This window comes from Actinomadura sp. NPDC000600 (assembly GCF_040492135.1).
In the GTDB taxonomy this organism is placed as follows: domain Bacteria; phylum Actinomycetota; class Actinomycetes; order Streptosporangiales; family Streptosporangiaceae; genus Spirillospora.
Window position 1 is genome coordinate 1 of sequence record NZ_JBEUPD010000049.1, and the last position, 54,580, is coordinate 54,580.

52 protein-coding genes and 1 riboswitch (1 of these 53 cut by a window edge) are annotated in these 54,580 nt (G+C 74.8%); of the genes, 19 read left to right on the top strand and 33 right to left on the bottom strand.

What is annotated here, in order from left to right; translation table 11 throughout:
- Together ABWI07_RS39570 and ABWI07_RS39575 are read left to right on the top strand one after the other, a co-directional pair.
- The coding region (locus ABWI07_RS39570; RefSeq protein ID WP_353821660.1) for a hypothetical protein at nt 1-883 on the top strand (883 nt) is incomplete at its 5' end.
- A gap of 125 nt (nt 884-1,008) precedes the next feature.
- Nucleotides 1,009-2,124, top strand: coding sequence for a helix-turn-helix transcriptional regulator (locus tag ABWI07_RS39575; RefSeq protein ID WP_149258494.1), 1,116 nt, complete (start codon nt 1,009-1,011; stop codon nt 2,122-2,124).
- 11 nt (nt 2,125-2,135) lie between these two features.
- On the opposite strand, the gene ABWI07_RS39580 is transcribed toward ABWI07_RS39575, so the two are convergent.
- The 3 genes from ABWI07_RS39580 to ABWI07_RS39590 all read right to left on the bottom strand — a co-directional run bounded on the left by ABWI07_RS39580 (nt 2,136) and on the right by ABWI07_RS39590 (nt 4,475).
- Nucleotides 2,136-2,645, bottom strand: coding sequence for an ATP-binding protein (locus tag ABWI07_RS39580; protein WP_149258495.1), 510 nt, complete (start codon nt 2,643-2,645; stop codon nt 2,136-2,138).
- Between the two features lie 608 nt (nt 2,646-3,253).
- Nucleotides 3,254-4,123: a PhzF family phenazine biosynthesis protein gene (locus ABWI07_RS39585; RefSeq protein ID WP_353821661.1), complete on the bottom strand. Its 870-nt coding sequence runs from the start codon at nt 4,121-4,123 to the stop codon at nt 3,254-3,256.
- A gap of 58 nt (nt 4,124-4,181) precedes the next feature.
- Complete coding sequence (locus ABWI07_RS39590) at nt 4,182-4,475, bottom strand: DUF1330 domain-containing protein (RefSeq protein ID WP_149258497.1); 294 nt, start codon at nt 4,473-4,475, stop codon at nt 4,182-4,184.
- 240 nt (nt 4,476-4,715) lie between these two features.
- Here ABWI07_RS39590 and ABWI07_RS39595 point away from each other — a divergent pair, with 240 nt between their 5' ends.
- Entirely contained in the window at nt 4,716-5,069 is a 354-nt protein-coding gene (locus ABWI07_RS39595) for a winged helix-turn-helix transcriptional regulator (RefSeq protein ID WP_353821662.1), read from the top strand.
- A gap of 270 nt (nt 5,070-5,339) precedes the next feature.
- On the opposite strand, the gene ABWI07_RS39600 is transcribed toward ABWI07_RS39595, so the two are convergent.
- Complete coding sequence (locus tag ABWI07_RS39600; protein ID WP_149258499.1) at nt 5,340-5,540, bottom strand: DUF3040 domain-containing protein; 201 nt, start codon at nt 5,538-5,540, stop codon at nt 5,340-5,342.
- A gap of 58 nt (nt 5,541-5,598) precedes the next feature.
- Entirely contained in the window at nt 5,599-7,221 is a 1,623-nt protein-coding gene (locus tag ABWI07_RS39605) for a glycoside hydrolase family 10-like protein (RefSeq protein ID WP_353821663.1), read from the bottom strand.
- 164 nt (nt 7,222-7,385) lie between these two features.
- Here ABWI07_RS39605 and ABWI07_RS39610 point away from each other — a divergent pair, with 164 nt between their 5' ends.
- Nucleotides 7,386-8,414, top strand: coding sequence for an Rv2578c family radical SAM protein (locus ABWI07_RS39610; RefSeq protein ID WP_149258501.1), 1,029 nt, complete (start codon nt 7,386-7,388; stop codon nt 8,412-8,414).
- A gap of 27 nt (nt 8,415-8,441) precedes the next feature.
- Here the strand turns inward: ABWI07_RS39610 and ABWI07_RS39615 are convergent, their stop codons facing one another.
- Nucleotides 8,442-9,248, bottom strand: a complete 807-nt coding sequence (locus ABWI07_RS39615; protein WP_353821664.1) for an NAD(P)H-dependent oxidoreductase — start codon at nt 9,246-9,248, stop codon at nt 8,442-8,444.
- Between the two features lie 162 nt (nt 9,249-9,410).
- On the opposite strand from ABWI07_RS39615, the gene ABWI07_RS39620 reads away from it, so the two are divergent.
- On the top strand, nt 9,411-10,421 hold the full coding sequence (locus ABWI07_RS39620) for a GlxA family transcriptional regulator (protein WP_353821665.1): 1,011 nt from the start codon (nt 9,411-9,413) through the stop codon (nt 10,419-10,421).
- A gap of 25 nt (nt 10,422-10,446) precedes the next feature.
- On the opposite strand, the gene ABWI07_RS39625 is transcribed toward ABWI07_RS39620, so the two are convergent.
- The 3 genes from ABWI07_RS39625 to ABWI07_RS39635 form a co-directional block, all read right to left on the bottom strand.
- Nucleotides 10,447-11,436, bottom strand: a complete 990-nt coding sequence (locus ABWI07_RS39625) for a S1C family serine protease (RefSeq protein ID WP_149258504.1) — start codon at nt 11,434-11,436, stop codon at nt 10,447-10,449.
- Nucleotides 11,437-11,497: 61 nt separating this feature from the next.
- Nucleotides 11,498-12,112: a GNAT family N-acetyltransferase gene (locus tag ABWI07_RS39630; RefSeq protein WP_353821666.1), complete on the bottom strand. Its 615-nt coding sequence runs from the start codon at nt 12,110-12,112 to the stop codon at nt 11,498-11,500.
- A 13-nt stretch (nt 12,113-12,125) separates the two neighbouring features.
- Nucleotides 12,126-12,926 carry an SDR family NAD(P)-dependent oxidoreductase gene (locus ABWI07_RS39635; RefSeq protein ID WP_353821667.1) on the bottom strand — a complete coding sequence of 267 codons (801 nt, stop codon included), beginning with the start codon at nt 12,924-12,926 and terminating at the stop codon, nt 12,126-12,128.
- A gap of 87 nt (nt 12,927-13,013) precedes the next feature.
- Between ABWI07_RS39635 and ABWI07_RS39640 the strand changes: the two genes are divergently transcribed.
- From ABWI07_RS39640 to ABWI07_RS39655, 4 genes are all read left to right on the top strand, one after another.
- Nucleotides 13,014-13,718, top strand: a complete 705-nt coding sequence (locus ABWI07_RS39640; RefSeq protein ID WP_353821668.1) for a spermine/spermidine synthase domain-containing protein — start codon at nt 13,014-13,016, stop codon at nt 13,716-13,718.
- Nucleotides 13,719-13,866: 148 nt separating this feature from the next.
- The gene (locus ABWI07_RS39645; RefSeq protein ID WP_149258508.1) at nt 13,867-14,454 is read left to right on the top strand and encodes a biotin transporter BioY; all 588 of its coding nucleotides are present in this window, start codon (nt 13,867-13,869) and stop codon (nt 14,452-14,454) included.
- Between the two features lie 213 nt (nt 14,455-14,667).
- The gene (locus ABWI07_RS39650; RefSeq protein WP_353821669.1) at nt 14,668-15,963 is read left to right on the top strand and encodes an isochorismate synthase; all 1,296 of its coding nucleotides are present in this window, start codon (nt 14,668-14,670) and stop codon (nt 15,961-15,963) included.
- Nucleotides 15,964-15,988: 25 nt separating this feature from the next.
- A complete protein-coding gene (locus tag ABWI07_RS39655) occupies nt 15,989-17,029 on the top strand; it encodes a helix-turn-helix transcriptional regulator (protein WP_149258510.1) in 1,041 nt (346 codons plus the stop codon).
- Nucleotides 17,030-17,072: 43 nt separating this feature from the next.
- Here ABWI07_RS39655 and ABWI07_RS39660 read toward each other — a convergent pair whose 3' ends face one another.
- Genes ABWI07_RS39660 through ABWI07_RS39670 form a run of 3 tightly spaced genes read right to left on the bottom strand, consistent with a single transcriptional unit; the run spans nt 17,073 to nt 20,376 of the window.
- Nucleotides 17,073-18,455, bottom strand: a complete 1,383-nt coding sequence (locus ABWI07_RS39660; RefSeq protein ID WP_353821670.1) for a hypothetical protein — start codon at nt 18,453-18,455, stop codon at nt 17,073-17,075.
- 52 nt (nt 18,456-18,507) lie between these two features.
- The gene (locus tag ABWI07_RS39665; RefSeq protein ID WP_149258512.1) at nt 18,508-19,323 is read right to left on the bottom strand and encodes an Fpg/Nei family DNA glycosylase; all 816 of its coding nucleotides are present in this window, start codon (nt 19,321-19,323) and stop codon (nt 18,508-18,510) included.
- A 21-nt stretch (nt 19,324-19,344) separates the two neighbouring features.
- On the bottom strand, nt 19,345-20,376 hold the full coding sequence (locus ABWI07_RS39670) for a fatty acid desaturase family protein (protein WP_353821671.1): 1,032 nt from the start codon (nt 20,374-20,376) through the stop codon (nt 19,345-19,347).
- Between the two features lie 225 nt (nt 20,377-20,601).
- Between ABWI07_RS39670 and ABWI07_RS39675 the strand changes: the two genes are divergently transcribed.
- The gene (locus ABWI07_RS39675; RefSeq protein ID WP_149258514.1) at nt 20,602-21,390 is read left to right on the top strand and encodes a tyrosine-protein phosphatase; all 789 of its coding nucleotides are present in this window, start codon (nt 20,602-20,604) and stop codon (nt 21,388-21,390) included.
- Between the two features lie 260 nt (nt 21,391-21,650).
- Here ABWI07_RS39675 and menD read toward each other — a convergent pair whose 3' ends face one another.
- The 3 genes from menD to ABWI07_RS39690 all read right to left on the bottom strand — a co-directional run bounded on the left by menD (nt 21,651) and on the right by ABWI07_RS39690 (nt 25,427).
- The gene (gene menD, locus ABWI07_RS39680) at nt 21,651-23,318 is read right to left on the bottom strand and encodes a 2-succinyl-5-enolpyruvyl-6-hydroxy-3-cyclohexene-1-carboxylic-acid synthase (RefSeq protein WP_149258515.1); all 1,668 of its coding nucleotides are present in this window, start codon (nt 23,316-23,318) and stop codon (nt 21,651-21,653) included.
- The gene (locus ABWI07_RS39685) at nt 23,315-24,265 is read right to left on the bottom strand and encodes an o-succinylbenzoate synthase (RefSeq protein WP_353821672.1); all 951 of its coding nucleotides are present in this window, start codon (nt 24,263-24,265) and stop codon (nt 23,315-23,317) included. Before ABWI07_RS39685 ends, menD begins: the two co-directional genes overlap by 4 nt.
- A 262-nt stretch (nt 24,266-24,527) precedes the next feature.
- The gene (locus ABWI07_RS39690) at nt 24,528-25,427 is read right to left on the bottom strand and encodes a 1,4-dihydroxy-2-naphthoyl-CoA synthase (protein ID WP_149258517.1); all 900 of its coding nucleotides are present in this window, start codon (nt 25,425-25,427) and stop codon (nt 24,528-24,530) included.
- Between the two features lie 112 nt (nt 25,428-25,539).
- Here ABWI07_RS39690 and ABWI07_RS39695 point away from each other — a divergent pair, with 112 nt between their 5' ends.
- From ABWI07_RS39695 to ABWI07_RS39705, 3 genes are all read left to right on the top strand, one after another.
- Nucleotides 25,540-26,703 carry an AMP-binding protein gene (locus ABWI07_RS39695; protein WP_353821673.1) on the top strand — a complete coding sequence of 388 codons (1,164 nt, stop codon included), beginning with the start codon at nt 25,540-25,542 and terminating at the stop codon, nt 26,701-26,703.
- Between the two features lie 81 nt (nt 26,704-26,784).
- Entirely contained in the window at nt 26,785-27,822 is a 1,038-nt protein-coding gene (locus ABWI07_RS39700; RefSeq protein ID WP_149258519.1) for a cation diffusion facilitator family transporter, read from the top strand.
- A 257-nt stretch (nt 27,823-28,079) separates the two neighbouring features.
- The gene (locus tag ABWI07_RS39705; protein WP_149258520.1) at nt 28,080-29,429 is read left to right on the top strand and encodes an RNA polymerase sigma factor; all 1,350 of its coding nucleotides are present in this window, start codon (nt 28,080-28,082) and stop codon (nt 29,427-29,429) included.
- A 69-nt stretch (nt 29,430-29,498) separates the two neighbouring features.
- Here the strand turns inward: ABWI07_RS39705 and ABWI07_RS39710 are convergent, their stop codons facing one another.
- Nucleotides 29,499-30,389 carry an ABC transporter permease gene (locus ABWI07_RS39710; protein ID WP_149258521.1) on the bottom strand — a complete coding sequence of 297 codons (891 nt, stop codon included), beginning with the start codon at nt 30,387-30,389 and terminating at the stop codon, nt 29,499-29,501.
- 2 nt (nt 30,390-30,391) lie between these two features.
- Nucleotides 30,392-31,375 (bottom strand): ATP-binding cassette domain-containing protein, encoded by a 984-nt coding sequence (locus tag ABWI07_RS39715; protein ID WP_149258522.1) that lies wholly within the window; start codon nt 31,373-31,375, stop codon nt 30,392-30,394.
- A 118-nt stretch (nt 31,376-31,493) separates the two neighbouring features.
- On the opposite strand from ABWI07_RS39715, the gene ABWI07_RS39720 reads away from it, so the two are divergent.
- Entirely contained in the window at nt 31,494-32,036 is a 543-nt protein-coding gene (locus ABWI07_RS39720) for a MarR family winged helix-turn-helix transcriptional regulator (protein WP_353821674.1), read from the top strand.
- On the opposite strand, the gene ABWI07_RS39725 is transcribed toward ABWI07_RS39720, so the two are convergent.
- From ABWI07_RS39725 to ABWI07_RS39740, 4 genes are all read right to left on the bottom strand, one after another.
- Complete coding sequence (locus ABWI07_RS39725) at nt 31,988-32,719, bottom strand: sirohydrochlorin chelatase (protein WP_353821675.1); 732 nt, start codon at nt 32,717-32,719, stop codon at nt 31,988-31,990. The genes ABWI07_RS39720 and ABWI07_RS39725 overlap by 49 nt on opposite strands.
- Nucleotides 32,712-33,926 carry a uroporphyrinogen-III synthase gene (locus tag ABWI07_RS39730; protein ID WP_353821676.1) on the bottom strand — a complete coding sequence of 405 codons (1,215 nt, stop codon included), beginning with the start codon at nt 33,924-33,926 and terminating at the stop codon, nt 32,712-32,714. The genes ABWI07_RS39725 and ABWI07_RS39730 overlap by 8 nt, the downstream gene beginning before the upstream one ends.
- Nucleotides 33,910-34,302, bottom strand: a complete 393-nt coding sequence (gene nirD, locus ABWI07_RS39735) for a nitrite reductase small subunit NirD (RefSeq protein WP_149258526.1) — start codon at nt 34,300-34,302, stop codon at nt 33,910-33,912. Before nirD ends, ABWI07_RS39730 begins: the two co-directional genes overlap by 17 nt.
- A 101-nt stretch (nt 34,303-34,403) precedes the next feature.
- Nucleotides 34,404-36,512, bottom strand: coding sequence for a molybdopterin oxidoreductase family protein (locus tag ABWI07_RS39740; protein ID WP_353821677.1), 2,109 nt, complete (start codon nt 36,510-36,512; stop codon nt 34,404-34,406).
- A gap of 289 nt (nt 36,513-36,801) precedes the next feature.
- On the opposite strand from ABWI07_RS39740, the gene ABWI07_RS39745 reads away from it, so the two are divergent.
- Entirely contained in the window at nt 36,802-37,296 is a 495-nt protein-coding gene (locus tag ABWI07_RS39745) for an NUDIX domain-containing protein (RefSeq protein WP_149258528.1), read from the top strand.
- Nucleotides 37,297-37,368: 72 nt separating this feature from the next.
- Here the strand turns inward: ABWI07_RS39745 and ABWI07_RS39750 are convergent, their stop codons facing one another.
- The 4 genes from ABWI07_RS39750 to ABWI07_RS39765 all read right to left on the bottom strand — a co-directional run bounded on the left by ABWI07_RS39750 (nt 37,369) and on the right by ABWI07_RS39765 (nt 40,530).
- On the bottom strand, nt 37,369-37,617 hold the full coding sequence (locus ABWI07_RS39750; RefSeq protein ID WP_149258529.1) for a metallothionein: 249 nt from the start codon (nt 37,615-37,617) through the stop codon (nt 37,369-37,371).
- Between the two features lie 130 nt (nt 37,618-37,747).
- Complete coding sequence (locus ABWI07_RS39755; protein WP_353821678.1) at nt 37,748-39,139, bottom strand: MFS transporter; 1,392 nt, start codon at nt 39,137-39,139, stop codon at nt 37,748-37,750.
- A gap of 167 nt (nt 39,140-39,306) precedes the next feature.
- Nucleotides 39,307-39,933, bottom strand: coding sequence for a maleylpyruvate isomerase N-terminal domain-containing protein (locus ABWI07_RS39760; RefSeq protein WP_353821679.1), 627 nt, complete (start codon nt 39,931-39,933; stop codon nt 39,307-39,309).
- Between the two features lie 180 nt (nt 39,934-40,113).
- On the bottom strand, nt 40,114-40,530 hold the full coding sequence (locus tag ABWI07_RS39765) for a plectin (RefSeq protein WP_149258532.1): 417 nt from the start codon (nt 40,528-40,530) through the stop codon (nt 40,114-40,116).
- Nucleotides 40,531-40,646: 116 nt separating this feature from the next.
- Between ABWI07_RS39765 and ABWI07_RS39770 the strand changes: the two genes are divergently transcribed.
- Complete coding sequence (locus ABWI07_RS39770; protein ID WP_353821680.1) at nt 40,647-41,234, top strand: TetR/AcrR family transcriptional regulator C-terminal domain-containing protein; 588 nt, start codon at nt 40,647-40,649, stop codon at nt 41,232-41,234.
- A gap of 6 nt (nt 41,235-41,240) precedes the next feature.
- On the opposite strand, the gene ABWI07_RS39775 is transcribed toward ABWI07_RS39770, so the two are convergent.
- Genes ABWI07_RS39775 through ABWI07_RS39785 form a run of 3 tightly spaced genes read right to left on the bottom strand, consistent with a single transcriptional unit; the run spans nt 41,241 to nt 44,076 of the window.
- A complete protein-coding gene (locus ABWI07_RS39775; RefSeq protein ID WP_353821681.1) occupies nt 41,241-41,882 on the bottom strand; it encodes a LutC/YkgG family protein in 642 nt (213 codons plus the stop codon).
- Nucleotides 41,879-43,351 (bottom strand): lactate utilization protein B, encoded by a 1,473-nt coding sequence (locus ABWI07_RS39780; protein WP_353821682.1) that lies wholly within the window; start codon nt 43,349-43,351, stop codon nt 41,879-41,881. Before ABWI07_RS39780 ends, ABWI07_RS39775 begins: the two co-directional genes overlap by 4 nt.
- Nucleotides 43,348-44,076: a (Fe-S)-binding protein gene (locus ABWI07_RS39785; RefSeq protein ID WP_353821683.1), complete on the bottom strand. Its 729-nt coding sequence runs from the start codon at nt 44,074-44,076 to the stop codon at nt 43,348-43,350. The genes ABWI07_RS39780 and ABWI07_RS39785 overlap by 4 nt, the downstream gene beginning before the upstream one ends.
- Nucleotides 44,077-44,353: 277 nt before the next feature.
- On the opposite strand from ABWI07_RS39785, the gene ABWI07_RS39790 reads away from it, so the two are divergent.
- On the top strand, nt 44,354-44,557 hold the full coding sequence (locus ABWI07_RS39790) for a DUF5999 family protein (protein ID WP_141575683.1): 204 nt from the start codon (nt 44,354-44,356) through the stop codon (nt 44,555-44,557).
- 98 nt (nt 44,558-44,655) lie between these two features.
- On the opposite strand, the gene ABWI07_RS39795 is transcribed toward ABWI07_RS39790, so the two are convergent.
- Nucleotides 44,656-45,273, bottom strand: coding sequence for an alpha/beta hydrolase family protein (locus tag ABWI07_RS39795; RefSeq protein WP_149258537.1), 618 nt, complete (start codon nt 45,271-45,273; stop codon nt 44,656-44,658).
- Nucleotides 45,274-45,324: 51 nt separating this feature from the next.
- Here ABWI07_RS39795 and ABWI07_RS39800 point away from each other — a divergent pair, with 51 nt between their 5' ends.
- Nucleotides 45,325-45,750, top strand: coding sequence for a PPOX class F420-dependent oxidoreductase (locus tag ABWI07_RS39800; RefSeq protein ID WP_353821684.1), 426 nt, complete (start codon nt 45,325-45,327; stop codon nt 45,748-45,750).
- On the opposite strand, the gene ABWI07_RS39805 is transcribed toward ABWI07_RS39800, so the two are convergent.
- Both ABWI07_RS39805 and gcvP read right to left on the bottom strand, forming a co-directional pair.
- Nucleotides 45,751-46,869: a tetratricopeptide repeat protein gene (locus ABWI07_RS39805; protein ID WP_353821685.1), complete on the bottom strand. Its 1,119-nt coding sequence runs from the start codon at nt 46,867-46,869 to the stop codon at nt 45,751-45,753. It abuts the gene before it with no gap.
- 473 nt (nt 46,870-47,342) lie between these two features.
- Nucleotides 47,343-50,213 carry an aminomethyl-transferring glycine dehydrogenase gene (gene gcvP / locus ABWI07_RS39810; RefSeq protein ID WP_353821686.1) on the bottom strand — a complete coding sequence of 957 codons (2,871 nt, stop codon included), beginning with the start codon at nt 50,211-50,213 and terminating at the stop codon, nt 47,343-47,345.
- A 172-nt stretch (nt 50,214-50,385) separates the two neighbouring features.
- Nucleotides 50,386-50,480: riboswitch (glycine riboswitch) on the bottom strand.
- Between the two features lie 271 nt (nt 50,481-50,751).
- Between gcvP and ABWI07_RS39815 the strand changes: the two genes are divergently transcribed.
- Complete coding sequence (locus ABWI07_RS39815) at nt 50,752-53,229, top strand: lysylphosphatidylglycerol synthase transmembrane domain-containing protein (RefSeq protein ID WP_235036681.1); 2,478 nt, start codon at nt 50,752-50,754, stop codon at nt 53,227-53,229.
- A gap of 4 nt (nt 53,230-53,233) precedes the next feature.
- Here ABWI07_RS39815 and ABWI07_RS39820 read toward each other — a convergent pair whose 3' ends face one another.
- Together ABWI07_RS39820 and ABWI07_RS39825 are read right to left on the bottom strand one after the other, a co-directional pair.
- Nucleotides 53,234-53,839, bottom strand: a complete 606-nt coding sequence (locus ABWI07_RS39820; protein WP_353821687.1) for a MerR family transcriptional regulator — start codon at nt 53,837-53,839, stop codon at nt 53,234-53,236.
- A 357-nt stretch (nt 53,840-54,196) separates the two neighbouring features.
- Nucleotides 54,197-54,580, bottom strand: partial view of a bifunctional nuclease family protein gene (locus ABWI07_RS39825; RefSeq protein WP_067468341.1) — the 3' portion only. Its footprint extends 87 nt past the window's final position; 384 of the gene's 471 nt are visible here — the last part of the coding sequence; its start codon lies off the right edge, out of view — the gene reads right to left on this strand; its stop codon occupies nt 54,197-54,199.

Sequence of the window (54,580 nt, forward strand, 5' to 3'; positions counted from 1 at the left end):
GCCCGCGCCGCACGCCGACCTGCCGCCGCCTCCGGCGCCGGTGCCCGAGCCGCCGCCCCCGCTGCCGCCCGCGCCCGTGCCCGAGCAGGCCCCGCAGGTCGCCGAGGCCTACGGCGTCCGGTTCCTGTGCGGCGCCGACGACATCGAGCGCGTGGTCACCGAGGTGCGGCGGCGCGGCAAGTGGGCGCGGCGGCTGCGCGGCCAGGAGGTCTCGAGCGCGTCGGCGCCGGCGCTGCTGCTGATCGGCGCGCCGTCCAGCGGGCAGCGGCGGTTGGCGCGGATGGTGGCCCGCGCGCTGGCGGAGGTCGAGGCCTCCAGCGGCGAGGTCCACGCCGTCCACGCCGAGGACCTGCGCGAGCACGGCCCCGACGGGCTGCGGGCCGCGCTGGAGGAGCACTCCGGCCACGTCCTGCTGCTGGACGGCCTGGACGGGCTGATCCTGGACGAGGCGCAGGGCCCGGCCTACGCCTCGGTGCTGTACCGGACGCGGCTGGAGGGCGTGAACGACACCGCGCTGCTCGGCACGTGCGAGCCCGACCGCGTCGGTGAGCTGTCGGCGGCGTCGCCGGAGCTGGTGACCGACCTGCGGGCGGTGCCGCTGCCGGACCTGTCGGGCGCGCAGGCGCGCGCGGCGCTGGTGCGGCTGCTGGCCGAGGAGCGCAGCCTGCGGCTCGGGTCGGACGCCTGGGCCGTGGTGAACCGCGAGGTCGGCTCGCTGCGGCCGCGGGGCAGGCTGACCGGCGCGCGGCTCGTGGAGGCCTACCTCGACCGCGCCGCGCAGCGGCATCTGGGCAGCGCGGAGGCGACGCAGGCGATCGGCAGCGCGCTGTCGCTGACGGCGGCCGACTTCCAGGGCCTGGCGGTGGAGCTGTCGGGCCGCTGACCCGCGCCGCACCGGCCCCGTCCACCGGGGCCCGGTGCGGCGCGAGGCCCGAAAACCCTTGCCGGTAAGGGTTTTAAGCCCCTTCGGAAGGGTGCGAGGGCGGCGGACGGGGTCACGATGGGTGCGTGGATCGCGTAGATCGGCTGCTGGCGCTCGTCGCGGAGCTGCGTGCGGCCTCCCCCGACCCGCTGGACCCGGCGGTGCTGGCCGCGCGGCTCGGGGTCAGCGAGCGGACCGTCCGCCGCGACCTGGAGCTGCTGACGCACGGCGGGCTGCCGGTGCGGGCGGAGAAGGGCCGCGGGTACGCGCTGCCCGAGTCCGCCGCCCGCGAGCCGCTGTCGGAGGTGGGCTCGCTGCTGGGCCCGGTGCACGACACGCTCGCCGAGGCGGTCCGCACCCGCCGGGTCGTGCGGCTGGCCTACACCGACCAGGCGGGGGCGCGCAGCTTCCGCGACGTCGAGGCGCACGGCCTGGTCGTGGCCCCCTACGGGGAGTACCTGGTGGGGTGGTGCCGGATGCGCGACGGGCCGCGGATGTTCCGGCTCGACCGGATCGGCGCGGCGTTCCTGTCGGGGCGGGGCGCGGAGGTGCGGGATCTGGACGAGCTGCTGGCGGCGCTGCGGGTGCCGATGCCGCGCCCTGCGGCAGAGGCGGGGCCGCGGGGCCCGGCGGGCGCGGCGCGGGCCCGGGCGTGGACGCTGGACCGGCTGGAGTCGGTGCGGACGCGGCTGCGCGACGCCGCCGCGGAGGTCCGCGGCGGCGGCGCGGGCGCGGCGGCGCTGCGCGGGGTGCTGGGGCATCTGGCCGAGTGGACGCGCTGGCAGGTGGCGGCGATCCGGTCGGCGGCGACGGGTGAGGACCCGGTGCTGGAGGGCCGCCCCCCGGCGTTCCCGCCCGCCTTCGGGCGGGAGATGCCCTATGACGCGCGGGAGCGGATGATCCAGGACGCGATGGCGCTGCGGTCGCTGAGCGACCTGGCGCGCGATCTGCGGCAGGTGCTGGAGGCGGTCGCGCACTGGGCCGCCGATTGCGACGACGCGCTGTGGGAGGCCGAGCTGCCCGATCCGCGCCCGTACGGGCCGCCGGGCCCGCCGCGTCCCCTGGCGGATCTGCTGGCGGGCTGGCGGGGCCCGCTCGCCCACATCGAGTGGCATCTGGACCGGCTCACCGACGAGCCGCCGCCTCCGGCGGGCGACGACGAGGACGTGTGGGTCGTGGACCGCTGCCCCCTGCAGGCCTGACCCGGGCGGGTTCAGTCGGCCGGGGTGTCGACGGCGAGGGCGGGGGTGTCCAGGGGGTCGAGGTCGCGGGTGAACCAGACGGCCTTGCCCGGCGGCGCGGGCCGGGCGCCGAACTCGGTGGCGAGGGAGGCGACCAGCAGCAGCCCGCGGCCGGCCTCGGACCAGTCCAGGACGGGGGGCGGCGCGCCGGGCGCGCCCGGCGCGCGGGGGTCGGCGTCGCCGACCTCGCCGGTGAGGCGGACCCCCGCCCGGGTGGCGTCCAGGCGCAGGGCGAGGCGCACGGGCCCGGCGCCGTGCACGACGGCGTTGGTGACGAGCTCGTCCACGATGAGGACGATGTCGTCGGTGTCGTCGGGGCCTGTGACGCGCCACCGCCGCAGTGTCCGGCGGGTGAGCTCGCGTGCCCGGGCCGCGGCGCGGGGCCCGGTGTCCAGATCCCAGGCCATCGCCACGCCGCCGTCGTCCCTGCCGGTGGTTCCGCCGCCCGCAGGCCTCGTGGTCCCCGTCCCCGTGGTGCGCACTTCCCCGTCTCCTCACCTGTGCCGGGTTTCGCCGCCGGTGCTCGCGGTCGTGCGGGCCCCCCGCGTGGCGACCGGGCGGTCTCCCCGCATTTCCCGCATGACTCATATTCGTGGACGCGTCTGCGGGCGGACCGGTGCACGGGCGCAGGCAACCCTCACCGCGGGGTGAGGTGAAGTTCACATGCGGGGTGGCGATGGAGGAGGCACCCGCGCGGAGCCGCTACAGTGGGTGCGTCGGTGTGGCATGTGTCCCCCGGGCTCTACCTGATGCCTTCGGGGAATACCGCCGGTCCCATGCGGTCCGGGCTGGAGCTTCGTTGTGCCTTTCGCCGTGAGGCGACCACCACACCGGCTTGAACGCCAAGGCCCCGGCGGGCTCGCCCCGCCGGGGCCTTGGCGTTCGCACGTCCCACGGACCCTCCTGCCGCCCAGCAGGTGGGCGGTCAGCCGCCGGGAGACCGGCGAGCCGGGCGAGATGGCCCTGATCTACGACCGCGCCCGCTGACCCGGCCGGGCGGCGGCGTCCGCCTGACCGGCCCGCGAGGACGATTGGACCGAGTTTTGGCGGTAGCTCGACCGGGATGAGGAGGACGGTCAAGTCGTCGCCCTCAGTGTCCGTCGCGGACCACCGCCAACCCGCCGACCCGGGTGGTGATGCCCGCAGGCCCGCGCCGGGCCGAAGCGAGCACGCTGGCCGGTCGACCGAGGGTGTCCCCCTGCTCCACCTCGATCGCGACCCTCTGCGCCCCTGTCGTGTCGAGCAGGTGGGCGGCCAGGCAGCCGGTGCTGTTGGCGTTGGCGACGTCCTCGTCGACACCGATCGCCGGCGCGAACATCCGCGCCGCACCCGGTCGGTCGCCCACCGGCGGTACGTACACGAAACAGCCGAGGAGCCCGTACCGCCGGCACGCCGCCGTCAGCCTGCCGAGGTGGGGGCGGGCTCGGAGCAGCGCCGACCGGTCGTTTACCGGTACCAGCATGCGCGGGGCGCCGGGCGCGGCGATCCGTGGCGCGTCGGTCGGATGCGGATCGTCCGCGGTGAGCCCGAGCGCGGCGACGATCGCGGCGCGCTCGTCCGGTGCCGGGTGACGCAGCGCGACGAGGCCCTGGTCGAACCACACCTCGATGCCGGCGGGGCGGCGGATCGCGACGGTGTCGAACGTGCGCCCGCCGGTGTGTTGGCGGTCGTTCAGTTCGCCCAGCGCGGTGCGGGTCAACCGGACGGCCTGCGCGGCAACGGTGCCGTGGCCGCAGCCGGAAAGTTCGGCGGTGGCGGTGAAGAACCGGACCGGCCGGCCACCGTCCGGCGTCTGCCCCGGGCCGAGGAACGCCGCGTGCGAGGTGCCGGCCGCAGCGGCGACCGCACGCCGGTCCGCGTCCGTCGCCGCCGGGTCGTCGTCGGTGACGGCCGTGGGGCTGCCGCCCCGGCCGTCGCGCCGCACGCACGCATCGACCACCGTGACATCCGGCCAGGACATCGGCCCACCTTTGACGCTCAACTGACGCTCGATGCTCGGAGATGGCTGGGCCCGTCCTTCAGCCGATGCCTTCGATGATGCGGAAGTCGCGCTCGACGCTGTCGGAGAGGACCACCAGCGCCTTCTGGTATGCCTCGCTCTCGTATGCCGCGACGGCCTGTTCGAAGCTGTCGAACTCGATCAGAATGACGCGTTGCGTGTTTCCGGCTTCGTGGGCGACGACTCGGCTGCCACGGGACAGGAGCCGCCCGCCGCCGGCTCGGACGGCCGGACCGGCCAGCTTGTCGTAGGCGGTCAGCTTCTCAGGGTCGGAAATGGCGCGGTAGACACTGACCCAGTAGCCCTTGGCCATGGGGACCTCCTGTGTTCGGCCGGACATGTCCGACTTCGAATTGACGCTCGGATTGTTCGATCCCGGCGACGGAGCACCGGGCGTTTGCGAGGACGTGCCGATACGGCCGGGTTCGGCTCTGCCGCCCGCGGCTGCCGGGCCGCGTCCCGGCGCCGCCTTCCTCAGTGCTTCGGAAATCGAATCGACGGATACACGATAGTGTGTCGGATATCGAAGCAGCAAGATGGGACGGTACGACGGATGGCGGCACCCAGGCCGGGACGGGCGGTCCGAGGGTCGAGCACCGGCCGGCCGCTGATGGCCGCCCTCGACCTGTTCGGCCGCAGGTGGAACCTGCGGATCGTCTGGGAACTGCAACACGGGCCGGTCGGGTTCCGCGCGCTGCAGGAGCGCTGCGACGACATGTCCTCCAGCGTGCTGCGGCAACGGCTGACCGAGCTGCTCGACGCCTCCCTCGTCGAGCAGCTTCCGGACACCACCTACGCCCTCACCGAGCTGGGCCACGGCGCCCGCCGCGCGCTGCGCCCGCTCGTCCGGTGGTCCGCGGAGTGGGCCGCGACCCTCTCCGCCTCCGGCTCCGAAGACGCCCGCTAGCGCTTCTGGTATCGAAGCACCAGCGTCATGCGGCCGCGAGGAGGCCGAGTGCGGGAATCAGCGGTAGGCGCCAGCGGTCGGCCGCGAGTTGGGCCCGCCGTCACCGAACCGTCGTCGCCCCGGCGGAGCTGCAGCCAGAACCCGGTCCGATCCCTCCTCGCGGGCCGACTTGGGCGGCCGGCGGCGTGCTCAAGCCGCCGCCGCGGGCGCCTCGCGGGCGCGGGCCCTGCCGGGTGGCTGGGTAGCGGGAGGCGGCGGGGCGGGGTGGGGTTAGAGGAGGGCGGCGGCGATTCCGGCGGCTACGGCGGCCAGGACGATGAGGGCGGCGGCCGCGGCGAGGGCGATCGTGCGGGCGCGGCGGGCGCGGGGGGTGCCGAGGCGTGCGAGGCGCTGGGCCAGGCGGGGGTCGTCCTCGCTCAGGCGGACCTCGATCTGGCTGAGGATCCGCTGCTCCTCCATCGACAGCGCCATGCTTCATACCTCCGGGGGGTGGTCAGGTGACAGGATTCCTGCCCACGGACCATGATCATTATCCCTCGGGGGCGGTGGCCGTCGCGCCGCGTCCGGGTCGGCTCTCGTGGTGGAGCCGGTCAAGGGCGGTGACGTAGTAGGTGTAGGAGCGGCCGGGCTTGGCGGCGGGGTCGATGATGCCGCCGCCGCGGACGTCGGCGATGAGGTCGCGGGGGCGGACGGGGGCGCAGCCGGGCTTGCCGCCCTCGACCCGGTAGACGGCGTAGGAGACCGCGCCCTGCGAGGTCCGCCAGGTGACCTTCACGCCCTTGCCGTCCTTGCCGGAGGCCGGGACGGCGGCGGTGCCCTGCACCGAGGGGGGCGCCTGCCCGCCGCGGCGGGCGGGGACGGGCGGGACGGCGGGGCGGGAGTAGTGGTCCTCGCGGAGGCGGGCGGCGAACCCGCGCCGGTTGGCGGCGAGGTCGGAGGCGCTGAAGAACACGTCGCCGCCGATCTGCGGGTACCGGGCGTTGAGGGCGAGGTGGCGCGACAGTTCGGCGGGCTTGCGCCAGGTCGCGTCCTCGCCGACGCGGTAGGCGGCCTGGCCGATGGTCAGCTGGACGCCGGTGCCCTCGACCTGGCGGGCCCACCAGGGGGCGAGCTCGGCGTAGTCGGCGCGGGGGTCGCCGATGGGCCAGTACAGCTGGGGGGTGACGTAGTCGAGCCACCCCTTTTTGATCCATTTGCGGGTGTCGGCGTAGATGTCGTCGTAGCTCTGCAGGGCGGAGGTGGACGACCCGGCGGGGTCGCTGCTCTTGTTGCGCCACACGCCGAAGGGGCTGATGCCGAACCGCACCCATGGCTTGGCGGCGTGGATGCGGGCCGACAGCGACTCGACGAGGGTGTCGACGTTGCGGCGGCGCCAGTCGGCCCTCTTCATGCCGTCGCCGTAGGCCTTGTAGGCGGCGTCGTCGGGGAAGTCGCCGTCCTCGGGGTAGGGGTAGAAGTAGTCGTCGAAGTGGACGGCGTCGATGTCGTACTTGCCGACGACGTCCATGACGGCCTTGGTCGCCAGGTCGCGGACCTGGGGCAGGCCCGGGTCGTACCACAGGCCCTTGCCGTACTTGCGGACCCAGTCGGGGTGCTGCCGGGCGGGGCTCTTGGGCGACAGCTTCTTCAGGTCGGCCTGGCGGGACACGCGGTAGGGGTTGAACCAGGCGTGGAACTCCAGGTTGCGGGCGTGGGCCTCCTTGAGCATGAACGCCAGCGCGTCGTAGCCGGGGTCCTTGCCCTGGGTGCCGGTGAGCCACTGCGACCACGGCTCGTACGGGGAGGGGTAGAACGCGTCGGAGTTGGGGCGGATCTGGACGAACACCGCGTTCATGTTCATCGCGGTGGCGGTGTCGAGGAGCCGGGTGAACTGCTTCTTCTGGTCGGCGGCGGAGGCGCCGGGGTCCTTGGGCCAGTCGGTGTTGCCGACGCTGGCGATCCACATGCCGCGCAGCTGCCGCCCCTTGGCGCCGTCGGGCGCGGGGACGCCCGGGCACTCGGCCCTGGCGTCGGGGGGCACGGGCCCGCGGGCGCCGTCCTCGCGCCCGCCCGTGCCGCCGAGGGCGGTGATGCCGCAGGCGGCGAGCGCGCCCGCCGACACTCCCGCCGTCAACGCCGCCGCCGCTTGCCGGGTCCTCGATCGCCATGCCATAGCGGCCCATTGTTACGCACGCGCCGCGATGCCATGGACGAAACAGCGATGCCCGTGTGATCCCCCACTGTCCCGTTATGCCCGATCCTCTGCATTGCGATCTTCGAACACGCGTTCCATACTGGCCGGACGGTTCATCGATCACACGTTCGAGGAGGTGGGGCATGCGCTGGGATCATCTCCGGCTGGACGAGGCCGGCGTGCCCGGCGGGCAGGCGCCGCCGCTGATCGAGCGCGGCGCGGTGGCCCGCACGTTCGACACCCCGGAGTTCCGCGGTATGACCTTCTACGAGGTCCGCGCCAGGACGATCGTCAACAAGGTGCCGGAGGCGTCCCGCGTCCCGTTCCGCTGGACGGTCAACCCCTACCGGGGATGCTCACATGCCTGCATTTACTGCTTTGCCAGAAAAACCCATGAATACCTCGACATGGATGCGGGTGCGGACTTCGACTCGCGGATCGTGGTCAAGGTCAACGCCGCCGAGCGGGTGCGGGCGGAGCTGGCGGCGCCGCGGTGGCGGGGCGAGCACATCGCGATGGGCACCAACGTCGACTGCTACCAGCGCGCCGAGGGCCGCTACCGGCTGATGCCGGGCGTCCTGGCGGCGCTGACGGAGGCGGCCAACCCGTTCTCGATCCTGACCAAGGGGTCGTTGATCCTGCGCGACCTGCCGCTGCTGCGGGAGGCGGCCGCCCGCACGCGGGTGAGCACGGCGGTGTCGGTCGGCTCGGTCGACCGCGACCTGTGGCGAGCGGTGGAGCCGGGCACGCCGCCGCCCCGCCGGCGGCTGGAGGTGTGCGCGGTGCTGAACGAGGCGGGCATCGGCTGCGGCGTGCTGATGGGCCCGGTGATCCCCTACCTGTCGGACTCCCCCGCGCAGCTGGAGGCGGCGGTCCGGCAGATCGCCGACGCGGGCGCCACGTCGGTGTCGGCGATCACGCTGCACCTGCGCCCCGGGGCCCGGGAGTGGTTCCTGTCCTGGCTGCGCGAGCACCATCCCGACCTGGTGGTCCCCTACGCGCGCCTGTACCGCGGCGGCGCCTACGCTCCACGCGAGTACCAGGAGCGGATCGCGCGGCGTGTCCGCGAGCTGGCCGCCCGGTACGGCGTCGGCGGCCGCGCGACGCACCGGCCCGCCCGCACGCCTCCCCCGCCACCGCCTCCTCGGCCGGAGCAGCTCGCCCTCCTGTGACCCGCGGAACCGGGTCCGCAGGCGCGATCAGCGGCGGATCGCGCCCGGCGCCGGTGCGGGCTCCGGGGTGGGGCGGCGGTGGATGGAGGGGGCGGCGCGGCCGGGGGCCAGGTGGGGGCGCAGGGTGAGGTCGTCGGTGTAGTCGCCGCCGCGCTCGGTGCGGTACGGGATGGGGTCGGCGGTGGGCAGGGCGTGCAGGCGGGCGTCGAGGGCGGCGGCGGCCGCGGCGTGGTCGGCGGGGGTGGCGCGGTCGGCGCCGGTGACGACCAGGGGCGGCAGGACGTCCATGCCGGTGTAGAACAGCGTGCCGTGCAGGAGGGGGAACAGCAGGTCCTCGGCGGCGCCGTGGACGCCGCGGGGGCCCAGGCCGGTGGAGCGGGCGCCGGCGGTGGTGACGACCAGTGCGCGGCGTCCGGCGAGGCCGCCGTCGCCGTAGCGGAGGGTGCGGCCTTCGTCGTCGGTGACGCCGAAGGCGAAGCCCTGGACGAAGACGCGGTCGAACCAGCCCTTCAGGATGGCGGGCATCCCGTACCACCACAGGGGGAACTGCACGACCAGCGCGTCCGCCCAGGTGATCTTGTCCTGTTCGGCGCGGATGTCGGGGGCCAGGGCGCCGGCGGCGTGGGCGCGTTCGGACGCGGCGCCGACGATGAGGCGGCTCGCGGGGTCGTGGCCGAAGTCGGCGGGGCCGACGAGGGGGTTCCAGCCCATCGCGTACAGGTCGGAGTGGCGGACGCGGTGCCCGTCGCGGCGCAGGGTGGCGGCGCCGCGGTCGCGCAGCGCGCCGTTGAGGGAGCGGCCCTCGGGGTGGGCGAAGATCCACAGGACGTTCACGGTGCTGTCTTCCTTCCCGGTTCGTCGGCTCCGGTGCCGGCTTTCTGGGTGCCGGCCTTCTCGGTCGGCTTGCTCGGTGGCGGCCGGTCCGGTGTCGATGCTGCCGGGCGGGGGGCGCCGAGGGTGAGTGGCCGGTCAGCCATGCTGTGCAAGGATCGGGCCATGGCGGGCGGGGTGCACCGGGTGGCGGTGGTGGTGCGCGAGGGTGTGCTGCCGATGGAGCTGGGGATCGTCCACCAGCTGTTCGGGCAGGCCCGGTCGGCGGGGGGCGCGGCGCTGTACGAGGTGGTGTCGTGCGCGGTGGAGCCGGGGGCGGTGCGGGCGGACGCCGATTTCGCGGTGGCGGTGCCGCACGGGCTGGAGGCGCTGGAGGCGGCGGACACGGTGGTCGTGCCGGCGTCGCACGTGCTGGACGAGACCCGTCCCGGGGACGGGCCGGTGCCGGGCGCGCTCGCGGCGGCGGCCGGGCGGGGCGCGCGGGTCGCGTCGGTGTGCACGGGCGCGTTCGTGCTGGCGGCGGCGGGGCTGCTGGAGGGGCGGCGGGCGACGACGCACTGGCTGTCGTGCGCCCGGCTGGCGGAGATGTTCCCGGGGGTGCGGGTGGACGCGGCGGTGCTGTTCGTCGACGAGGGCGCGGTGCTGACCTCGGCGGGCGAGGCGGCGGGCGTCGACCTGTGCCTGCACATGATCCGCCGCGACCACGGCGCGGCGGTGGCGGGGGACGTGGCGCGCCGCACGGTGGTGCCGCCGCACCGGGAGGGCGGGCAGGCGCAGTTCGTGGCGCTGCCGGTGCCGGAGTCGCGGGAGTCCTCGACGGGCGCGGCGCGGGCGTGGGCGCTGGAGCGGCTGGACCGCCCGGTGACGCTGGCGCGGCTGGCGGCGCGGTCGTCGATGAGCGTGCGGACGTTCACGCGCCGGTTCCGGCAGGAGACGGGCGTGTCGCCGCAGGTGTGGCTGGCGGCGCAGCGGGTGCAGGCGGCGCGGCGGCTGCTGGAGGAGACCGACCTGCCGGTGGACCGGGTCGCCGAGCGGGCGGGGTTCGGGACGGCGGCGTCGCTGCGCGCGCACCTGCACGCGGCGATCGGGGTGTCCCCCTCGTCCTACCGCGCGACGTTCCGCGGCCCCGAAGGCCCTGGAGGCCCGGAAGGACCACAGGATCCGGGCGGCGCGTAACCGGGGGTCAGGCGCGTACTGGGGGTCAGGCGCGTTCGGCGTCGAGCTCGACGGGTTCGGCGATGACGTCGACCATGGCGCCGTTGCGCAGCACGGTGATCGGCAGGGGCCGCCCGATGGCCTCGGCGAACATGAGCCGCTGCAGCGACTGGGCGTGGGAGACCGGCGCGCCGCCGGCGGTCAGGACCAGGTCGCCGCGGCGCAGCCCGGCCCGGTCGGCGGGGCCGGCGGGCACGACCTCGGCGACGCGCAGCGCGTCGTCCTGCCCGATCCGCTCGCGCAGCGCGGCGGGGACGGGGACGGGCGCGGCGGCCAGGCCTAGGTAGGCGCGGCGGACGCGGCCGTCGCGGATCAGGGCGGCGATGATGCGGCGGGTGGTGGCGTTGATCGGGACGGCCAGGCCCAGGCCGATCCCGGCGACGGCGGTGTTGACGCCGACGACGCGGCCGTGGGCGTCGGCGAGCGCGCCGCCGGAGTTGCCGGGGTTGAGGGCGGCGTCGGTCTGGATGACGTCCTCGATGACGCGGACGGCGGTGCCGCTGCGGGTGGGCTGGGAGGTCGGCAGCGACCGGCCGAGGGCGGACACGACGCCGGCGGTGACCGAGCCGGCGAGGCCGAGGGGGTTGCCGACGGCGACGACGAGCTGCCCGACGACCAGGGCGTCGCTGTCGCCGAGGGCGACCGGGTCGGGGACGGGCCCGTCGGCGCGCACGACGGCCAGGTCCGACAGGGGGTCGGCGCCGACGACGGTGAACGCGCCGGTGGCGCCGTCGGCGAACGCGGCCTGCCCGCCGGACGCGGCGCCGACGACGTGGGCGTTGGTGAGCAGGAACCCGTCGCCGGTGAACACGAAGCCCGACCCGGTGCCCTCGCCGCGGCGGCCGCGGACGCGCAGCGCCGCCACGCGCGGGGTCAGCTCGCGGGCGACGGAGGACACCACGCGGGAGTAGGCGTCCAGCGGCGGCTCGTCCCGCCCGGGCGGGGCCTGGCGGGGATCGCTGTCATGGGGGACCATCGCACCTCCCGATGATTACATCGTTACACGGTAACGGTGGGAGGGGAAGGGGTGTTCCCGGCTACCCCGCCGCGCCGGGGCCCGCGCCGTCCGGGGCGCCCCCGCCCTCGCCCGGCCCGTGCGGGTGCAGGTCGGAGCGCAGGAGGCTGTACAGGACCTCGTCGCGGTACCGGCCGCCGCGGAACCCCCATTCGCGCATGACGCCCTCGCGGGTGAAGCCCGCCTTCTCCAGGGCGCGCTGCTCGGCGAGGTTGCCGGTCTCGGTCTCGGCCTGGACGCGGTGGGCGGTGGTGTGCGCGAACAGGTACTCCGCCAGCAGGCGCTGCGCCCGCGACCCGGCGCCGTGGCCGCGCGCCTCGGGCAGCAGCGAGATCCCGATGCTCCAGCACCACGCCCGCCCCGCGGCGGCGAGGCGCCGGTAGGACACGATGCCGAGGAACGCGGCGCCGCGGGCGACGACGAGGGTGCCGGTGTCCTCGCCGAGCATGCCGTCGTCCTCCCAGCTGCGCCGGAACCTGCGGACATCGCGGAACCCCTGCCACAGGAACGGCGCGGCCAGTTCCGGGTCGCCGCGCAGCCGCTCGATGAGCGGCAGGTCGGCCTCGGCGACGGGCCGCAGCGCCACCCCGGCGCCGCGCACGGGCTGTCCGGTCCTGCCGGTGGAGGTCTCGTTCATGCCGCTCCCAAGGTCAGCGCAGGGTGGACAGGCCGCCGTCGACGTGCAGGACCTGCCCGGTGACGTAGGAGGCGCGCTTCGACAGCAGGAACACCGCGACGTCGGCGACCTCCCACGCCGTGCCCTGCCTGCGCATGGGGATCAGCCCCGCGACCCGGTCGCGGCTCGCGTTCCCGTCGGACGCGGCGCGCCCCATCACCGTGTCGATCAGGCCGGGCGCCACCACGTTGGCGCGCACCCCGCGCGGCGCGCCCTCGGCGGCGATGTGCCGCACCAGCCCGGTCAGGCCCGCCTTGGAGGCGTCGTAGGACGGCGACCGCGAGCCCGGCTTGGTCCCGGCCAGCGACCCGATGAACACCATCGCCCCGCCCGCCTCCAGCGCCGGCATCGCGGCCTTGCCGACCAGGAACGGCGCCCGCAGGTTGACCTGCAGGACGCGGTCCCAGTCGGCCAGCGCCGTGCCCGCCAGCCCGTACCCGACGCCGATCCCGGCGTTGAACACCACCCCGTCCAGGCCGCCGAGGCCCTCGGCGGCCTTCGTCACGACGGCGTCGCAGGACGCCGGGTCGGTGACGTCCGCCACCACCACCCGCGCCCGGCCGCCCTCCGCCTCGATCATCGCGGCGGTCTGCCCCGCGGAGTGCTCGTCGAGGTCGGCGCACGCCACCGCGGCGCCCTCCCGCGCGGCGGTGACCGCGATCGCGCGGCCGTTGCCGACCGGCGCGGCGGGATCGTCGCTGGGCCGCGTCCCCGCGCCGACGACCAGGATCCGGCGGCCCGGCAGCAGCCCGCCGGGCGGTGCGATCTCGGGCATGACCGGCACCGTAGCGGACGCCGCCGCCGACGCCCAGCCCCGGCCCGCCTCGCGCGGCAGGCCCTGCGCGGCGGCTAGGGTGCGGGCATGGGAACGGCTGCGGACGCGCGCGAGGAGCCCGTGGTGGTCGAGCGCGCCGCCGGACTGGGCGGCGAGCTGGTGCTGCGCCGCGCGGGCGGCGACTACGAGATCATCAGCAACGGCGTGTTCCTCATGGACACCCGCAACGGCGAGTCCGAGCGGCTGCTGGTCCGCGCCGCCCTCGAGGCGGCGGCGCGGCGCCCCGGCGGGCCCGCGCGGGTCCTCATCGGCGGCCTGGGCGTCGGGTTCTCCCTCGCCGAGGCCCTCACCCTCCCCGACGTGGCGCACGTCACCGTCGTCGAACGCGAACCCGCCGTCGTCGCCTGGCACGCCACCGCGCTGCGGCCCTGGTCCCGGGGCGCGCTCGACGACCCCCGCGTCACCGTCGAGCGCGCCGACCTGCTCGACTACGTCTCCGCCCCGGACGCGGGCCGCTTCGACGCGGTCTGCCTGGACATCGACAACGGCCCCGACTGGACCGTCACGCCCGGCAACGCCCGCCTCTACGCCGCCACCGGCCTGGACGCCCTCGCGGCGCTGCTGACGCCGCGCGGCGTGCTCGCGGTGTGGAGCGCCAACGCCGCGCCGGCGTTCGAGGCGCTGCTGCGCGACGGGTTCGCGGCCGTGGAGGTCCGCCCGGTCCCGGTGCCGCGCGGCGAACCCGACGTGGTCTACCTCGCCCGCGACCCGCGCACCCGCGCCTCCGCCTGACCGCGGCCGGACGCCGTCCGCGGCCGTCCGGCGCCGTCGAGGCACGGCGGCGACAAAGCGGCCCCGCCCGTTTCTGTAGGCCGCGCCGTCCACCCCGCGCCGGCCGTTCGCTAGGTTTCGGCCTGACACAACCGTTTTGGGAGGATCTGTGGCTACTGCCCACGCAGCCCGGCGGCGTCCCGCCGTCCTGGGCGACCTGCTGCCCGGCTCGCTGGCCCGCGACGCCGCGCTCGTCATCGGCGCGGCCGCGCTCGTCGGCGTCGCCGCGCAGATCGCGGTCCCGCTGCCCGGCACCCCCGTGCCGGTGACCGGGCAGACCTTCGCGGTGCTGCTCGCCGGCGCCGCCCTCGGCTTCGGCCGCGCCGGCCTGGGCATGCTGGTCTACCTGCTGGCCGGGATGGCCGGCGTCCCCTGGTTCACCGACGGCACCTCCGGCGCCGGGTTCCCCACGCTCGGCTACGTCATCGGGTTCGTCGCCGCCGGGGCCGCGGTCGGACGGCTCGCGCAGCTCGGCGGCGACCGCACCCCGCTGCGCACCATCGGGACCATGCTCGTCGGCACCGCCATCATGTACGCCGCCGGCGTCCCCTACCTGATGGCCGCCCTCCACGTCGACCTCGCCAAGGCGCTCGACCTCGGCGTCGTCCCCTTCCTGGCCGGCGACGCGCTGAAGGTCCTGCTTGCGGCCGGGCTGCTGCCCGCCGCATGGAAGATCACCGGCGCCGACCGCCGCTGACCCCAGCGCGCCCCCGCCCCCTCCCGCGCATGGGAACGGGACGGACGGGCATACGCGCAACCAGCACCGCCCAGGCCCGGGCGGCCCGGCACCACCGGGCCGCCCCGCCCGCCACCGGCCGCCCCCGCCGCGGACCCGATGTGGCGCACGCCTCACGACCCCCCGCCACCCCGCCCGTTTGAACAGGTTCAAATCTGGCGTACAGTGGCTCACGTGAAGCTCGCCGTGACAGCACCGGACCGACTCACCGTCCGCACCGTCCCGATCCCCGACCCGGGCGACCTCATCGCGCGGCTTCCGCACCCGTCCGCGCTGGCCTGGATCCGCCACGGCGAGGGAATCGTCGGCTGGGGCGAAGCCGCCCGCCTCACCCTCCCCGGCGGCGACGACCGCTTCGACGCCGCCGCCCGCCTGCTCCACGACCTGTTCGGCGCCGCCGCCGTCGACGACCCCGTCGACGTCCCCGGCTCCGGACCCGTCGCCTTCGGCACCTTCGGCTTCGACCCCAAATCCCCCGACTCCACCCTCATCGTCCCCCAGCGCATCCTCGGCCGCCGCGACGGCCGCGCCTGGCTCACCACCATCGGCGACGACACCGACCCCCTCGCCCTCGCCCACCCGCCCCAGGCCCCCACCGGCCTGCGCTGGAGCGACGGCGCCCTCACCGAGGACGCCTGGAAGCACGCCGTCGCCACCGCCGTCGACCGCATCCGCCGCGGCCACCTCGCCCCACCGCCGCCCCGCGCCGCCGACCAGACCGAGCAGACCGGCCGCACCGGCCACCTCGGCAAAGTCGTCCTCGCCCGCGACCTCACCGTCCGCGCCGACACCCCCATCGACGCCCGCGTCCTCCTCCAGCGCCTCGCCGCGCGCTTCCCCGGCTGCTACACCTTCTCCTGCGCCGGCATGGTCGGCGCCACCCCCGAACTCCTCATCCGCCGCACCGGCGGCGACATCGAATCCCTCGTCCTCGCCGGCACCACCGCCCGCGGCGACACCCCCGCCGACGACCAGGCCCGCGCCGCCCGCCTCTTCGCCTCCGCCAAGGACCGCGAAGAACACCGCTACGCCGCCGAGATGGTCCGCGACGCCCTCACCCCCCTCTGCGCCCGCCTCACCGTCCCCGACCAGCCCGAACTGCTCACCCTCCCCAACGTCCTGCACCTCGCCTCCCCCCTGCGCGGACGCCTCGCCGCCGACCGCTCCGTCCTCGACGTCGTCGCCGCCCTGCACCCCACCCCCGCCGTCTGCGGCACCCCCACCGACACCGCCATGGACCTCATCCGCGAACTCGAGGGCATGGACCGCGGCCGCTACGCCGGCCCCGTCGGCTGGGTCGACGCCCGCGGCGACGGCGAATGGGGCATCGCCCTGCGCTGCGCCGAGATCGACGGGACCCGCGCCCGCCTGTTCGCCGGCTGCGGCATCGTCGCCGACTCCGACCCCGACGCCGAACTCGCCGAAGCCCGCACCAAGTTCCGCCCCATGCAGTACGCCCTCCACGGCTGACCACCGCCCCCGGCACACTGGACCCATGCGCGCGAGCCGGCTGCTGTCCCTCCTGCTGCTCCTGCAGACCAGGGAACGCATGACCGCCCGCGAACTGGCCGCCGAACTCGAAGTGTCCGTCCGCACCGTCTACCGCGACGTCGAATCCCTCAGCGCCGCCGGAGTCCCCGTCTACGCCGACCGCGGCCCCGACGGCGGCTACCGCCTCCTCAACGGCTACCGCACCCGGCTCACCGGCCTCACCGCCACCGAAGCCGAATCCCTCACCCTCTCGGCCCTGCCCGGCCCCGCCTCCCAACTCGGCCTCGGCGACGTCCTCGCCGCCGAACTCAAACTCATGGCCGCCCTCCCACCCGACCTGCGCAGCCGCGCCGCCCGCATCCGCGAACGCTTCCACCTCGACGCCCCCGGCTGGTTCCGCTCCCCCGACGAAGTCCCCCACCTGCACGCCATCGCCGACGCCGTCTGGAACCAGCACCGCATCGAGGTGCTCTACCGCCGCTGGCGCCGCCCCCAGCAGGTCACCCGCACCCTCGACCCCCTCGGCGTCGTCCTCAAAGCCGGCACCTGGTACCTCATCGCCCGCGCCGCCGACCCCGCACCCGACCCTCACCCCGCACCCCACCCCGACGCGCCCGCCGACGGCACCGCCGACGCCCCCCGCACCTACCGCGTCTCACGCGTCCTCACCCTGCGCGCCCTGCCCGGCCACTTCGACCGCCCCCACGGCTTCGACCTCGCCGCCTACTGGGCCGCCTACGCCGAACGCTTCGAAGCCGACGCCTACCGCGAACACGCCACCGTCAAGCTCTCACCCGACGGCCTCACCCGCTCCCAGATCCTCCTCCCGCCCACCATGGCCCGCGCCGCCCTCGACACCGCCACCCCGCCCGGACCCGACGGCTGGGTCCACGCCACCCTCCCCATCGAGTCCGTCCGCCACGCCCACGTCGAATTCCTCAAACTCGGCGCCGACGTCGAGGTCGTCGACCCCCCGCACCTCCGCGACATGATCGCCGCCACCGCCCGCGCCATCACCGCCCGCTACACCCCCGCCGACGGCTGACGAGCGCCGACCAGGCGGCCACTCCGCCGCGCGCTCCACACGGCTAAGAGCCGAGAGCAGCCCTACGTCGCGTCTCCGTGAGATGGACGTCGATGTACCTGGCGAGCCTCAGAGCGTCCCCGGGACTGTCGGCCTGAAAGGTGATGCGGCGAAGCAGGCTGACGCCGCTGAGCACGACGCCCTCACGAGCAAGGACGAACAGGAGGGCGAGGAAGGCGCACCGAGCGTTGCCGTCGTCGAAAGGATGGAAGAAGCAGACGTCCAGATAGGCGCGCGCAGCGCGGGCGGTCAACGCCAAGGACCGCTCACCACCCGCCGCACTCTCGGCCAAACAGGCGTCAAAGCGTGCGCGAGTATCCGGCCCGATGCCGTAGCGCTCCCTGCCCCCCTTGGCGAACGCGGGCAGGCTGCGGAACGGCGGCGGCTCCGCAGTGCCCAGGACGTGCTGCTGCCACCCGCTGAGCAACTCGAAGTCGAGCGAAGCGCCGTGCGCAGCGTCGGCCCGCACCCGCTCCAGAGCGGCGAGCAGACCCTCGGCACGGGCAGGATCCACGGCGCCGTCGAAGGCCCGGATGTCCTCCGCGGCGCCGTCACGCGACGAGGCCACCGGCTCCTCCGCGCCATGGGCCGGCCCCTCCGGCCACGGCACGGCCTCGCGCACCGCGAGCCAGCGCCCCAAATGGTCCGGAACGCCGCCGGCGGACCGCACGCCGGCGGACCGCACGCCGTCATCCGGCCGCAGCGACCGCGCAAGCTTTTCCGCGACGTCCTCGACCACCACCGCGTCGGGACCGGTCCAGCTCTCGAACCGCCCGCCGATCGCGTCGTCGACCAGACCCCCCGCCACGTCCCCAGCAACTCCCCAGTGGCTGAGGAACCAGGTGAGCACCTGCATGCAGTGCCCGTACCAGCCGCTGCCGCAGCCGGTGCGGTCGACCACCTGCAGGATCAGGTTCCGAGCGGCGCGCTCCCACAGAATCCGCTGGTCCTCGACGGCGGACAGCTCCAACGGGTACGCCTCGAACCATCCGGCCAGACTCTCCAGCCACTCACGCCACTCGCACAGCGCCGCGACCACACGGGCGAGCGTCTCCTCCGGGCTGGTGATCGAGTCCCGCGGACAGCACCAGTTCCCGACCGGCCCGCCGTCGAAGTCCCCCTCGTCATGCGCCCAGCGCCAGCCCACGACCCAACGGCCGTAGCACTCGACAAGGGCGTGAGACATAGCGTCCGCCCAGGGCTCGGCCACCTCGCGATCCCAAGCACGCATCGCCGAATCAGCGGGGGGAACCTCAGGGCGGCGCGGCACTCGCCGGGCCGGACCGAGCGAACGCACCACCCGCGCCGCGGCCGCGGCGTCGAAAGGATGAAGGGCAGGATCCACCTCAGCCCAGGTCAGATAGGCGGGGGACAGCTCAACGATCACCGCGCAAGCCTGCCACGTCCACCCGGCCCCGCTTCAAGCGGATTTCCGCGCCTCACACCGCCGACGGCTGGCACCCCGGGCACCAGAACAGGTTCCGCGACGCCAGCTCCGCCGTCGCCACCGCCGTCCCGCACACCAGGCACGGCAGGCCCGCACGCCGGTACACGTACACCTCACCGCCATGACCGTCCACCCGCGGCGGACGCCCCATCGCCTCCGGCATGTGCTCCGGGCGCACCGTGTCGATCCGCCCCGCACGCACCCCCGCCGCCATCAACTCCACCAGGTCGTCCCACACCGCCCGCCACTGCCCCGCACTCAACCGCCGCCCCGGCAGCCGCGGATCGATCCCCTGCCGGAACAGCACCTCCGCCCGGTAGATGTTCCCCGGCCCCGCCACCACCGACTGATCCATCAAGAGCACCGCGATCGGCGTCCGCGCCCGGCTGATCCGCCGCCACGCCGCCTCCGGATCGGCGTCCCCCCGCAGCGGATCCGGCCCCAGCCGGTCGCGCAGCAGCTTCACCTCCCCCGGCTCCAGCAGCTCGCACGCATTGGGCCCCCGCAGGTCCGCGAAACCCCCGCCGCCCTCCAGCCGCAGCCGCACCATCCCGACCGGAGCCGGAGCCGGCCCCTCCCCGAACACGTACTTGCCGTAGATGCCGAGATGCACATGCAGCGTCCGCTCGTCCTCGAACCCCAGCAGCAGATGCTTGCCGTGCGCGTCCGCCGACGACAGCACCCGCCCGTCCAACTGGCGCGCACCCTCGGCGAACCTCCCCTGGGGACTCGTGGCGGCGACGGCGAGGCCGCCGAACATCCGCTGATGCTCGGCGGCCAGACGGTGGATCGTGTGTCCCTCGGGCATGGCCCGGAGCATAGCCCCGCGCTACCGCAGCGGCTCCCCGACCTCCCGCATGTGACCCAGCGCCAACCGGTACGACTCCACCAGCCCCGTCTCCGCGTACGGCAGCCCCACCGCCGCGCAGTGCTCACGCACCAGCGGCCGCAGCGCCCGCAGGTTGCACCGCGGAACACCCGGGAACAGGTGATGCTCGATCTGGTAGTTCAAGCCGCCCATCAGCCAGTCCGTCGCCAGACCGCCCCGCACGTTCCGCGACGTCAGCACCTGCCGCCGCAGATGCCCCCACCGCTCCCCCGGCTCCGGCATCGCCATCCCCTTGTGGTTGGGCGCGAACACCGCACCGAGATGCACCCCGAACACCGCGTGCTGAACCGCGACCAGCGCCAGCGCCTGCCCCACCGGCAGCAACGCGAACGCCAGCCCCAGGTACCCCACCGCGTGAAGGACCAGCAGACCACCCTCCAGGACCTGGTCCCGGCGAGCCCGCCCCCGCAGGAACATCAGGCTCCCCACCTTCAGGTTCAGGCCCTCCAGCGTCAGCAGCGGAAAGAACAGCGCGGCCTGGTGCCGCGCCACCCACCGCAGCGCACCCCGCTTGCTCTGCGCCTGCTCACTCGTCCACGCCAGCACGCCCTCCCCCACGTCGGGGTCCTTGCCGACATGGTTCGGATTCGCGTGATGCCGGTTGTGCTTGTCGTTCCACCACCCATGCCCCATGCCCAGCAGCAGGTTCCCAAGCAGCAACCCCAACCACCGGTTCCCCCGCGCGCTCCGCGCGATCTGCCGGTGCCCCGCGTCATGCCCGAGGAACGCCGTCCGCGCCGACAGCACCGCCAGCGGGACGCCCAGCAGCACCGTCCACCAACTGTCCCCCGCCCACGCGACCGCCGCCCACACCGCCGCGGTGGCCGCCAGGTTCAGCCCGATCGCCCACGCGTAGTACCCGCGCCGACGGTCGAGCAGACCGCTCCCGCGGACGCGCCGCGCCAGCGGGGCGAAATCACTGCCGGCCGACCGCTCGGACGGTCGGGACGGGGCGGACAGGGTAGCGGGCATCGAGGCTCCAATCACCGGAGGACGGGACACCGCGCGGGGCGCGGATGAAGACGCCTCGAAAACTACGGAGTGTGAGACCGCCCGGTCGCCCCGCTGCGGAGCCATTCACCACCTGGCTCCCAGGTCCCGGTACCGCGCGGCCCTCCCACCCGCCCGAGCGACCAGCGGCGGAACCGGGACCCTGCACCGAAGCCGGGAAAGGGCCTCCATATAGGGTCACAAGTCATGGACGACGACTCTCGGTGGATCGAACTGGACGGCGCCGTCAACGCCCGCGACCTCGGGGGCCTCCCCACGGTCGACGGCCGCACCACCCGGCGCGGACGCGTTCTCCGGTCCGACAACCTCCAGGACCTGTCCGTCGCCGATGTCCGGCTCCTCCTGGACGACTACGCCCTCAAGAACATCATCGACCTGCGCAGCGACGCTGAAGTCCGCCTCGAGGGGCCCGGTCCTCTCACCCGCGTCCCGTCCGTGACGATCCACCAGCTGTCGCTGTTCGCCGAAGGCGGCCGCCACACCGACGTCGCCGCCGACGTCGCCAAAGCCCTCCCCTGGCAGGAGCGCGCATCCGACGGCCCCGAACAGGACCGCTCCACCGGCCACTACCTCGGCTACCTCGCCGACCGGGGCGACTCCGTCGTCGCCGCCCTGCGCGTCATGACCCGCACCGACGGGTCCGCGCTCGTCCACTGCGCCGCCGGCAAGGACCGCACCGGCGTCGTCTGCGCCCTCGCCCTCGACGTGGCCGGCGTCACCCGCGAGGCGATCGTCGCCGACTACGCCCAGACGGGCGAGCGCCTCGAAGCGATCCTGCGGCGGCTGCGCGCCAGCGACACCTACGCCGCCGACCTCGACTCCCGCCCCGCCGACAGCCACCGGCCCCACGCCGCCATCATGGAGAAGCTCTTCACCCGCGTCGACGAGGAGCACGGCGGGACCCTGGGCTGGCTCGCCGGACACGGCTGGACCACCGAGGACACCGACGCCCTCCGCGAACGCCTCCTCGGCTGACCTCCGCACCGAGCAGACATACCCGAGCCATCGCTCGCCCCTCGCGAGCCCATGGTCCAGGGCCTCAGGAAAACGTAGGCCAAGACGCGCGACCAAGCCGGTTCCCTCTCGGCCGCCGGGCCTTCCTCTAGGTGTGGGGTTTGTTTTTGTGGATATTGGGAGATTGTGTGCACCCAACCCAGGGCCTTTACATTGTAATTTGAATGTTGAAGTAAATGCCGGGGATGCCGCCGTTGCGTGGTCGCCCGGGTTCTCGCAGGTCAGGTGAGGATGTCGCGGACGGCCGCCTGCGCGGCCTTGCGGAGGTCGGCGTGCAGGGCCGCGTTCGCTTCCCTGTCGGTGCGGGCCTCGATGATCCGCAGCCCCTCCCCCGCCAGCGCCTTCGGCAGCTCCGCCGCGGTGCCGAGCCGCCGGTACGGGACGCCGTGCGCGGCGGCGACCGCCTCCAGGTCGACCTGGTGCGGGGTGCCGAAGACCCGCTCGAACGGGCCGCGCAGCGCCGCCTGCGGCAGCAGCGAGAAGATCCCGCCGCCCTGGTTGTTCACCACGACGATCGCCAGGTCGGGACGGCGGTCCCGCGGCCCCACGATCAGGCCGTTCTGGTCGTGCAGGAACGCCAGGTCGCCCAGGAGGGCGTAGGAGCGCCCGCTGTGCACCAGCGCCGCGCCGATCGCGGTCGACACCAGCCCGTCGATGCCGCTCGCGCCCCGGTTGGCCATGATCCGGATGCCGCGGCGCGGCCGCATCACCTGGTCCAGGTCGCGGATCGGCATGCTCGCCGCCGTGAACAGCAGCGACCCGCCCGGCAGCGCCGCGACCAGGTCGCGGGCCAGCCGCGGCTCGCTCACCTCGGGCACGGCGTCCAGGACCGCGTCCACCGCAGCGGCGGCGGCCTGGTCGGCGGACCGCCACGACTTCAGCCACGTGTCGTCGCCCGACACCACCGGGATCTCGACGTCGGGCGCCACCTGCGTCGCCGAGCGGACCGGGTCGGGCCAGTGCGCCAGATCCGGCGCCAGCACGATGTGCTCCTCGGCACGGCGCAGCAGCGACAGCAGCGGGCGCGACAGGCCCGGCTTGCCCAGCGTCACCACCACCTCGGGGCGGTGCCTCTCCACGAACTCCGGGACGCCCAGCAGGAAATGGTGCGACGACAGGGCGTGGTCACCGTAGCGGGCGTTGCCGTTCGGTTCGGCGAGGACGGGCCAGCCGGCCATCGACGCGGCCGCCACGTACCGCTTGACGTTCACGGCGCCGTCCCCCACCACCAGGACGCCGCGCCGCGTCGGCGGGACGTGCAGCACCGAGCCGGGCGTCGCCGGACGCACCTTCGTCCACGCGCCGGTCGCGTCCCCGTCGAGGGGCTCGCACCACGTCTCGTCGCCGTCGGGGATCAGCGGCTCGCGGAACGCCGCGTTCATGTGCACCGGCCCCGCGACGGGCGCCTGCGCCAGCCCCCACGCGCGGCTCACCAGCGAGCGCCAGTACGCCACCATCCCCGGCCGGTTCTCCGGGACGCCGATCTCGGTGCTCCACCGCACCGCCGTCCCGTACAGCTTCACCTGGTCGATCGTCTGGTTCGCACCCGTGTCGCGCAGCTCCGGCGGCCGGTCCGCCGTGATCACGATGAGCGGGACGCCGGACTCGTGCGCCTCGACCACCGCCGGATGGAAGTTCGCCGCCGCCGTGCCCGACGTGCACACCAGCGCCACCGGGCGCCCCGACCGCTTCGCCATGCCGAGCCCTAGGAACGACGCCGACCGCTCGTCGATCCGCACGTGCAGCCGGAGGCGGCCCGCCTCCTCGGCCGCGTGCAGCGCCAGCGCCAGCGGCGCCGACCGCGATCCCGGCGCCAGCACCGCGTCGGTCATCCCGCAGCGCACCAGTTCGTCGACCAGGACGGTCGCCAGCGCGGTCGCCGGGTTCACCGTGCCACCTCGACCACCGCGGGGCCGTCCAGATGGGCCTGCGCGGCGAGCGCCCGTTCCCGCCAGGGCGCGCTCGGCGCCTCCCAGCGGCGCAGCGCCTCCTCGTCCACCACCGGCCGGCGCACCTCGATCTCCCCCGCGACCGGACGCAGCGGGTCGCGCACGACGTCGCCCTCCAGCAGCGACAGCGTCCCCAGCCCGCACGCGTACCGCAGCTCCGGCAGCGCGGCGGCCAGCGCCACCCCCGCCGCCAGCCCCACCGACGTCTCCACCGCGCTCGACACCACCACCGGCAGCCCGCACGCCTCCGCGACCCGCAGCGACGCCGCGACCCCGCCGAGCGGCTGCACCTTCAGCACCGCCACGTCGGCGGCGTCCGCCGCACGCACCTTCAGCGGGTCCTCGGCACGGCGGATCGACTCGTCCGCGGCGATCGGCACGTCCACCCGCCGCCGCACCGCCGCCAGTTCCTCGAGCGTCGCGCAGGGCTGCTCGGCGTACTCCAGCTCCCACCGGTCCAGCGACCGGACCATCCGCGCGGCGCGGTCGACGTCCCAGGCGCCGTTCGCGTCGACCCGGATCCTGCCCTGCGGTCCGAGCGCCGCGCGCACCGCCTCGACCCGCGCCATGTCGTCGGCGTCGGTCTGGCCGCGCTCGGCGACCTTCACCTTCGCGGTCCGGCAGCCGGACTCCCGCGCCATCTCGAACGCCCGCTCCGGGCCGACCGCCGGGATCGTCGCGTTCACCGGGACGCGGTCGCGGACGGGGGCGGGCCAGCCCAGTGTCGCGGCCTCGCGCGCCGCGGCCAGCCAGCGGGCGCACTCGGCGGGACCGTACTCGGCGAACGGCGAGAACTCCCCCCAGCCGGCGGGACCCTGGAGCAGTGCGCCCTCCCGCCGCGTCACGCCGCGGAACCGCGTCCGCATCGGGATGGAGTACACCCGCACCCGCCGACCCCCTGACCGTCAATCACGGCATTTCCGGATCACACCGTGCGCTCGGACCCTTAGTAGTACCACCGAGAACGTATCGAATGGTGACGGGCAACGCCGCCCCGACCCGTTCATGTCCGCCGCACCCGCTCCCCCGCGCCGGATCGCGCCGCGGCCACCGGTTCGCGGGGGTCAGGTCACCGCCTGGCCGCACCCGCATGCACCGTCGACCAAGGGCAGGCGCGAGCCGTCCGGCCGGAGTGCGGGGATCGGACTGTCAGTAGTGCCAGGGGAAACGCGACCAGTCGGGGGTGCGCTTCTCCAGGAAGGAGTCCCGGCCCTCGGCGGCCTCGTCGGTGCCGTAGGCCAGGCGGGTCGCCTCGCCGGCGAAGACCTGCTGGCCCACGAGGCCGTCGTCGATGAGGTTGAAGGCGTACTTCAGCATGCGCTGCGCCGTCGGGCTCTTGCCGTTGACCTTCCGCGCCCACTCCAGGGCCGTCGCCTCGAGCTCGGCGTGCGGGACGACGGCGTTCACCATGCCCATGCGGTGGGCGGCCTCGGCGTCGTAGGTGTCGCCCAGGAAGAAGATCTCCCGGGCGAACTTCTGCCCCACCTGCCGCGCCAGGTACGCCGACCCGAAGCCGCCGTCGAAGCTCGCCACGTCCGCGTCGGTCTGCTTGAAGCGCGCGTGCTCCCGGCTGGCGAGTGTCAGGTCGCACACCACGTGCAGGCTGTGCCCGCCCCCGGCCGCCCAGCCCGGCACCACGCAGATGACGACCTTGCCCATGAACCGGATCAGCCGCTGCACCTCCAGGATGTGCAGCCGCCCCGCCCGCGCCGGGTCGATCGTGTCGGACGTCTCGCCCTCGGCGTACTTGTAGCCGTCCTTGCCGCGGATCCGCTGGTCCCCGCCCGAGCAGAACGCCCAGCCGCCGTCCCTGGGCGACGGCCCGTTGCCCGTCAGCAGCACGCAGCCGATGTCGCTGGACATGCGCGCGTGGTCCAGCGCCCGGTACAGCTCGTCCACCGTGTGCGGACGGAACGCGTTGCGCACCTCGGGGCGGTTGAACGCCACCCGCACCGTCCCGTGGTCGACGGCCCGGTGGTAGGTGATGTCGGTGAAGCCGAACCCCTCGACCTCTTTCCAGGCGTCCGCGTCGAACAGCTCCGAGACCATGTCTTCCTCTCCGTCGGGCGACCGCGCCGCGGCCGGGGCGCGGCGCTCGGGCTCCATTCAACCGGCCCCGCGTTTGAACGCGTTCAGCGGGGTCGTCTACGCTGATGAGATCATGGATCGCCCTCTGCACGCCGTCGTCCTGCCGCCCGGCCCCCGCCTGCTGCGAGCCCTGGCCGACGCCCTGGACGGCGGCCCCGCGATCTCCCCTCTCTCCCCCGACCTGCCCGAGGCCGCGCTGCGCGGACTCCTCGACGCCCTGGCGCCGGACGCGGTCGAGACGGCCGACGGCGTCGTCCCGCACTCCCCCGCCGCCGGGCACGCGCCCGTCGGCGCCGACACGGCCGTCCTGATCGCCACCTCCGGGTCCACCGGCGCCCCCAAGTTCGTCGAGCTGTCGGCCGGCGCGCTGCGCCACTCCGCCGCCGGCACCCTCGCCCGCATCGAGGCCGGGCCCGGCGACCGGTGGCTGTGCTGCCTGCCCACCAGCCACATCTCCGGCGTCCAGGTCCTGGTCCGCGCCCTCGTCGCCGGCACCGACCCGGTCATCGCGCCCCGCTTCGACGCCGCCGCCGTCGCCGAGGCCGGCGGGTTCCACCTCTCCCTCGTCCCCACCCAGCTGCGCCGGCTGCTGGACATCGGCGCCGACCTGTCGCGGCTCGGCGCGATCGTCCTCGGCGGCGCCGCCGCCCCGCCCGGCCTGCTGGCCGAGGCGCGGGGGCGGGGCGCCCGCGTGCTCACCACCTACGGGATGAGCGAGACGTGCGGCGGCTGCGTCTACGACGGCACGCCCCTGGACGGCATGCGCGTCGCGCTCGGCGACGGCGGCCGGATCCGCCTCGCCGGCCCGTCGCTGTTCACCGGCTACCGGCTGCGGCCCGAGCTGACCGCCGCCGCCCGGGACGGCGAGTGGTTCCTCACCCAGGACCTCGGCGCCGTCGAGGACGGCCGGCTCCGCGTCCGCGGCCGCCTGGACGACGTGATCAACACCGGTGGCGAGAAGGTCGTCGCGGGGGAGATCGCCACCGTGCTGTCGCGGCACCCGAAGGTCCGCGACGTCGTCGTGGTCGGCCGGCCCGACCCCGAGTGGGGCGAGCGGGTCACCGCCGTCGTCGTCCCCGCGGCGTCCGGCCTGCCGGAACTGACCGAGCTGCGCGCGTTCGTCCGCGAGACGATGCCCCCGTACGCCGCGCCGCGCGAGCTGGAGCTGGTGGACGCCATCCCGCTGCTGGCGTCCGGCAAGCCCGACCGCGCCCGGCTCCGCGCCCCCGCGCACTGAGCCCCGAGCACTGACGGCCGGACCGCGGAGCACCATCCGGCCCGCGCATGGCACGGCGACCCCCTGGGCAGAGGACGGATCATGGCGGCACAAAGCGGCGGGCGACAGGTCGAAGAGCGGCGGGACGGCGGATCGCACGACGAGAGCCGCCTGACCGTCGCGCTGGCGTTCGCCGCCAATCTCGGTATCGCCGTCGCCAAGGTCGTCGCCGCGCTCATCACCGGGTCGGCGTCGATGGCCGCCGAGGCCGCGCACTCGATCGCCGACACCTTCAACGAGGTGCTGCTGCTGGTGGGGCTGCGCCGCAGCGGGCGCCCCGCCGACCGCCGCCACCCGCTCGGCTACGGCAAGGAGCGCTACATCTGGACCCTGCTCGTCGCCGTCGCGATCTTCGGGATGGGCGCGCTGTTCTCCTTCTACCAGGGGATCCAGACGCTCACCGGGCACCGGGGCGCCGCCGAGTCCGGCACGATCGTCGGGTACGCCGTGCTGGGGGTGGCGTTCGTGCTGGAGGCGGTCTCGTGGCAGCAGGCCGTCCGGCAGGTCCGGGCCGCCGCGCGGGCGGAGGACCTGCCGCTGCGCGCCTACATCCGCCGCACCGACGAGCCCACCGCGGTCAGCGTCCTGCTGGAGGACTCGGCGGCCCTCGTCGGCCTGGTCATCGCGTTCGGCGGCCTCGGCCTGCACCAGCTCACCGGGTCGGCGACCTGGGACGCCGTGGGCTCGCTGCTCATCGGCGTGCTGCTGACCGCCGTCGCGCTCGTCCTCGGCCGGATCAACCTGAACCTGCTGATCGGCTCGCAGGCCGACCCGCGGATCGTCGCCGACGTCCGCGCGCGCCTCGGCGGGGCGCCCGAGGTGGAGTGGGTCGTCGACATCGTCACGGTGACCTTCGGCGCCGACCGCGTCCTGGTCTGCGCCCGGCTCGACTTCCGCGACTCCCTCACCGCCGCCGAGGTCGAGCGGGCCTGCGTCCGGATGGCCCGCGACCTGCGCGCCGCGCACGAGGAGATCGACGAGGTCTTCCTCGAACCGGTCCCCCGCGACGACCCTGAGCTGCGCGAACGCGTCATCGCGCGTTATGGTCGGACATTGCGGCCCAAGAGTCCGGAGGCGTAGTGGCCTTTCTCACGTCGTCGCCGACCCGGGGCCTTTACGAAGTAAGGTAGGAACGGAGCGGTTCGGCGGGTGTGAAACCGCTGGCTGCGGGCACCACGACCGTCTGGATCGCTCCTTCACGATCCCCCGGCGGAGCGCCGCCCGGCGATGGGGCCGGGAACAACAGGCCCGTCCTGCGACGTTCCGTTAAGTGCGTGCGCCACGAGCGAACACAATCCAGCGCCGCACTCACACACCGAAGGGAGGGGGGTGTCCCCATGCCGCGAAGCGCCGTCGAGACCCCGCTCACGGAGTCGCCGAGCCCCGCGCTCAACGACCTCCTGAAGCGTGGCCGCGCCCAAGGGCGCCTCTCGCTCGACGAGGTGAGGGGGGCCTTCGAGACCGCCGGCATCAGCCCGGCCCAGGGCCGCTCCATCCTGCGCGAGCTGTCCGAGGCCGGCATCAGCCTGGCGGGCGAGTCCGACGCCGTCCGCAAGATGGCCGCGGCCGCCGACCACGACGGTGGGGAGACCGCCCAGGACACCTCCGCCGGCGCCGCCAAGAGGCGCGCCGCCCGCAGGGGCGCCGCCAAGCGGACCGCCAAGCCCGCCGGCGCCGCGCCGCGTTCGGGCGGGCAGGGCGACGCCCCGGTCGAGGAGGGGTTCGAGGTCACCGAGGTCGAGGTCGAGGAGACCTCCGCCGACCTGGACGACCAGTCGACCACGATGGGCGACTCCGTCCACACCTACCTCAAGGCCATCGGGCGCCGCCAGCTCCTGACCGCCGAGCAGGAGGTCGACCTCGCCAAGCGGATCGAGGCCGGCCTGTACGCCGAGCACAAGCTGGAGACCGAGGACCTCTCCCCCGCCCTGCGCGCCGACCTGGAATGGGTCGCCGCCGACGGCCGCCGCGCCAAGGCCCACATGCTGGAGGCCAACCTCCGGCTCGTGGTGTCGGTCGCCAAGAAGTACTCCGACCGCGGCCTGTCGCTGCTGGACGTCGTCCAGGAGGGCAACCTCGGCCTGATCCGCGCCGTGGAGAAGTTCGACTACTCCAAGGGCTACAAGTTCTCCACCTACGCCATGTGGTGGATCCGCCAGGCGATCCAGCGCGGCTTCGCCGACTCGGCCCGCACGATCCGGCTGCCCGTCCACGTGCTGGAGATGCTCAGCAAGCTGAGCCGCGTCGAGCGCGACATGCACCAGCGGCTCGGCCGCGAGCCCACCCCCGAGGAACTGGCCGCCGAGCTGGACAAGAGCCCCGAGCAGGTCCGCGAGCTGCTGCGCACCAGCCGCCAGCCGATCAGCCTGGACTCCACCATCGGCGAGGACGGCGAGACCCGCATCGGCGACCTCATCGAGGACACCGACAGCCCCGAGGCCTCGGAGCTGGTGGACCGCCAGCTCATGGCCGACCAGCTGCGCCGCACCCTCGACATCCTGTCCCCGCGCGAAGCCAAGATCATGGCGATGCGGTTCGGGCTGTACGACGGGACGCCGCGCACGCTGGACGAGATCGGCAAGGCCCTCGGGCTGACCCGCGAGCGGATCCGGCAGCTGGAGAAGGAGTCGCTGTCCAAGCTGCGGCACCCCAGCAACGCCCGGCCGCTGCTGGACTTCGCCGTCTGACCCGTCGCAGGCCCGGCAAGCGGAGGGCCCGCGTGACCGCCACGGTCACGCGGGCCCTTCTGCGTTCCGTCAGTCGGCGCGGCGGAACTGCAGGATGGCCACGCCCATCAGGCCCACGCCCATGCCGAGGACGAGAAGGACCTCCAGCCAGATCGGCACCACCCAGCCGCCCCAGGTGACGCCGGGGTCGAACGTCCGCATCAGCTCCGGCGAGACGTCCAGGCGGGAGAACACCGCGTGCCGCAGCGGATCGACGGCGTAGGTGAGCGGGTTGAACCGGGTCAGCACGGTCAGCCACGCCGGGAGCCCGCTCAGCGGGTACAGGGCCCCGGACAGGAACATCATCGGCATCATCGCCATCTGCATGAGGCCGAAGAACGACTGCATGCTGGTGATCCGCGCGGCCATCATGACGCCGAACCCGGTCAGCGCGAACGCCCCGATGAACATCAGGCCGAGCAGCTCCAGCAGCAGCCCCGGGTCGTAGGGGACGCCGGCCAGGCCCGCCAGCGACACGATCACCGCGCCCTGCAGGGTCGCCACCAGGGCGCCCCCCACGCACTTGCCGACGACGATGGCGCTGCGGCTGACCGGCGCGACGAGCATCTCGCGCAGGAACCCGAACTCGCGGTCCCACACGATCGACCCGGCGGAGAACATCGCGGTGAACATCACCGACATCGCGCACACGCCGGGGAAGATGAAGGTCTTCAGGTCGACGGCCCCCGCGGCGCCGCCGCCGCTGGCCATCAGGTTGGACAGCCCGGTGCCCATGACCAGCAGCCACAGCACCGGCTGGACCAGCCCGGACACCATCCGCAGCTTGTCGCGCCAGAACCTGATCAGCTCCCGGTGCAGGACGATCTTCACGGCGCGCAGGTCCTGCCGCAGGCCGCGCTCGGGCACCCGCACCCGGACGACCTCGGCGCCCGCCGCCGCCCTCTCGGCCGTGCTCGCCATCGTCACCTCCTCATCGCGCGCATCGCGACGCGCATGCCGTCGCTCGCCGAGGCCTCGGCGTCGCGGATCGTGGTGCCGGTGAAGGACATGAACACGTCGTCCAGGGACGGCCGCGCCACGTTCACCGACCTGATCGGGACGCCCAGCTCGGCGAACAGGCGCGGCACGAAAGCCTCGCCGGAGGCCACCGGGAACGCGACCGCGCCCTCCGAGACGACGGCCTCCAGCCCGAAGCGGTCCTTCAGCGCGGCGATCGCGGCCCCGTCGTCGGCGGTCTGGATGCGGATCCGGTCCTTGCCGACGCCGGCCTTGAGCGCCTCGGGGGTGTCGAGCGCGACGATCCGCCCCGAGTCCATGATCGCGATGCGCTCGCAGAACTCGGCCTCGTCCATGTAGTGCGTCGTCATGAAGATCGTGATCTCCTCGGCGGCCTGCAGCTGCCGGATGTACTCCCAGATCGACGCCCGGGTCTGCGGGTCCAGGCCGACGGTCGGCTCGTCCAGGAACAGCACCCGCGGCGAGTGCAGCAGCCCGCGCGCGATCTCCAGGCGGCGCTTCATCCCGCCGGAGTAGGTCTGCACCAGGTCGCGGCGCCGGTCCCACAGGTTGACCATCTCCAGCACCTGCCGGATCCGGGCGGCCGTCACGGCGCGCGGCACCCCGTACAGCTCGGCGTGGAAGCGCAGGTTCTGCTCGCCCGACAGGTAGCCGTCGACCGTCGGGTCCTGGAAGACCAGCCCGATGTTGCGGCGGACGGCGTCGCGCTCGCGCACCACGTCGAACCCGGCGACCCGCGCGCTGCCGCCGCTCGGGCGCAGCAGGGTGCACAGCATGTTGATCGTCGTGGACTTGCCCGCGCCGTTCGGGCCGAGGAAACCGAAGATCTCCCCCGACCGCACGGTGAAGTCGATCCCCCGCACGGCCTCCACTTCGCCGAACCTCTTCGTCAGGCCGTCGACCTCGACGGCCGGTCCCCCGTCCGGCATGGGGCCTCCCCTCCGCGATTGGAGCGAACACCCATATTTTGGGCCATCCAACGGTAGGGATAACCTATCTCTCAGGTCAAGAGAAATAGGGCTTGCCAAGAGCCCAGAGGGAGCAGTCGTGGACGACCGGCCCGATCCCCTGTGCGAGTCGCCCGTCTACCTGCTGTTCGAGACGGGCCGGCTCGTGCGGCGCACCTCCGCCCGGCTGTCCCCCGGCCAGCCGAGGCTGCCGTACCTGCTGGTCCTGTCGTGCGTGGTCCGGCACGGGCCGCTGTCGCAGCGCCAGGTCGCCGAGCGGCTGCGCATGGACGCCGGCGACCTCGTCGGCATCGTGGACGCGCTGGAGGGGGCCGGGCACGTCCGGCGGCGCCGCGACCCGCGGGACCGGCGCCGGTACGCGCTGGACGCCACCGAGCACGGGCGGCTGTTCCTCGGCGCGTGCCTGGACGACCGCGCCCGCCTCGACGAGACCCTGTTCGGGGCGCTGTCCCCCGGCGAGACGCGCCTGTTCAAGGAGCTGCTGCTGCGGGTCCTCGCCCACCACGACGACCGGTTCGCCGACGCGCCCGCCCCGCCGGAGCAGGACGGGCCGGGCGCGGCGGACGAACCAGGTCAGCGGGCCGACGCCGACGTCGCGAGCGGGAGCAGCGCCTCGTCGTAGCGGCGCAGGACGACCCGGGCCATCGCGCCGTGCGCGCCCAGCGGCGCCGCCACCGAGTCCGCGCCGCACGCCCGCATCCGGTCGTGGAACCGGCCGGGCGCCAGCAGGTAGGACGCCACGGCGACCCGGCGGGCGCCGCCTTCGCGCAGCCCCGCGACGACCTCGTTCAGCGGCGGGCCGCCCGCCGCGACGAAGCCGTGCGGGACGGGCCGCCCGAGCCGCCGCGCCAGCAGCCGGGCGGCCGCGCGCACGTCGGCCGCGCCCGCCGGGTCGGCGGACCCCGCCGCGCCGAGGACGACGGCGTCCCGGCGGTGCGGCGGAGTCCGGTCCAGTTCGGCCAGCCGGGCGGCCAGCGCGCCGGCCAGCAGCGCGTCCGGGCCGAGCGGCCGGGACGTCACCGCCCCCGGCAGCAGCCGCCCCGCCCGGCCGGGGATGTCGATCAGCGCGTGGTACCCCCGCGCCAGCAGCAGCGGGACCACGACCACCGGTCCGCCGCGCAGCCCCTCCGCCGCCTCCTCCAGCGACGGGCGGGAGAGCTCGCCGTACGCCTCGGCCACCCGCAGGCCCGGCCGCATCGCCCGCACCCGGTCGAGCAGCGCCCGCACGGCCGCGGGCCCCGCCGGGTCGCGGGTGCCGTGCGCCACGGCCAGCAGCGCGGGCGCCCCGGCGCCGGGCTCAGCCACCGGCGCCCGCCGGAAGCCGGTCGACGATCCGCGGGTCGCAGGCCAGCCGGTAGCCGCGCTTGACGACGGTCTCGACGATGCCGGGCCGGCCGAGGCCGCGCCGCAGCCGGGCCACCGCCATCTCCACCGCGTGCTCGTCGGCCTGCGGCCGGGCCTCCCGGGGCCGCGCCTCCCGCGCCCAGCCGTCCCGCGATCCGGACCCGGCGGCCAGCCGGCTCGGCAGGACCCCGCACAGCTCGGCCCGCGACACCACGTGCCCGGGGCGCCGCGCGAGGGCCCGCAGGATCGCCATGGGCGCGGGCGCGATCGGCCGCAGCTGGCCGTCCAGGACGACGGCGTGCCCGCGCAGCTCCAGCGAGAACCCGCGCACCGACAGCCGGCGCGACCGGCGCAGCGGCAGGTCGGAGACCAGGGCCCGCACGAGCGCGCCGATCCGGGCGCGCTCGGGCTGGACGGTCGGGACGCCGCGGTCGGTGAGCGCCTGCGCGGTGACCGGGCCGACGCACGCCGCCACGACGTGGGTGCGCATGGCCTCCAGCAGTGCCTCCTCCAGGTCGTCCTCGGCGGCGACGGCCAGCGTCGCGGCGACCGCGGGGGCGCTGGTGAAGGTGATCGCGTCGATCGTGCCCGCGACCGCCTGCCCGACGAGGCGGCGCAGCGGCGTGGAGTCCTCGGCGCGCGACCACCGGTACACCGGGATCTCGATCACCTCGGCGCCGGCGGCGCGCAGCGCGTCGACCAGCTCCGGCTGGCGCTCGCCGTACAGCTGCACGGCCACGCGCGCGCCGTCCAGATCCTTCTCCACCAGGTGCCGGATCACCTCGGAGCACTCCTCCGACTCCGGCGACCAGCGCTCCTGCAGGCCCGCCGACCGGATCGCGCCGCGCGCCTTCGGGCCCCGCGCCACGATGTCGGTCCCGGCCAGCCGGGCGATGAGGGCGTCCCGCATACCGTGCCCGTCGGCGGCCTCCAGCCACGCCCGGAACCCGATCCCGGTCGTGACGACGACGTGGTCGAGGGGCCCGTCGAGGCACGCCAGGGTGGCGTCCAGCAGTTCGTCGTCGTCCACGAGCGGCACCAGCCGGATCGCGGGGGCCGGCACGACCCTGGCCCCGCGCCGCTCCAGCAGCGTCGCGAGCTCCTCGTGGCGGCGGGCCGCGGTCACGCCGACGGCGAACCCGGCCAGCGGCTCACTGCCGGTGCTCATCGGTGAGCGCCACCTCCACCCGGTCCCCGGAGCGGCGGACCGGGAAGGTCGGCAGCGCCACCCGGGGGTCGTCAAGGCACACCCCGGTCCGCAGGTCGAACACCTGCTTGTACATGGGGGACGCGACGGTCGGCGTCCCGTCCCGGGTGCCGAGGATCCCCCGCGACAGCACGTGGGCGCCGCTGAACGGGTCGAGGTTCGACAGCGCGTACAGGGCCCCGTCGAAGGCCCGGAAGATCGCCACCTGCGTGCCGTCCACCATCGCGCAGGCGCCCCGCTCGGGGGTCAGGCCGGCGTAGGAGCAGATGTCGAACCAGCGGGCCGCGGGCCGGCCCGCCCGCTCCCTGGTGATGGTCGCTTCGGGTGTCGTGGTCATCGCGCGGCAACCTCCTGGCGGGGAACTGTCCGATGGTCCGATACTCGGAAGAGGCGGTTTCGCGGTTGGGTCTCCTTTGTCACCGCCGTGTTAAAAGGGGCTCACCGCGAGGCGCCGAGGGCGGCGCCCTCCTCGGCGGGCAGGGGCCGGAGGCGCACGGCGCAGACCTTGAACTCCGGCATCCGCGAGACCGGGTCGAGCGCGGGGTTGGTGAGCAGGTTCGCGCGCCCCTCCCCCGCCCAGTGGAACGGGATGAAGACGGTGTCGGGGCGGATGGCGCCGGTCACCCGCGCGGTCACGGTCGCCGCGCCGCGGCGGCTCTCCACCCGCACGCCGGCGCCGTCCTCGATGCCGAGGCGCTCGGCCAGGTCGGGGTGCAGCTCGACGAACGGGCCCGGCGCCGCCTCGGCCAGCGGCCGGACGCGCCTGGTCTGCGCCCCCGACTGGTACTGGGCGAGGACGCGCCCGGTGGTCAGGTAGACGGGGTAGTCGCCGTCGACGTCCTCGGCGGCGCCGCGGTGCTCGACGGCGACGAACCGGGCCCGCCCGTCCGGGGTGGGGAAGCGGTCCAGGTAGGGCCTCGGCGTGCCGGGGTGGTCCGGCGACGGGCACGGCCAGAACACCCCGCCCTCGGCCTCGATCCGCTCGTAGGTGATGCCGGAGTAGTCGGCCGCGCCGCCCGCGCCCGCGCGGCGCAGCTCCCCGAACACCGCCTCCGGGTCGGTGCTCCACTCCCCCGGCGCGCCGAGCCGCCCGGCGAGCGCGGCGAGGATCTCCAGGTCGGTGCGGACGCCGTCCGGCGGAGGGACGGCGCGGCGGCGCCGCAGCACCCGGCCCTCCAGGTTCGTCATCGTCCCCGACTCCTCGGCCCACTGCGCGGTCGGCAGGACGACGTCGGCGAGCCGCGCGGTCTCCGAGGGCACGAAGTCGGCCACCACCAGCAGGTCGAGCGCGCGGAGCCGCTCCTCCACGTCCGCGGCGCGGGGCGCCGAGACGACCGGGTTGGACCCGAACAGCAGCAGCGCCTTCGGACCCTCGGCGGTGCCGAGCGCCGACAGCAGTTCGTAGGCCGACCTCCCCGGACCCGGCAGGTCCTCGGGGTCGACGCCCCAGACCTCGGCGACGTGCGCGCGGGCGGCCGGGTCGTCGATCCTGCGGTAGCCGGGCAGCTGGTCGGCCTTCTGGCCGTGCTCGCGACCGCCCTGCCCGTTGCCCTGGCCGGTCAGGCACCCGTATCCCGAGCCCTCGCGGCCCGGCAGCCCGAGCGCCAGGGCCAGGTTGATGTACGCGCTCACCGTGTCGGTGCCGCGGGCGTGCTGCTCGGATCCGCGCGCCGTGAGGACGTGGGCGCGGGAGGCGCGGGCCAGCAGCCGGACGGCCTCGCGCATCAGCGGCACGGGCACGCCGGTGATGCGCTCGGCCCGGTCGGGCCAGTAGGCGTTGGCGACGGTGCGGACCGCCTCGAACCCGGTGGTGCGGGCGGCGATGTACTCCTCGTCGGCCAGGCCCTCGGCGAGCGCCAGGTGCAGCAGGCCGTTGGCGAGGGCGATGTCGGTCCCCGGCGCCGGCTGCAGGTGCAGGTCGGCCTGGCGGGCGGTGGCGGTGCGGCGCGGGTCGACGACGACGAGGGCGCCGCCGCCGTCGCGCATCCGCGCCAGGTGCCGCATGAACGGCGGCATCGTCTCGGCGACGTTGCCGCCCGCCAGCAGGACCGCGCCGGAGGCCGCGAGGTCGGTGACCGGGCCGGGCAGGCCGCGGTCCATCCCGAACGCCCGCCCGGACGCCGCGGCGGCCGACGACATGCAGAACCGCCCGTTGTAGTCGATCTGGGACGTGCCGAGTGCGATCCGGGCGAACTTGCCGAGCTGATACGCCTTCTCGTTGGTCAGCCCGCCGCCGCCGAACACCGCGACGGCGTCCGGCCCGTGCAGCCGCCGCAGCCGTTCCACCCCGGCGGTGACCCGGTCGAGGGCCTCGTCCCAGCCGCACGGCTCGAGCGGCTCGCCCCGGCCGCGGCGCATCATCGGCGAGGTCAGCCGGTCCGGGACGGTGAGCAGCTCCGCCGCCGTCCAGCCCTTCTGGCACAGCCCGCCGCCGTTGGCCGGCACGTCCTGGCGCGGCTCCACCCGCAGGCTCCCCCGGCCGCCGTCGTGCAGGGTCATGCCGCACTGCAGGGCGCAGTACGGGCAGTGCGTAGAGGTCCCGATCATGCGCCGAGGCTCCGCGCACCCGGTTTCGCCGCCGAGTCCCGGGTGTGACCCCGGCGTTAAATGGCTTTCACGCCGCGCGTCCCCCGAGGTCAGGAAGCGGACCGGCCGGGCCGCGACGCCTCTTGACGAACGCGTGTCAAGCGTTGTCGATCCCTGTCATGGCCTATTCGTTGCATTTTGACCCGTTGTCGAACGGATCTGCGGTGGTCCGGCGATCTCGCGGACGGATGCGGCCGCCTGTCCGTTACGACCTGAATCGGTCCGCGTTGATCACGTTTAACCTCGGAGCATGCCCGACCTTGCTTACTACGCCTCCCTGCCGCGGGCCCGCGGCGCCGCGGCGGCCCTGCTGCTGGACGACCTGGGGCGGGTGCTGCTGGTCAAGCCCACCTACAGCGAGGGCTGGTTCCTGCCCGGCGGCGTGATCGAGGCCGACGAGTCCCCGCTGTCGGCGTGCGTGCGCGAGTGCGAGGAGGAGCTCGGCCTCGTCCCCCTCCTGCACGGCCTGGCCTGCGTCGACTGGGGCTCGCCGCGCGACGACGGCGTCGACGCGGTCAACGTCTTCGTCTTCGGCGGCACGATCACCGGAGCGGAGATCGCGGCGATCCGGCTGCCGCCCGAGGAGCTGTCCGACCACATCCTCGTGGCGCCGGAGAAGGTCCCCGAGCTCGCGCCGCCGCACGTGGCGCGCCGGATGGAGCCCAGCCTGCGGGCCATGGCCGCGGGCAGCGCCGTCTACCTGGAGGACGGCCGCGAGCAGCCGTTCGGCGCCGCCCGCGCCTGAGACCGGGCGCCACGACGGCCGGACAGGACCACCGGCGCCGGACGTCCACGCCGGCGCCGCGTCCGGGCCGGTCTACACCGACACCGCGTCCTGAATGGTGCGGGCGCGTTCTCCCTCGGCGGCGCGCGCGCAGTGGGCGCCGCAGTAGAAGTGCCCGCCCACGTCCACGCCGTGCCCCATGATGCGGCACTCGCAGTGCTCGCAGATCGGCGCCATCTTCGTGACGGCGCACTCGAACGAGTCGAACGTGTGCACCTCGCCCTGCGCGTGCACCTCGAACGCCATCGCGTACTCGTTCCCGCAGACCTCGCAGGTTCCCATGGTCGCGTCTCCGTCTCCCCCGCCGCGTCGCGATCCGCGTCCTACCCGAAGCCGCACGAGCTACCCGTCCACGGGACGACACCGCCCGGCCCCGGTGGCCGCACCACCGGGGCCGGGCGGCCCCACGCCCTCAGACGCCGGCTTCGGCGAGACTCTTGCGCACTCCCCCCACGGTCACCTTCCGCATGTATCCGGCCCAGGTCAGCACGACGCAGACCCCGTAGAAGGCGGCCAGCCCGATCAGGGCGGCCCCGATCCCGTCCGTGCGCTCCAGCGAGATCCGGAACGTCTGCTGGATGAGGACGCCGCCGAACGCACCGACCGCGGAGATGAGGCCGATCGCCGCGGACGCCTCCCGCCGCGCGGTCAGGACCGCCCGCCGCGCCGCCTCCTCCTCCGCGGAGCCGAGCCCCGCCGTCATGCGCGTCTTGAAGATCGCCGGGATCATCTTGAACGTCGAGCCGTTGCCCACGCCGGTGGTGGCGAACACCCACAGGAACGCGCCGAGGAACAGCGGCCATGACTTGGTGGTCACCGCCGCCCAGATCGCCACCACGCCGAAACTCATCCCGAGGAAGTTCCAGAACGTGACCACGGTGCCGCCGAGCCGGTCGGCCAGCAACCCGCCGAGCGGCCGCGCGGCCGAGCCGACCAGCGCGCCGAGCCAGATGTAGTGGGACGCCTGCACGCCGGCGAACTGCGTCTTGATCAGAACGCCGAACGAGAAGGAGTAGCCGATGAAGGAGCCGAACGTCCCGATGTACAGCACCGACATCACGATCGTGTGCGGCCGCCTGGAGATCCGCCCCATCTCCCGCAGCGTGTAGGGCTGGCTCACCCCGGACAGGTTGTTCATGAACAGGTACGCGCAGGCGGCGGCGACCAGCGCCAGGGGCATCCACACCCAGCCGAGCGCGACCAGGCCGAAGGCCGCGATCAGCGGCGGCATGGTCAATTGCGTCACGCTGACTCCGACGTTCCCGCCGGCGGCGTTCAGGCCGAGCGGCAGGCCCTGCTTGTCGGTCGGGTAGAAGTGCGTGATGTTCGACATCGAGGAGGCGAAGTTGCCGCCCCCGAGGCCGGTGGCCGCGGCGACGAGCAGCAGCGCCCAGAACGGCAGGCCCGGGTTCTCGATCGCGTAGACGAAGAGCGCGCACGGGATGAGCAGCAGCAGCGCGCTGGCGATCGTCCAGTTGCGGCCCCCGAACCGCGCCGGCGCGAAGGTGTAGGGGATGCGGAGCCCCGCCCCCACAAGGTTGGGCAGAGTGGTCAGCCACAGCACCTGCCCCACCGACAGCACGGTGCCGTTGTCGGCCAGGTGCAGCACGGCGATGCTCCACAGCAGCCACACGCAGAAGCCCAGGTGCTCGGTGAGGATCGAGAACGCGAGGTTGCGGGCCGCGACCCTGCGCCCGGTCCCGGCCCAGAACAGGTCGTCGTCGGGCTCCCAGTGGTCGATCCACCGGCCGCGCCGCCCGGCGGCTCCCCGCGGGCGCGCGGTCTCGTCGGTGAGCAAGGTCATGGACGTCTCCTCCGGGTGTCGTAGAGGTCCCGGGCGCAAGGCCGGGACGCTGCGAACACCCAGAAGCTAGGAAGGCCGGATTACAGGCCCTGGCGCTTCCTGTACCCACCGTGCTACATCAAGCGCACACTGGAAATATCCGCATGTGAACCCACGTCAGCCGCGGGTCACCGCCGGCCGGGCCAGCCGGGCGACCGGCCGGAGGAGCGCAGCACCGCCCTCCACGGGTCCCCCCGCTCCAGCGGCAGGTGCGGGACGCCCCAGTGCCAGGCCGACACCAGCAGGTCCGGATCGCGCGGGCGGTAGTCGGCCCCGATCGCGCGGGCCATGTCCCAGGCGTGCAGGTGCCACTCCACGCACGCCGCGCCCGCGTGGTCGCCCACCGTGTACTTGGTGCCCCGGTAGATCAGATGCGTCCGGTCCCACATGTCGGGCATCAGGTCGGCGTACGCCCCCGCCGACACCCCGAACGCCAGGATCCGCTCCGGGCCGGGCTCGGGCGGCAGCACCGCCAGCTCGGCGGCGTTCTGCCGCGCCTGCTGCCTGATCAGCACCGCCGTCGCCGCGTCCTGCGCGAACAGCTTCGCCAGCCGGCTGTCGGGCGCGTCCTGGAGGTACTCCAGGCAGTTCTCCGCGACGCACCGCAGGTGCCCGGCCAGGTCGACCAGCTGCCAGTCGGCGCAGGGCGTCGGCACGTCCCAGTCCCCGACGGCGTCGGCGAGCGCGCGGATCGCCTCCACCCCGTCCTGGTAGGACTCGAGTACGCGGCACCGGTCCGGCGGCGTGCGCTCCACGTGACATCCCCCAACGTCCAGAGCACCGAGTGCCCTCCCGCCGGGAGGTGCCCGCGGCCGTCACGCCGGCGCGGCGTGCGGCGCGAGGCGCCCCCTGGCGTTCCCCAGAGAGGGCAGACTCTCAGAGTTCGGTGGCCCGTGCCACCCGGTGACGCTGTGTCGCCACACGTCCGCCGCGGCTCACAGGCGGGCGGCGGGCCGCGTCCTGAAGCTCAGCCGGTGCGCCTCGCGGGCCGTGCGCAGCCGGTCCACCTCCTCCGTCCACGGGCGCACCGCCGGGCGCGCCTTGGCCTTGCGGTAGGCGATCTCGGCGGCGCGGCGCGTCTTGGCGTCCTGCGCCTCCGTGGAGTACACCTTCGGGCCCATCGCGACCCGCTCGGAGGCCTCGGCGGCGGCGAGCACGGCCGTCATCGCCTCGTCGAAGGCGATCGTCAGCTCGCGCAGCTCCGGCTCGGCGGCGCCGGACGCCTGCGCCTCCCGCAGCGCCCGCTCCGCCTCGCCGGCCGCCGCGAGCCGGTCCTCGTACTCGCCGGCCAGCCGCTGGTCGGCCTCGTACGGCTCCGCGACGTCCTTGCTCACCCGGCGGCCCAGCGGCATGGTGGTACTCCCTCGACGGTCGTGCAGTGTTCGATCGAGGGTAAGCGTACGCGGCGTCCCGGCGTGTTGCGGCGGCGGACACCCGGCCGCGGCCCTTTACGTAGTAAGGTCGCTCCATGGTCCGGCAACCCAGCATCAACGCCCAGAACCGCGCCCCGCTGACCACCGAGCGGATCACCGAGGCCGCTCTGCGGATCGTGGACGGCCAGGGGCTCGGCCGCCTCACGATGCGCCGGCTCGGCGACGCCCTGGAGGTGGAGGCGATGGCGATCTACCACCACCTCCCCCGCGGCAAGGAGCAGCTCCTGGACGGCCTCGTCGCGCACGTCGCGGCGGCACCGGCCGACACGTCGGCGTCCGGGCGCTGGCAGGACGTCCTGCGGGCGTGGGCGGGCGACTACCGGGACCGCCTGCTGGCGCACGCGGGCGTCCTCCCGCTGGTCGTCACCCGGCGCAACCCGGCCGCGCTCACCGCCACCCTCGCGTCCCTGCGGGAGGTACTGCGCCGCGGCGGCGTCGCCGAGGACGCCGCGGCCGTCGCCGCGCACACCCTGCTCGGCTACGTGATCGGGCACGCGGCGCTGGAGGTGCGCGGCACCGCCGAGGACGGCGCCGCCGCGCGGACCGCCGCCGGCGACGGCGACGTCGACTGGGGCGCCCGGTTCCGCGCCGGCCTCGACGTCGTCCTCAGGGGCGTGCGCTAGGCGCGGTCAGTCCTCGACGAGGATGATCTCCAGGTGCCGGGGGCCGTGCGCGCCCTCGACCCGCGCCGTCCCGATGGCGTCGGTGGCCGACGGCCCGCTGATCCACGTCAGGGGATGCGCCGGGTCGAGCCGCGCGACCGCCTCCGGGACCGTCCCGACGATCTGGTCGGCGTGCACCACGCACAGGTGGTAGCCGGGGACGAGGGTGAGCGCCCGCCTGCCCTGCGCCCGGCCGCCGTCCAGGACGACCGTGCCCGTCTGCGCGACCGCCACCGCGCAGCCGGTGACGACGCCGTCGACCGCGGCGAGGGTGGCGAGGTCGACCGCCGGGGTGTCGGGCAGCGCCCGCACGCCGTCCAGTTCCGCGAGCCACCCGAACGGCAGGTCGGCCGGGACGACGATCTGCTTGGCCTCCCGCCCCCACAGCGCGGCCGCCACCGCCGTGCCCGCCTCGTCCGCGCCGACGTGCCGCACCGCCGCGCGGTTGTCGGCGACCCGCTCGGTGAACAGCGCGAGGACGTCGGCCCTGGTCTCGGCGTCCGCCGCGGGCAGGTGCCGGGCGTAGCCGCGCGGCACCGGCGGGCCCGTGCCGCGGGCCCCGCCGAGCGCCTCGCGGACCCGCCGCAGCACCTCCTCGCGCGAGCTCATGCCCGCGTCCTGTCCCACCAGCCGCGGAAGCTCTCGGCCGGCGGCGCGGGCAGGTCGCGGGCCTCCGTCCACTTGCCGAGCAGGCCGGGCAGGCGGCGGATCCGCCCGCCGCGCGACAGCAGCCGGGCCCACCGGACGCCGCGCCGCACCGCCGCCTCGTGCCGGCGCGGGTCGCCCATCGTCCAGGCGAGGCCGCGCATCAGCGCCATCTCGGGGGTCGGGACGGGGCGCCGCCGCCGCGACTCGACCACCCTGCCGCGCAGGTGCACCAGCACGTCCGGGATGTCGATCTTCACGGGGCAGACGTCGGCGCAGGCGCCGCACAGCGTGGACGCGTAGGGCAGCGAGGCGTCGGCGGCGCTCTCCACGCCCCGCATCAGCGGGGTGAGGACCGCGCCGATCGGGCCGGGGTGGACCGGCCCGTAGGGGCGCCCGCCCGTCCGCTCGTAGACGGGGCAGACGTTCTGGCAGGCCGAGCAGCGGATGCAGCGCAGGGCGGCACGGCCGACCTCGTCGGCGAGGGCGCGGGTGCGGCCGTTGTCGAGCAGGACGAGATGGAACTCGCGCGGCCCGTCGCCCGCCGTCACGCCCGTCCACGACGAGACGTACGGGGTCATCCGGTCGCCGGTCGACGAGCGCGGAAGCAGCTGGAGGAACACCTCCATGTCATCCCATGTCGGGACGACCTTGTCGATACCGGCGACACTGATCAGCGTCTCGGGGAGCGTCAGGCACATCCGCGCGTTGCCCTCCGACTCCACCAGGACGACGGTGCCGGTCTCGGCGACCAGGAAGTTCGCGCCGGTGACCGCGACGCGGGCGCGCAGGAACCGGTCGCGCAGGTGGGCGCGGGCGGCGGCGGCCAGCGCGGCGGGGTCGTCGGCGAGGCCGGGCCCGGCGGCGGGCACCGCGCGGCGGAACAGCTCCGCGATCTCCGCGCGGTCGCGGTGCGCGGCCGGGGACAGCAGGTGGGACGGCGCGTCCTCGCCGAGCTGCAGGACCATCTCGGCGACGGCGGTCTCGCGGACGGTGACGCCCGCGCGGGACAGCGCGTCGTTCAGGCCGATCTCCCGCGTCGTCGCGGACGCGGCCTTGACGACCTCCTTCGCGCCCGCCGCGCGGACCAGGCCGGTGACGACGCGGCGGGCCTCCGCGGCGTCCGCCGCCCAGTGCACGGTGCCGCCCGCCTCGGTGACGGCCCGCTCCAGCTCCTCCAGATGGGCGTCGAGGTCGAGGAGGGCGCCGTCCCCGATCGCGCGGCCGGCCTCGCGGAGGTCCTCCCAGTCGGCTGCCTCGGCCGCCGCGGCGGCCTCCCGCTCCCGCAGCGCGGCCGCCGCGCCGCGCAGGTTGCGGCGCAGCCGGGTGTCGGCCAGTTCCGGCCGCGCGGCGGCGGCGAACTTCGGCCTCGGCGGCCGGGCGGGCCCGCTCCTCCCCGGGGAGGGCGCCGCCCCCGGCGGTGAGGCCGTCATGCCGGCCCCGTCTCGGCGAGGATCTCGGCCAGGTGCATCGTCCGGACGCCGCCGCGCAGCCGCGAAAGCGCGCCGCCGATGTGGGCCAGGCACGAGTCGTCGACGGCGCAGACCACGTCGGCGCCGGTGCCGCGGATGTGCCTGACCTTGTCGGCCACCATCGCGACCGACACGTCCGCGTTCTTCATCGCGAACGCGCCGCCGAACCCGCAGCACTCGCCGGCGGACGGCAGGTCGACCAGGTCAAGGCCGCGCACCGCGCGCAGCAGCCGCACCGGCCGGTCGCCGACGCCGAGGGTGCGCAGGGACCGGCAGGACGGGTGGTAGGCGACCCGGTGCGGGAAGTACGCGCCGACGTCGGTGACCCCCAGGACGTCGATGAGGAACTCCGTCAGCTCGTAGACGGCGAGGCCCTCGGCGGCGCGGGCCAGGCCGGGGTCGCGGGCCCCCCGGGCGATCTTCGGGTAGTCGTCGCGGACGGTCGCGGCGCACGACGCGGACGGCGCCACCACGACCTCGCAGCCCTCGAACGCGGCGGCGTGGGAGCGGGCGAGCGCGGCGGCCTCGCGGTGGTAGCCGGCCGTCCAGTGGATCTGGCCGCAGCAGCCCTGCCCCGGCGGGAACGCCACCTCGTGGCCGAGCCGCTCCAGCAGCGCGGTCACGGCCTTCGCGGTGCCGGGGAACAGCACGTCGTCGAAGCACGCGACGGACAGCGCGACCCGCACCGGCCTCACTCCCCCAACCCCGCAGAGCCCGTCCCCCGCCGAACATCGTAGGGGTTTCAGGCTCCGGCGGCGTGTCGTTCTCCGTCCGTTACCGCGCCGGGGGGACCCTACTGCGTGGCACCCCGGAGTGGGAGGGATCACACCCGTCCGGTACTCCGGTACCAATGGACAACCGTCCCAACGGGCTATGGCCGGTGGGGGCGAACCACTCCACACTGGGGTGCGTCAGAAAAGGAAAGCACCACGACCGACCAGTAGTTGAGACCGGAGGCACGCCATGTGCCCGCACCAGCCGCCTTGTCCCTCCCACGACGCACCCGACCGCGACGCCGCCCGCACGCTGGCCTCGCACCCCGAACAGGGGTGGAGCCTGCTGTGCAACGGGGTCGTGCTGTTCGAGGACACCGGTGAGCTGCTGCCCGACGGGGGAGTCATCGCGCCGCACCGGCCGACGGACGCGCAGGCCACGTCCGCCGCTTGAGCGGGTCTCCACGGGGGACTAGTTCAAACGGGTGATCATCCTCGGGGGCACGCCCGCCCACCACCGGCCTCTGGGCCCGCACCGGGCCCGGAGCGACCCTACTCCCGGCCCGTCCGCACCGGACGGGCCGCCCACCTTCTCAGCCACGGCTCCACCGCCCGGCCGACCGCCGCGGGGTCCTTGTTCAGGTCGTGCCGCTCCCCCGCCAGCACCGCGACCTCGGCCGCGTCCGCCGGATCGGGGACGCCGAACGGGTCGCGGTCGCCGTTGACGACGAGGACCTCCACCCCCGCCGACCGCAGCTCGTCCACCCGGGTCTTCTCGGGCCTGCCCGGCGGGTGCAGCGGGAACGCCAGCGCCACCACGCCCGCCGCCCCGGCCGCCGCCGCCGTCCGGCACGCCACCCGCGCGCCGTTGCTGCGGCCGCCCTGCACCAGCGGGACGTCCCCGAACCTCTCCCGCAGGACCGCGACGACCTCCAGCCACGCCTCGTCCTGCTTGGCCGCCGGGCCGGGCGCCCGCCGCCCGGCGAGCCGGAACGGCTGCGTCACCCGCGCGACGGCGCCGCCGAGCGCGAGCGCCTCCGCCCGCACCGCCAGCAGGTCGGCCGCCTCCACTCCCCCGTTCGACCCGTGCGTCAGCACCAGCAGGAACGCGGGGTCGTCCACCTCGTCGAGCACCACCTCGGCGGGCCCGTGCGCCGTCGCGACCTTCATGTGACTCAAGGTAGCGGCCGCGCCGGCCGGCCCGTGCGGCAGACTGGCCCCATGCAGAGGATGACCGAGAGCGAGTGGCGCGCGTTCGTCATGGAGGGCACCCGCACCGGCAAGGCCGGCGTGACCCGCAAGGACGGGACGCCGCACGTCACCCCGGTCTGGTTCGTCCTCGACGGGGACGACGTGCTGTTCAACACCGGCCGCCACAGCGTCAAGGGACGCGTCCTCGCCCGCGACCCGCGCGTGTCCATCTGCGTCGACGACCAGGCCGCGCCCTACTCGTACGTCCTGCTCCAGGCCGAGGCGACGCTGGTCGAGGACCTGGACGAGGTGCTCCGCTGGGCGACCGCCATCGGCGGCCGCTACATGGGCGCCGACCGGGCCGAGGAGTTCGGCCGGCGCAACGCGGTGCCCACCGAGTACCTCGTCCGCGCCCGCATCACCAAGGTGATCGCCGAGCGCGCCATCGCCGAGTAGCTAGCCCTCGGTCCAGTCCGGGACGGGCGTGCCCATCGCCAGCCGGAACCGCTCCGCGAAGCTCTCGTGCAGCAGCGGGCCCCACGGGTAGCCGCTCGGCACCCGCACCGCCCTGCCCAGGGTCTCGTTGGACTCGCCCGCCCGGCGCTCGGCGTACCGGGCGGCGAGCAGCGCGTACATGTGGTCGAGGGCCCCGAACGCCTCCCCGGCCAGGGCCGGGAGCGTCCCGTCCGACACGGCCTGCTCGACGACCGGCTCCCACCACAGGTCGCCGGGGTCGCCGTCGTCCTCGGCGTCGCCGAAGTCGCGGCGCAGCCGCGCCCGCACCTGGCCCGCGGTGCCGGGGTCGGTGAGCCCGCGCCGCCACACCTCGCCGGCCTCGGCGCCCCGCCCCCGCAGCGGCAGCGTCCGCGCCAGCAGCTCGGTGGCCAGCGGCCCGACCTCCGGGTCGGGCGGCTCCTCCCCCAGCGCCGCGCCGAACGCGCCGATCGCCTGGTCGAGGTAGGAGATGCCGAGCGCGACGGCGAGCCGGGAGTGGGCGTAGGGGGCGGTACCCCGGTCGATCAGCCTGAGCCCGGCGGTCAGGACCCGCTGCGCCCGCGCGGGCTCGTCGCGCTCCAGCAGCCGCTGCGCGAGGTCGTGCGCGGCGGGCGGCCCGTACTCGGCGTCCCCGGTCGCGATCACCGCCTCCCAGTGGCCGCGGGCGGTGTCGAAGTCGCCGGCGTCGTCGGCGATGCGGGCGAGGGCCAGGTGGGCGGGCGGCAGGTAGGCGGGGTTGCCGAAGTCGACAACGACCCGCCAGGCGGGCGCCGCCAACTCGTGCTCGCCGGCCCGCTCGTGGGTGAGGGCCAGGTGGTAGGCGGCGCGCGGCCCGTACTCGGGGTCGGCCGTGGCGATCGCCGCCCGGTCGGCCTCCCTGGCGCGCTCCACATGCCCGGCGTCGTCCAGGACGACCGCCAGCCCCAGCGCCGCCTGCGCCCGGAAGGGGGTGTGGCCCAGCGCGAGCACCCTCTCGAACAGCAGCGCGGCCCGCTCCGCCTCACCGTTCTCGGCGAGGCCGCGGGCCTCCTCGCACAGTCGCGCCGCGTCGTCGGACACGGCGTCCAGGGACTCGCTCATCGCTCTTCTGCCCTCTGGGGGTCGGGATCAGCAGAAGCGTAGCGACAGGCCCCCACCCCCGTCCCGCCCCGACACCCCGAAATCCCGCCATGATCACAAATCCGTCCCCGAACCCGTCCCCGCCCCTGGCGCATGCCGCCGAGCCATCAACTCCAGGCCTCCGTGAACGCCCGATCCGCCCAGCCGGCCCCGGCACCGCGCGAACGGCCCTCGACCGTAAGCGCTCCAAGCCTTCGCGGTCACCGCCGAACGCGCTCAAGTATCAGGAGCGGACGCGAACGGCGCCCAGCCACCACCCCAGCCTTCGGCGACCCGAGCTACCGCGATCGCGTCCGAAGGCAGGTTCGAGCGAAGCAAGAACCTGATCGCGCAGCGAGCCGCAAGGCGAGACGAAGCGATGCCAGCGATCGCACGTGGGCTTTGGGCTGAGGCGCCCCAGGCGCCTCAGCCCAAAGCCCACAAATAAACACTGCTCAATCTTCGAACGCTTCGGGGGGCGGGCAGGAGCAGACGAGGTTGCGGTCGCCGTAGGCCTGGTCGATGCGGCGGACGGGGGGCCAGTACTTGTTCTCCCGCAGGGACGGGAGGGGGTAGGCGGCCTCCTCGCGCGTGTAGGCGTGCTTCCAGTCGTCGGAGACGAGGCAGGCGGCGGTGTGCGGGGCGTTCCTGAGGGGGTTGTCCTCGGCGTCGTAGCCGCCGTCGGCCACGCGCTGGATCTCCCGGCGGATCTCGATCATGGCGTCGCAGAACCGGTCGAGTTCGGCGAGGTCCTCGGACTCGGTGGGCTCGATCATCAGGGTGCCGGCGACGGGGAACGACAGGGTCGGGGCGTGGAAGCCGTAGTCGATGAGTCGCTTTGCGACGTCCTCGGCGGTGATCCCCGTCTCCTTGGTGATCTTGCGGAGGTCGGCGATGCACTCGTGCGCGACGAGGCCGTTCCGGCCGGTGTAGAGGATCGGGTAGTGCGGGGCGAGGCGGGCGGCGAGGTAGTTGGCGCCGATGATCGCGCCCTCGGTGGCGGCGCGCAGCCCGTCCGGGCCCATCATCGCGATGTAGGCCCAGGAGATCGGCAGGATGCCGGCCGAGCCCCACGGGGCCGCGGAGATCGGGCCGACGCCGGTGCCGGGGCCGGCCTCCTCGCGCAGCGGGTGGTTGGGCAGGAACGGGGCCAGGTGCTCGCGGACGCCGACCGGGCCGACGCCGGGGCCGCCGCCGCCGTGCGGGATGCAGAACGTCTTGTGCAGGTTGAGGTGGGAGACGTCCGAGCCGAACTCGCCGGGGCGGGCCAGGCCGACGAGCGCGTTGAGGTTGGCGCCGTCGACGTAGACCTGGCCGCCGGCCTCGTGCACGGCCGCGCACACCTCGGTGATCGTCTCCTCGAAGACGCCGTGCGTGGACGGGTAGGTCACCATGATCGCGGCGAGCCGGTCGCCGTGCTCGGCGAGCTTGGCCCGCAGGTCGTCGAGGTCGACGTTGCCGCCCTCGTCGCACTTGACGACGACGACCCGCATCCCGGCCATGACGGCGCTCGCGGCGTTGGTGCCGTGCGCCGAGGAGGGGATCAGGCAGACGTCGCGGTGCTCCTCGCCGCGGGAGGCGTGGTAGCCGCGGATGGCGAGCAGCCCGGCCAGTTCGCCCTGGGAGCCGGCGTTCGGCTGGACGGAGACCTTCGCGTACCCGGTGATCTCGGCGAGGCGGTCCTCCAGCTCGCCGATCAGCTCGACGTAGCCGGCGGCCTGGTCGATCGGCGCGAACGGGTGGATGTCCGCGAACTGGGGCCAGGTGATCGGCTCCATCTCGGCGGTGGCGTTCAGCTTCATCGTGCAGGAGCCGAGCGGGATCATGGACCGGTCGAGCGCGATGTCCTTGTCCTGGAGCCTGCGCAGGTAGCGCAGCATCGCCGTCTCGGAGCGGTGCGCGTGGAAGACCGGGTGGGTCAGGTAAGGGCTCTCGCGGCGCAGCGCGTCCGGGAACGCCTCGGGGGCCTCGCCGGCCGCCGGGGCGCCGAACGCCTCCAGCACGGCCGCGACGTGCGCGGGCAGCGTCGTCTCGTCGCAGGCGACCGCGACCCGGTCGGGCCCGTCCGGGCGCAGGTTGATCCCGCGCTCGCGGGCGGCCGCGACGACCTCGGCGGCCCGGCCGGGCACGCGGGCGAGGACGGTGTCGAAGAACGAGCCGTGCACCACCTCGACGCCGCCGGCGCGCAGGCCCGCGGCGATCTCGGCGGCCCGGCGGTGCGTGCGCTGCGCGATCGCGGCCAGGCCCTCGGGCCCGTGGTAGACCGCGTACATGCTCGCCATCACCGCGAGCAGGACCTGGGCGGTGCAGATGTTGCTGGTGGCCTTCTCGCGGCGGATGTGCTGCTCGCGGGTCTGGAGCGCCAGCCGGTAGGCGGTGGCGCCGTCCGCGTCGACGGACACGCCGACGAGCCGCCCGGGGAGCTGGCGCTGGATGCCCTCGCCGACCGCCATGTAGCCGGCGTGCGGGCCGCCGAACCCGTAGGGGACGCCGAACCGCTGCGCGGAGCCCACCGCGATGTCGGCGCCGGACTCGCCGGGCGGGCGCAGCAGCGTCAGCGCGAGCAGGTCGGCGGCGACGACGGCCTTGGCGCCGCGCTCGTGGGCCTGCGCGATGACGGGCTCCAGGTCGCGGACGGCGCCGGAGGCGCCCGGGTACTGCAGCAGCACGCCGAAGAAGTCGCCGTCCGGGAGCCCGCCGGACAGGTCGGCGACGACCACCTCGATGCCGAGCGGCACCGCGCGGGTCCGGACGACCTCGATGGTCTGCGGGAGGGTGTCGGCGTCGACGAGGAACGTCCCGGGCTCCTTGCGCCTGGACACGCGGTGCGCGAGGGCCATGGCCTCGGCGGCGGCGGTGCCCTCGTCCAGCATGGAGGCGTTCGCGACGGGCAGTCCGGTCAGGTCGCCCACCACCGTCTGGAAGTTCAGCAGGGCCTCGAGGCGGCCCTGGGAGATCTCCGGCTGGTAGGGCGTGTAGGCGGTGTACCAGCCGGGGTTCTCCAGCACGTTCCGCATGATCACGCCGGGCGTGGTGGTCCCGTGGTAGCCGAGCCCGATCATGGACGTCAGGACGGTGTTGCGGGACGCCAGCTCGCGGAGCCGGTCCAGCGCGGCGGTCTCGCTCAGCGCGGGCGGCAGGTCCAGCGGCCGGGAGGTGCGGATGGCGGCGGGGACCGCGTCGTCGATCAGCGCCTCGGCGCCGGAGTAGCCGATGGCGGCCAGCATCCTCGCCTGGTCGCTCGGGGACGGGCCCACGTGCCGGTCGGCGAACGCCGACCGCGGGTGCTGCGGCGCGGCCACGGGGGCGAAGAACTGGGCGGTCATGGAAGGCCTCCTGGCTGCTGCGGTCGCTCAGGTGCGCCGCCGGCGCGGGCCGGCGGGCCGGTCTCCCCCTCTGTCATCGGCACCTGAGAGCTTCACCCGCGCGGCGGGGTTTCCCCTTCGGTGAGCCGCCCTTCCCCGCGCGCGGGGATCGACGCCTGCTTTCCAGAGGTGCCTCGTCCGCGCGGTCCTTTTGCCTGAGAGGTTCCGGGGAGGTTGCCCCTTCGGCGCCCCACGCTGGCGGCGTGGGGTCTCTCCCGCACAGGGTCGACGGCATGTCCTAGGACGAACCCTACCCAAAGGCGCGTCCACCGGGTGGTTCCGGCCCGCCGCAAGGGCCGCGCCCTTCCGGCGCCCGGGGTCTACCGGCGAGTACCATGTGCTCACCCACCTGGGACGGGAGGGGCTCGGGCCGCACGGGGGCGGGGAGATGAGGCTGCGGGATGGACGCGCGTCCCGGCGGCGCTCCGCCGACTCGACGGCGCGCCGCCGGGTCTGGGACGCTGGCCACGATGACGGATGGCCGGAGCGGCGGTACGGCGTGACACAGACCCACGACGGCGCGGTGCGCCCGGCGCCGGGGGCGTCCGCCGGCGTCCCCGTCGAGGAGCCCGCCCAGCCCGACCGGATCCGCCGCCCGTCCGACGCCTTCCGGTTCGCGGCGTCCGTCGTGGGGCTGGCGGCGGTCATGCTGCTGGTGTCGATCGCGCAGCAGACGACGCACGGCCTCCAGACCGACATCGCGCAGGGCACCGCGCACGCGCCCCGGCCGCTGCTGACGCTGGCGACGCTGGTGTCCAGCTTCGGGGTGCTCGCCGTGCCGATCGCGTTCGGGATCGAGCGGCTGTTCCACAAGGACGGGACGCGGGTCGCGATCGCGCTGCTCGCCGCGATGATCGCGTTCGGCGTCACGGTGGGCCTGGACGACCTGGTGGTGCGGGCCGCGCCGGGGGGCGTGCTCGACTCGCTGATCTGGGGCGGCACCGAGACCGCGCCGGTGCACACCGACATCGCGCCGGTCATCGCGTTCGTCAGCGCGGTCGGGATGGCGGGCCGCGCCCGCTGGCAGGCCGCCACCTGGACCATGATCGGGCTGGCGGCGCTGACCGGGCTGACCGCGTCGTACGCCTCCGTGGCCGCGCTGGCGGCCACCTACCTGCTGGGCCGCGCCATCGGCCACGGCACCCTCTACGCGGTCGGGACGCCGAACCCGCGCCCGTCCGGCAGGACCGTGGTGGCCGCGCTCGAACGGCTCGGCCTGCGGCCCGAGCGGGCGGCGCGGCTGGACGGCTCCGGGGAGGGCACCGACCAGACGCGCCGGTACGGCGTCGTCCTCGCCGACCGCCCGCGGGGCGGGACCGGCGCCCGGCTCCCGGCGCGGCGCGGGCCGCACGGCGAGTGGGACGTGGAGGTCCGCGTCCTCGACCGCGACCAGCAGACCGCCGGGCTGCTCTACCGCGTCTGGCGGCTGCTGCGCCTGCGTGGCGACACGACCGGGCGGACGCTGCGCTCGCTCCGCCGCTCCCTCGAGCTGGAGTCGCTGACGGCGTACGCGCTGGACGCGGCGGGCGCCCGGACGCCGCGGCTCGCCGGCACCTGCGAGGTCGGCACCGAGGCGGCGCTGCTGGCCTACGAGCACGTGCCGGGGCGGCGGCTCGGGGACGTCCCCGACGACGAGGTCACCGACGCGCTGCTGACGGACGTGTGGCGGCAGTTCCGGGCGCTGCAGGCGGGGCGGATCGCGCACCGGCGGCTGGAGGGCGGGGCGGTCCTGGTCGGCGACGACGGCCGCGCCTACCTGACCGACCTGCGGTCCGGGGAGACGGCGGCGGGCGACCTGGCGCTGCGCCTCGACCTCGCCCAGCTGCTCACGACCCTGGCGCTGCGGGCGGGGCCGGAGCGGGCGGTCCGGACGGCGGCGTCCGTGCTGGGCGAGGAGGCCCTCGGCGGGGCGGTGCCGCTGCTGCAGCGGGTGGCGCTGTCCCGGGCGACGCGCACGGCCCTCCGGCACCACAAGGACCTGCTCACCCGCATCCGCGAGCAGATCGTCCGGCTGAAGCCGGAGACCGAGGCGGCCCCCGCCAACCTGGAGCGCTTCCGGCCCCGGACCATCGTCAGCATCGTGGCACTGTCGATCGCGGCCTACATCGTCATCCCGCAGGTGACGAGCCTGGACATCGGCCGCCTGGCGGCCACGGCGAGCTGGCACTGGGTGGCGGCGGCGCTCGGGGCGGCGGCGCTCACCTACGTGGCCGCCGCGTTCATGCTGATGGGGTTCGTCCCGGAGCGCCTGCCGCTGTGGCGGACGGTCCTGGTGCAGCTGGCAGCGTCGTTCGTGAAGCTGGTCGCGCCCGCGGCCGTGGGCGGCGTCGCGGTCAACACCCGCTACCTGCAGCGCACGGGCGTCCGGCCGGCCCTCGCCGTCGCGAGCGTGGGCGCGTCCCAGCTCGTCGGCATGGTCATCCACATCCTGCTGCTGGTGCTGTTCGGGTTCCTGACCGGCTCGACGGCGAAGGCGACGCAGGACCTCGCCCCCTCCCGGACGATCATGTTCGCGGTGCTGGGGCTGGGGCTGCTCGCCGGGCTGGCGCTGACCGTGCCGCGGGTGCGGCGGGTGGTCGCCTCGCGGCTGAGGGCCATGTTCTCGGGCGTGGTGCCGCGCCTGGTGGACGTCCTGCAGTCCCCGCGGAAGCTGGCCACCGGGATGGGCGGCACGCTGCTGCTGACGCTGGCGTTCACCCTGTGCCTGGACGCCTCGGTCCGGGCGTTCGGCGGGTCGCTGCCGTGGACGACGGTGGTGCTGGTGTTCCTGACCGCGAACGCGGTCGGATCCGCGGCGCCGACGCCGGGCGGGCTCGGCGCCGTCGAGGGCGCCCTCACCCTGGCGCTGACGATCTCGGGGCTGACGGCGGAGACGGCGACATCGGCGGTGCTGCTCTACCGGCTGCTGACGCTGTGGCTGCCGGTGCTGCCGGGCTGGGGGGCGTTCGCGTTCCTGCAGCGCAAGGAGGCGCTCTGAGGCGTCAGCCGGTGCGGCGGGCGCGCCGCCGGTCGGCGAGCTCGTCGTGGGGGTGCCCCGCCGGGTCGGGCTCGCCGGTGGAGGCGCGCTCACCGGGTAGTTCCGCCAGGCTGCCCTCCACCTCCTGCCACACCCGTCCGAGCGCGATGCCGAACACGCCCTGCCCGCCCTGGAGGAGGTCGACGACCTCGTCGGGCGAGGTGCACTCGTACACGCTCACGCCGTCGCTCATCAGGGTGATCTGAGCGAGGTCCTGGACGCCGCGGTCGCGCAGATGGGTGACGGCCGTGCGGATCTGCTGCAGCGAGACGCCGGTGTCCAGGAGCCGCTTGACGACCTTCAGGACGAGGATGTCGCGGAAGCTGTACAGCCGCTGGCTGCCGGATCCCTGCGCCGACCGCACGCTGGGCTCCACCAGCTTGGTGCGGGCCCAGTAGTCGAGTTGCCGGTAGGTGATGCCCGCCGCGGCGCACGCCGTCGGGCCGCGGTAGCCGACGTCCTCCGGCGGCGCCGACACCTGGGTGTCGAAGAGCAGGCCCTGCTCTCCGGCACGGCGGGACGCCACGCGCCTGTCGGGGGTCGCCTTGCCCTCGCCGCTGCTCACCGCCACGCGGACCTCCGGCTTCTATCAGCCCGCGGCGGTTCGTCAAGGGGGTTTGACGAATAACACCACGGGTGTTCCACCAGCACGGTAGGTGCCGGTCAGGGTGTGGTCAACGTTCATCGTCGGCGCGTCGCATGCCCGGACGAACCGGCTTCACATGGGCAAACTGCACACCTTCGCCACCCACGCAGTCCATACCCCGATGGTTCCCCCGCAAAAACCGCCAGGTCCGGCCCAATGGGCGACCAATCGCCCCATGGCATGAACTCGCCCCCTCCAGAGTGACATTCGCCACAGGCCCGGCGCGGGACGCGCTCGACCGGCGCGTCGCGGGCGGGACGGCGGCGGGCTGTGCGGAGGGGGCTATCCGGCGCGGCCGAAGTCCTCCGGGGAGATCGTGTCGAGGAACTCGCGGAACTTCTCGACCTCGTCCTCCTGCTCGTCGGGGATGGCGACGCCGGCCTCCTCCAGGACGTCCTCGCTGGCGAAGATCGTCGCGCCGGTGCGCAGGGCGAGGGCGATGGAGTCGGAGGGGCGTGCGCTCACCTCGACGCCGTTGGAGAAGATGAGGTCGGCGAAGAAGATCCCTTCGCGGAGCGCGGTGATGTTGACCGTGCGGAGCTGGACGCTGAGGGCGTCCAGGACGTCGCGGAACAGGTCGTGGGTGAGGGGCCGGGCGGGCAGCACCCCCTGCTGGGCGAAGGCGATCGCGGTCGCTTCGACCGCCCCGATCCAGATGGGCAGGTA

Bases quoted from the DNA above. Each gene is read 5' to 3' on its own strand.
- ABWI07_RS39585 (WP_353821661.1), bottom strand. From the start codon at position 4,123: ATGTCCTGGCCGGATGTCACGGTGGTCGATGCGTGCGTGCGGCGCGAC.
- ABWI07_RS39590 (WP_149258497.1), bottom strand. From the start codon at position 4,475: ATGGCCAAGGGCTACTGGGTCAGTGTCTACCGCGCCATTTCCGACCCT.
- ABWI07_RS39595 (WP_353821662.1), top strand. From the start codon at position 4,716: ATGGCGGCACCCAGGCCGGGACGGGCGGTCCGAGGGTCGAGCACCGGC.
- ABWI07_RS39600 (WP_149258499.1), bottom strand. From the start codon at position 5,540: ATGGCGCTGTCGATGGAGGAGCAGCGGATCCTCAGCCAGATCGAGGTC.
- ABWI07_RS39605 (WP_353821663.1), bottom strand. From the start codon at position 7,221: ATGGCATGGCGATCGAGGACCCGGCAAGCGGCGGCGGCGTTGACGGCG.
- ABWI07_RS39610 (WP_149258501.1), top strand. From the start codon at position 7,386: ATGCGCTGGGATCATCTCCGGCTGGACGAGGCCGGCGTGCCCGGCGGG.
- ABWI07_RS39620 (WP_353821665.1), top strand. From the start codon at position 9,411: ATGGCGGGCGGGGTGCACCGGGTGGCGGTGGTGGTGCGCGAGGGTGTG.
- ABWI07_RS39625 (WP_149258504.1), bottom strand. From the start codon at position 11,436: ATGGTCCCCCATGACAGCGATCCCCGCCAGGCCCCGCCCGGGCGGGAC.
- ABWI07_RS39630 (WP_353821666.1), bottom strand. From the start codon at position 12,112: ATGAACGAGACCTCCACCGGCAGGACCGGACAGCCCGTGCGCGGCGCC.
- ABWI07_RS39635 (WP_353821667.1), bottom strand. From the start codon at position 12,926: ATGCCCGAGATCGCACCGCCCGGCGGGCTGCTGCCGGGCCGCCGGATC.
- ABWI07_RS39640 (WP_353821668.1), top strand. From the start codon at position 13,014: ATGGGAACGGCTGCGGACGCGCGCGAGGAGCCCGTGGTGGTCGAGCGC.
- ABWI07_RS39655 (WP_149258510.1), top strand. From the start codon at position 15,989: ATGCGCGCGAGCCGGCTGCTGTCCCTCCTGCTGCTCCTGCAGACCAGG.
- ABWI07_RS39665 (WP_149258512.1), bottom strand. From the start codon at position 19,323: ATGCCCGAGGGACACACGATCCACCGTCTGGCCGCCGAGCATCAGCGG.
- ABWI07_RS39670 (WP_353821671.1), bottom strand. From the start codon at position 20,376: ATGCCCGCTACCCTGTCCGCCCCGTCCCGACCGTCCGAGCGGTCGGCC.
- ABWI07_RS39675 (WP_149258514.1), top strand. From the start codon at position 20,602: ATGGACGACGACTCTCGGTGGATCGAACTGGACGGCGCCGTCAACGCC.
- ABWI07_RS39690 (WP_149258517.1), bottom strand. From the start codon at position 25,427: ATGGTCTCGGAGCTGTTCGACGCGGACGCCTGGAAAGAGGTCGAGGGG.
- ABWI07_RS39695 (WP_353821673.1), top strand. From the start codon at position 25,540: ATGGATCGCCCTCTGCACGCCGTCGTCCTGCCGCCCGGCCCCCGCCTG.
- ABWI07_RS39700 (WP_149258519.1), top strand. From the start codon at position 26,785: ATGGCGGCACAAAGCGGCGGGCGACAGGTCGAAGAGCGGCGGGACGGC.
- ABWI07_RS39705 (WP_149258520.1), top strand. From the start codon at position 28,080: ATGCCGCGAAGCGCCGTCGAGACCCCGCTCACGGAGTCGCCGAGCCCC.
- ABWI07_RS39710 (WP_149258521.1), bottom strand. From the start codon at position 30,389: ATGGCGAGCACGGCCGAGAGGGCGGCGGCGGGCGCCGAGGTCGTCCGG.
- ABWI07_RS39715 (WP_149258522.1), bottom strand. From the start codon at position 31,375: ATGCCGGACGGGGGACCGGCCGTCGAGGTCGACGGCCTGACGAAGAGG.
- ABWI07_RS39730 (WP_353821676.1), bottom strand. From the start codon at position 33,926: ATGAGCACCGGCAGTGAGCCGCTGGCCGGGTTCGCCGTCGGCGTGACC.
- nirD (WP_149258526.1), bottom strand. From the start codon at position 34,302: ATGACCACGACACCCGAAGCGACCATCACCAGGGAGCGGGCGGGCCGG.
- ABWI07_RS39740 (WP_353821677.1), bottom strand. From the start codon at position 36,512: ATGATCGGGACCTCTACGCACTGCCCGTACTGCGCCCTGCAGTGCGGC.
- ABWI07_RS39745 (WP_149258528.1), top strand. From the start codon at position 36,802: ATGCCCGACCTTGCTTACTACGCCTCCCTGCCGCGGGCCCGCGGCGCC.
- ABWI07_RS39750 (WP_149258529.1), bottom strand. From the start codon at position 37,617: ATGGGAACCTGCGAGGTCTGCGGGAACGAGTACGCGATGGCGTTCGAG.
- ABWI07_RS39755 (WP_353821678.1), bottom strand. From the start codon at position 39,139: ATGACCTTGCTCACCGACGAGACCGCGCGCCCGCGGGGAGCCGCCGGG.
- ABWI07_RS39765 (WP_149258532.1), bottom strand. From the start codon at position 40,530: ATGCCGCTGGGCCGCCGGGTGAGCAAGGACGTCGCGGAGCCGTACGAG.
- ABWI07_RS39770 (WP_353821680.1), top strand. From the start codon at position 40,647: ATGGTCCGGCAACCCAGCATCAACGCCCAGAACCGCGCCCCGCTGACC.
- ABWI07_RS39775 (WP_353821681.1), bottom strand. From the start codon at position 41,882: ATGAGCTCGCGCGAGGAGGTGCTGCGGCGGGTCCGCGAGGCGCTCGGC.
- ABWI07_RS39780 (WP_353821682.1), bottom strand. From the start codon at position 43,351: ATGACGGCCTCACCGCCGGGGGCGGCGCCCTCCCCGGGGAGGAGCGGG.
- ABWI07_RS39790 (WP_141575683.1), top strand. From the start codon at position 44,354: ATGTGCCCGCACCAGCCGCCTTGTCCCTCCCACGACGCACCCGACCGC.
- ABWI07_RS39795 (WP_149258537.1), bottom strand. From the start codon at position 45,273: ATGAAGGTCGCGACGGCGCACGGGCCCGCCGAGGTGGTGCTCGACGAG.
- ABWI07_RS39800 (WP_353821684.1), top strand. From the start codon at position 45,325: ATGCAGAGGATGACCGAGAGCGAGTGGCGCGCGTTCGTCATGGAGGGC.
- ABWI07_RS39805 (WP_353821685.1), bottom strand. From the start codon at position 46,869: ATGAGCGAGTCCCTGGACGCCGTGTCCGACGACGCGGCGCGACTGTGC.
- gcvP (WP_353821686.1), bottom strand. From the start codon at position 50,213: ATGACCGCCCAGTTCTTCGCCCCCGTGGCCGCGCCGCAGCACCCGCGG.